This is a genomic window from Pseudonocardia sp. CA-142604, from assembly GCF_050948475.1.
GTDB classification, from domain to species: Bacteria; Actinomycetota; Actinomycetes; order Mycobacteriales; family Pseudonocardiaceae; genus Pseudonocardia; species Pseudonocardia alaniniphila.
The window spans coordinates 5,174,941-5,232,363 of the sequence record NZ_CP192045.1 but is presented as its reverse complement, the minus strand read 5'-3'; the positions used below and the strand labels follow the sequence as shown (position 1 = coordinate 5,232,363).

The following is a 57,423-nucleotide window of genomic DNA, read 5'->3' as shown; positions in this document are numbered from 1 at the left end:
TCCTGGGTGGACTTCGGCAGCGGTGACTGGTGGATCACCATGGCGCTGTTGGCGAACCGCTTGGCGAACTTGGCGGCGATCTCGTTGTCGAGCAGGTTGAATCGGGCGTCCATGATGTCGTCCTCACTCGTGGGTGGTGCGTGCTGCGGTGGACGAACACGAGATGCCGGCGTCCCGCTCCTTGTGACAGCACCGGTGGCGTGACACGGGCCACAACGGTCTCGGTGTCACAGATCGGCCGGGTCCGGTGTCTGGTGGTGACACAGTCGAGGACGAACAGGAGCTACGCCCATGGTCGGCACGTCGCGGACAGCGCCCGACGATCGCGACGGAGGAATGAGCCGGGACGAGCGCCCGGACCCCGCCACCGAGGCGTTTCTCATCCACCGCAACCTGCTGTTCACCGTCGCCTACGAGATGCTCGGCTCGGCTGCAGACGCCGAGGACGTCCTCCAGGAGACCTGGATGCGGTGGGCGGGCGTCGACCTCTCCGAGGTGCAGAACCAGCGTGCGTACCTCGTCCGGATCACCACTCGCCAGGCATTGAGCCGGCTGCGTACCCTCGGCCGCCGCAAGGAGTCCTACGTCGGGCCCTGGCTGCCCGAGCCGTTGCTGACCGCGCCCGACGTGGCCGAGGACGTCGAGTTGGCCGACAGTGTCTCGATCGCGATGCTGCTGGTCCTGGAGACGCTGACGCCGACCGAGCGGGCGGTGTTCGTGCTGCGTGAGGTGTTCGATCTGACCTACGACGAGATCGCGGCCGCCGTCGACAAGAGCGCGGCAGCGGTCCGCCAGATCGCGCACCGGGCACGGTCACATGTCGCCGCGCGCCGGCCGCGCGGAGCGGTTTCGGCGGCCGAGACCCGAGACGCGCTCGAGGCGTTCCAGCGGGCGGTCGAAACGGGTGATCTGCAACGCCTCCTCGACATCCTCGCGCCGGATGTCGTCCTCCTGGGTGACGGCGGCGGGGTCGTGCAGGCCGTGCTGAAGCCCGTCGTGGGGGCCGACAGGGTGGCTCGCGTGCTGGCAGCCGGGATCGGCAGGATCGCCGCCGCCATGTCACTGCAGCCGGCACAGGTCAATGGCTACCCGGCGCTGGTTCTCCGGCTCGGCGGCGAGATCGACACCGTCGTGACGGTGCGCATCGACGACGGCCTCATCACCGGCCTCTACGCCGTGCGCAATCCCGAGAAGCTGTCGTACATGGAGCAGGAGACCGCCCTGCGCCGCTGAGCCCGCGACCGCTCGCGGCGCCGATCAGGGGGCCGTGATCGTCTGCACCGTCAGCAGTGACTCGGTGAGCGGTCCCGCGCAGCCGGTGCCGTCCATCGGGACGAAGAGCGAGGCGGTGTCGCCCGGCGGGTAGACCCGCAGCCCGCGCACCGGTGTGGGAACGCAGGTCGCCTCGTCGAAGTTCAGGGCGTTCGCCAACCGGAGTTGGGCCACGGCGGTGGCTCCGGGTGCGATCGGGACCTGCGCTCCACGCTCGCCCGACATCGCGGCGGCCTGCCCCACCTGGTGGCCGTCGTCGCCCGCTACGTAGGAGACACCGGGGAAGCCGCGGAGCTCGCACGTACGCGAGCCGGTGTTGGTGAAGATCAGCGGGAAGAACGCCGAACCCGCTCCCGCGTCGCTCTGCCCGAGGGACGCCGACAGCTCGCCTGTGGTGCACCGCTGTGGCCCCGCGGCCGCTCCGTCATCGTTCGGGACCTGCGCGCGGGTCGGCTGCGCGGCGCCCGGTTGGTCCGAGGGGGCGCTCTGGGTGGTCGGTGTGCCGGTCACCGGCGGCACCGGTTCGGGTGCGGGTGCCGGTGCGGTCCCCGCGCCCCCGGAGCAGCCCGCCAGTAGGAGGAGGGCTCCCGCGAGCGCTCCCGCCGCCGCGATCCGGCCCATCCGTCGTGTCGTCACCGTGGTCCCCCCGTGCGTCGTCCGTCGGCTCATACTGCGCCCAGCGCGCGGGCGCCTCTCGGGGTGCTCCGGGAATCATCCGATCCGGCGACCGCGCCAGGTTGTCCTACCCTGGCGCCACCCTGTGACGAGAGGTGATGGATGTCGGCAACGCGACTGCTGGTGCTCGGGATCGTGCGGGGGTACGGCCGGGCACATGGCTATCGCGTGGGCCACGACCTGCTGTCATGGGGCGCGGACGAGTGGGCGAACGTCAAGTGGGGATCGATCTACCACGCGCTGAAGGCGCTCACCCAGGCCGGTCACCTGCTCGACCACAACGACATCCCCGGTCGCACCGACTACGAGCTCACCGAGCGCGGTGAGGCCGAGTTCATGCGGCTCCTGCGTGACGCGGTGCGGCGCCCCCAGCCACGGCCGGACTTCCTGGGGGCCGCGCTCGCCATGCTGCCCTCGCTCCCCCGCGCGGAGGCGATCACGCTGCTGCGCGAGCGGCTGGCGACCCTCGAGGAGACTCGCGACAAGGCCCAGGCGCAGGTGGACGCGTGGGCGGAGCCTCCGCACGTCCGTGAGCTGTTCGGGCTCTGGGAGCACACCGCCGCGGGTGGAGCCGAGTGGACGCGCGGTGTGATCGAGCGCCTGGAGGCGGGGGCGTATGTGATGGCGGGCGAGCCGGGCTCCCCGGGGAAACCCGGCAGCTGGCCGCAGCTGCAGAGCTCGCCAGAGCACCCCGCGCCGTAACAGTCGTCCGGTTTCGGGCGATTCAAATTTGCACACCCGGCGGTTGTTGTGCACACTCGGCGGCCTGATTCAAGTTTGAGTATCGGGAGGGTCATGGTTCCCGCTGCCGCCGCGGTCACGGCTGAGGCGATCCGCAAGCGCTACCCCGGTTCCGACGACCAGGCACTCGACGGCTTCGACCTGGCTGTGCCGTCCGGCACCGTCCACGGCCTCCTGGGGCCCAACGGTGCGGGCAAGACCACCGCCGTCCGCATCCTCACCACCTTGCTGCGCGCCGACAGCGGGCGCGCCACGATCGCCGGGCTCGACGTCGCGACGCACGCCACCGATGTCAGGAGGCGGATCGGGCTCGTGGGCCAGTACCCCGCCGTCGACGAGATCCTCGACGGGCACACGAACCTGGTGATGTTCGGCCGGCTGTTCCACCTCTCGGCATCCGATGCCCGGCGCCGGGCCGGCGAGCTGCTGGAGCGCTTCGACCTGGTCGACGCCGGACGTCGGGCGGTCGGGCGCTACTCCGGCGGGATGCGCCGCAGGCTGGACCTGGCGGTCAGCATGATCCTCGCCCCGGCCGTGCTGTTCCTCGACGAACCGACCACCGGGCTCGACCCGCGCAGCCGGGCAGAGGTGTGGGGCGCCGTGCGTGCGCTCGTCGCCGACGGCACCACCGTGCTCCTGACCACCCAGTACCTCGACGAGGCCGACCAGCTCGCGGACCGGATCTCCGTGTTGGCGGCCCCCCGAGGTGGTGGTGGGCGGGTGATCGCCGAGGGAACGCCGGACGAGCTGCGTACACGGATCGGTGGAGACCGGGTGGACCTGGTCGTACGGCACGCCGGCGACCTCGCGCGCGCCGCGGCGCTCGTGGAACGCGTGGCGGGCGCCGCGGCCGAGGTCGATCCGGCCACCCGACGGGTCGCGGCGCCCGTCGCCGATCGGATGGCGGCGCTCGCGGCCACGGTGCACGGGCTGCAGGCCGAGGGCATCGACGCCGAGGACCTCACCGTCCGCCGCCCGACGCTGGACGAGGTGTTCTTGCAGCTCACCGGCTCCAGCGCGACCACGGAGGTGGCCGCGTGACGGTCCTGACCCACCCCGGCTCCCGATTGCGGTGGGCGGTGGCAGACGCCGCCGTCCTCACCCGCCGGTACCTCGCCCACCTGCGGCACCAGCCCGCCGAGCTGGCCGGTGCCGTCGGATTCCCGATCCTGCTCGTGCTGATGTTCGCGTTCCTGCTCGGCGGCATGATGGCCGTGCCCGGCGGAGGTGACTACCGCCAGGCTCTCCTGCCCGGGCTGTTCACGATGACGATGCTCTTCGGGCTCTCCGCCACCATGATCGCCGTCGTCACCGACGCACAGCGGGGTATCACCGACCGGTTCCGCTCGATGCCCATGGCGCCCTCGGCGGTGCTGGTCGGGCGCGCCGCGGCCGACATGGTGACCTCGGCGATCGCACTCGGGGTGCTGCTCCTGGTGGGGCTCGCGGTCGGCTGGCGTTCGTCCGGGAGCCCCGGCGCGGTCGTCCTCGCCGTCGGGCTCCTTCTCCTGCTGCGGTTCGCGCTGCTCTGGGTGGGCATCTACCTGGGCCTGCTCGTGCGCAGCGCCGGAGCCGTCACCGCCGTGCAGACCCTCGAGTTCCCGGTCGGTTTCCTCTCCGGGCTGTTCGTCGCCCCGGCCACGATGCCCGCCGTCGTCTCGACGATCGCGGAGTGGAACCCGCTCTCGTCCACGGCGGCCGCCACCCGTGCGCTCTTCGGCAATCCCGGTTGGGGTGGTGACTCCTGGGTCGCCCAGCACCCGGTGCTGATGGCCGTGGTGTGGCCGTTGGTGATCGTCGCGGTGTTCGCGCCGCTGTCCGTGTACCGCTACCGGGAGATGAGTCGATGAGTGCCAAGAAGACCGCCACGCCGCCGCGGTGGCTGAAGCCGATGAACCGGGTGCTGATGACGGTGCAGCGTCTCGGGCTCGGGATGAAGGATCTGCCGGTGCTCACCGTGGCGGGCCGCAGGAGCGGGGAGCCGCGCCGTACTCCGTTGTCGGTGCTCGACCTGGACGGGGAGCGCTACCTGCTCGAAGGCTTTCCCGGCGCCGACTGGGCCCGCAACGCGCGCGCGGCCGGTACCGGCACGCTCAGTGTGGGGAAGACCCAGGAGCGCGTGCGACTCGTCGAGGTCGACCCGCAGGACGCCGTGCCGGTCCTTCGTGCGTGGCCGGTCCGCATGCACGACGGAGCGAAGATCATGCGCGACGCCGGTGTGGTCGACGAGCTCACTCCGGAGGCGTTCGAAGGCCTCGCCGGGCGATGCGCGGTGTTCCGTCTGGACAATCCGGACGACGTAGCCGGGTGACATCCGCGACGGCGCCGCCGATGACATTCACGTCCCGGACGAGTCCCCTCCCGTGACGCCCCGCATGAGCACCGCCGACCCACCCCCGAGGGAGCCCGATGCAGCAGGAATTCATCATCGTCACCGGCGCGCGGGAGAACAACCTTCGCAACGTGTCGGTACGGATCCCGAAGCGGCAGATCACCGCGTTCGTCGGGGTGTCCGGGTCGGGCAAGTCGTCGCTAATCTTCGACACGATCGCCGCGGAGGCGCAGCGCCAGCTCAACGAGACGTTCTCCGCGTTCGTGCGGGGCTTCCTGCCGAAGCTGGGCCAGCCCGACGCCGACCTGATCGAGAACCTCTCCACGGCGATCGTCGTCGACCAGAAACGGCTGGGCGGTGGGAGCCGCTCCACGCTGGGCACCGTCACCGACATCAACTCGTTCCTGCGGCTGCTGTTCTCCCGCCGCTCCACGCCGCACCTCGGCTACAGCAACGTGTTCGGCTTCAACGACCCGCAGGGCATGTGCCCGGAGTGCAAGGGCATCGGCCGAGAGATCCAGCTCGACCACGACAAGATGTTCGACCGGTCCAAGTCGTTGAACGAGGGCGCGATCCTGCACCGCAACTGGGCGGTCGACGGCTGGTACTGGCACACCTATGCGGGCTCGGGGCGGTTCGACCTCGACAAGCCGCTGCGTGACTACACCGACGAGGAGTGGAAGCTCCTGCTCTACGGGGCCGACGAGAAGGTGACTCTGCAGGTCGTCGGCCGCAAGTCGATGAAGGTCGACTTCGAGGGCGTCGAGACGAAGTTCAACCGGCTCTTCGTCGAGGTCGAGGAGGCGTCCGAGGGCAAGCGGGAGGCCGTCGCCGCCTACACCACCTCGGTGCGCTGCCCGGCCTGCGCCGGCACGAGACTCGCCGAGGCACCCCGCACCGCCACCGTGGACGGGCACACGCTGCCCTCGCTCACCGCGCTCGACCTGGGCTCGCTGCGCACCGTGCTCGCCACGCTCCGCACGCCCGAGGTCGCGCCGCTCGTGGACGAGGCCCTCACCCGCGTCGGGGCGCTGATCGACATGGGGCTGGGCTACCTCACCCTCGACCGGGAGACCTCCACCCTCTCGGGCGGGGAGTCGCAGCGGATCAAGATGGTGCGCCACCTCGGATCGTCGCTGGTGGACGTCATGTACGTGTTCGACGAGCCGACGATCGGGCTGCACCCCCGCGACGTCGGGCGGATGAACGCGCTGCTGCACCGGCTGCGCGACAAGGGCAACACGGTGCTGGTCGTCGAGCACGACTCGGACGTCATCACCGCGGCCGACCACGTCGTCGAGCTCGGGCCGCGTGCCGGCACCGACGGCGGCCGGATCGTCTACGAGGGCGAGGTCGCCGGCCTGGTGTCGTCGGGCACGCTGACGGGCGAGTTCCTGCACCGGCAGGTCTCGCTGCGGGAGAACCCGCGCATCCCCACGGGTCACCTGCGCCTGGAGAACGCCTCGGCCAACAACCTGCGCGGGTTCGACGTCGACATCCCGCTCGGTGTGCTCGTGGCGCTCACGGGGGTGGCCGGGTCGGGCAAGAGCACGCTCGTCCGCGAGGTGCTGGTGCCGCAGCACCCGGAGGCGATCGTCGTCGACCAGACCGCCGTGTCCACGTCCATCCGCTCCACGCCGGCCACCTGGACCGGCGTGATGGACCCGATCCGCAAGCTCTACGCCAAGGAGACCGGCGTCAAACCCGCGTTGTTCAGCTTCAACTCCGAAGGCGCCTGCCCCGGCTGCAACGGCCTCGGCGTGGTCTACACCGACCTCGCGTTCCTCGACGGCGTGCGCTCCACGTGCACCGACTGCGGCGGCAGGCGCTACACGGACGAGGTGCTGGCCCTCACCGTCAACGGCAAATCGATCTCCGATGCCCTCGACATGACCGCCGAGCAGGCGCTGGAGTTCTTCACCGCCCGCGACATCCGCAAGCGGCTTCAGGCCGTCGTGGACGTCGGCCTGGGATACCTGACGCTCGGTCAGCCGCTGTCCACGCTCTCGGGCGGCGAGTGCCAGCGGCTCAAGCTCGCCGGGCGGCTGCACGAGAAGAGCAACATCTACGTGCTCGACGAGCCGACCACCGGGCTGCACATGTCCGACTGCGGGCACCTGCTCGGGCTTCTCGACCGGCTCGTCGAGGGCGGCAGCTCGGTGATCGTCGTGGAGCACAACCTCGACGTCATCGCGCACGCCGACTGGGTGATCGACCTCGGCCCGGACGGCGGCGACGACGGCGGCGACGTGGTGTTCGAGGGGCCGCCCGCCAAGCTGGTGGAGTCGCCCGCCTCGTTCACCGGTGAGCACCTGGCCCGCTACGTCGGCGCCATGGCGGGAGATCTGTGACGTCGAGCCCGACGCTTCGGACCGAATCCCCGCTTCCCCTCCTCGAGTCGGGAGGGGTGTGCTTCGTCCCGGCCGACCCGCCGCGGTTGGGCCAGGTGCTGCTCTGGGGCTCCGCGATGCAGGACGTCGGCGAGCCCGGAAGCGCTGTGATCGTCCCGCCGCCCGGGGACACCACGCACGCGCTGGCAGTACGCCGCCTCGCGGTCGCCGAGGCCCTTCCGCTGCTGCTCGCCGGGGGTGAGGACCCGGCGTTGCGGTTCTGGGCCGTGGCGACACGCCTCTCGCTGCACCTCGTGGCGCGCGGCCGGCTGCTGCCGGGAGTGTCACCGGCCGGGTTCGACGCCTGGCGGGTCGGCCCGCTGGACGCCGACGACGCCGCCCGGCTGCGTGATCTCGCCGCGGCCATGCCGCCGACCGCACGCGCCGTCGTGGATTCCGGTACGGCGCCCGGGGCAGGCCCGTCGGAGCTGCCCGCCGCCGCGCCGCTGCTGCGCGCGTTCCTCGACGCGGTCGCCGACACGCTGCCGCGCTCCCCCGCCGCCGCCATGGCCGTCGGCACCCCGCTGTTCGCGGCACCCGGCCCGCAGGCCGTGCCGGAGCTGCGGGACTGGGCCGACGAGGTCGCCGCGGGTGTCGACGCCGGGGTGCGCGTCTCGCTGCGCGTGGAGACCGATGCCGACGCCTCCCGGTTCCGCGCCGTCGTCCAGCTCCACGCGCTCGCCGACCCCACCCGCGTGGCCGACCTCGCCGACGTCTGGACCGGGACGGCGGTCGGGTTCGGCCCCCGGGCGCGGATCGACGCGCTGCTGGCCGCGCGGCGCGCGGCACGGTTCTGGGAGCCGCTCCAGCAGCTGCTCACCCGTGCTGTACCCGACGAGCTGGAGCTGGACGACGGGGACGTCGCCGACCTCCTCGGTGCCGCCGCAACCCGGCTCACCGCCGGCGGGATCGCCGTGCACTGGCCGCGTGACCTGCGCCCATCGCTCTCGACGCGCGCGGTCGCCGGTCACGGCACCGGGCCGGCGACGTTCGGAGCCGAGGCAGAGCCGCTGATGCTGGACTGGGAGCTCGCCCTGCGGGGCGACCCCCTCACCCCCGAGGAGAGGGACGAGCTCGCGCACAGCCACCGGCCCGTCGTCCGGCTGCGGGACGAGTGGGTGCTCGTCGACCCCGCCACGCGGCAACGGGCGCGGGAACGGACCCTCGGCCCGGTCACGGCGGTGGCGGCGCTCGGCGCGGCACTCACCGGTGAGGTCGACGCCGCAGGCGGCACCGTCGCGGTGCGGGCGACGGGCTGGCTGCAGGAGCTGCGGGAGCGGATCGCCTCGCCACCCGCGCCGACTGCCCCGCCCGACGGGCTCGCGGCCGCGCTGCGCGACTACCAGCTGCGCGGGCTGGGCTGGCTCGACCGGATGACCTCGCTCGGGCTGGGCGCCTGCCTCGCCGACGACATGGGCCTGGGCAAGACGATCACACTCATCGCCTTGCACCTGCGACGGCAGGCCCTCGACGCCGGACCCACGCTCGTCGTCTGCCCGGCGTCACTGATGGGGAACTGGGAACGCGAGATCACCCGGTTCGCGCCCGGTGTCACCGTGCACCGTTTCCACGGCGCGGGCCGCTCCCTCCCCGCCGGCGCGGGGTTCGTCCTCACCACCTACGCCACCATGCGTCGCGACGCCGCCGTGCTCGGCGCGCACCACTGGGGACTCGTGGTCGCCGACGAGGCGCAGCACGTGAAGAACGCGGCGTCGGGCACCGCCCAGGCCCTGCGCTCCATCCCGGCCGCTGCCCGTGTGGCGCTGACCGGAACGCCCGTGGAGAACAACCTGCTGGAGCTGTGGTCGATCCTGGACTGGACCACGCCGGGGCTGCTCGGCGGACAGGCCGAGTTCCGTGCCCGGTGGGCCGAGCCGATCGCCGCCGGTGACCATCCCGGGCTCGCCGAGCGCTTCGCGCGGCTGGTCGGGCCGTTCCTGCTGCGCCGCCGCAAGTCCGACCCCGGGATCGCGCCCGAACTGCCCCGCAAGACCGAGACGGACCGGCCGGTCGGCCTCACCCGCGAGCAGGCCGGGCTGTACGAAGCGGTCGTCGCCGAGACGATGGCGCGCATCGCCGACGCCGACGGGATGGCCCGGCGCGGGCTCGTGCTCGCGCTGCTCACCGCGCTCAAGCAGATCTGCGACCACCCGGCCCTCTACGTCCGCGAGACCGAGCCTGTGCTCGCCGGTCGCTCCGGGAAGCTGGAACTGCTCGACGAACTGCTCACCACGATCGTCGCAGGCGACGGGGCGGCCCTCGTGTTCACGCAGTACGTCGCGATGGGCAGGCTCCTGGAGCGGCACCTGCGCGGGCGTGGCGTGGGAGTCCAGTTCCTGCACGGCGGCACCACGATCCCCGAACGCGAGGCCATGGTCGATCGTTTCCAGCAGGGCGAGGTACCGGTGTTCCTGCTCTCGCTGCGGGCGGCCGGTACCGGACTCAACCTCACCCGCGCCGATCACGTCGTGCACTACGACCGGTGGTGGAACCCCGCCGTCGAGGACCAGGCCACCGACCGCGCGTACCGGATCGGGCAGACCCGCCCGGTCCAGGTGCACCGGCTGATCAGCGAGGGCACCGTGGAGGACCGCATCGCCGGTCTGCTCGCGTCCAAGCGCGCGTTGGCCGACTCCGTGCTCGCCGGTGGCGAGTCGGCGCTCACCGAACTCACCGACGCCGAACTGGCCGACCTCGTCGAACTCCGCGGAGGCGAACGATGAACACGGCACGGGGCTTTGCGGCGTTTCCGCCCAGGCCGGGCAGGCGCGGACGGTCCTGGTGGGCGCGGGCGTTCGTCGCGGCGATGGAGGACACCGCACTCGACGCCGGGCTGCTGCGCCGGGGCAGACGGTTCGCGGGCAGCGGCAGGGTCGGGCCGATCACGATCTCGCCGGGCCGGATCAGCGCGGTGGTCGAGGACCCGGACGGGATCGTCGAGGTGACGGTCCACCTCACGCAGCTGAGCGACGCCGACTGGGACCGCCTGCTCGACCAGGTGGGCGCCGAGGCGGGCCACCTCGCGGCGCTGCTCGACGGCGAGGTACCCCGAGCGCTCGTGCACTCGGCGGACGCCGTCGGAGTGCCCTTGCTGCCCACGATCGGCGACCTCGAGTCCGACTGCGACTGCCCCGACATCGGCGACCCGTGCCAGCACGCCGCAGCCCTCTGCTACCAGACGGCGTGGCTGCTCGACGACGACCCGTTCGTCCTCCTGCTGCTGCGGGGCCGTGCCACCGACGAGTTGCTGGAGGCACTCGGGACGCGCCGCACGCGGGCAGCTGAGCCCGCCGGCAGCGCGGTGGAGCGGGGCGTTCCGGCGACCGAGGCCTACGCGGCGGTGCCTGCTCCGCTCCCGCCTGCACCGCCCGACCCGCCGCGGGCGCAGGCGCTGGTCGTCCCCGAGGCGCCGGGTCTTCCGCTCGACGCCCTCGCTCTGCTCGCCGCCGACGTGGCGGTGCGGGCACGTGAGCTGCTCACCACGTCCGGCGTCCCACTGACCGAGTGGGCCGACGCCGCACGCTGGGCCGCCCTTCACCCCGGCACGGCCCAGCGGGTGGCGGCGTCGGCCGGGCCGGGCATCGCCGCGGCCGTCCGGGCGTGGGAGCTGGGCGGATCCGCAGGTCAGGATGCCCTCGAGAGGGCCGGAAACGACCCGGCGCCCGAGGAGGCCGCGGCGGAGGCCGAGCTGCTCGCGGCGGGTGCCGAGTCCGAGATCAGGATCCGCCGAGGTGTGGACGGCCGCTGGTACCCGTTCCACCGGGTCGACGGTCGCTGGTGGCCCTCCGGGCCGCCGGGCCAGGATCCGGTGACGGCCCTGTGACTCGGGATCGTCCTCACGAGATGCGGACGACGGCCTTCCCCGGAGGCGCGGTCGGTACCGCGCTGATCACGTCGGGGACGTCGTCGAACGCCACGACGGTGGTCACCGGTGTCCTGATTGCCCCGCGTTCGGCCAGCTCGACGAGTTGCCCGTACGCGGCCCGGTCCTCCTCGACGGTGCCGCCTGCGAACACACCGGCGGCCGTGTAGTTGCGCAGCACCATGTCGAGCGGATCGAGGGTGAGCCAGGAGCCGCTCGCGTAGCCGATCACGGCGATGCGGCCGAGGCGTGCGACGGCGGCCGTGGCGCGGGTGCCGAGTTCACCGCCGACCGGGTCGAAGACGACGTCGGCACCCTTGCCACCGGTGATCGCGAGGACCACCTCCGCGACGTCCTCGGTCCGGTGGTTGACGACGTTGTCGGCTCCGATCCGGGTGCAGAACTCGAGCTTCTCCTCGGTGCCTGCGGTCGCGATGACCGTGGCCCCGAGCGCCTTTCCGAGCTGGACGGCCGCTGCGCCGGTGTTGCCCGCCGCGCCGAGGACCAGGAGCACCTCCCCGGACGCGACGCGGACCCGGTCGCACAGCCCGGCGTAGGCGGTGCGGAAGCCGATCACGAAACCGGCGGCCTCCTCGTCGGTCATCGTCGCCGGAACGCGGACCGTCTTCGCCTCACGTACGTACGCGTAGTCCGAGTAGCCGCCCCAGCCCTCGACGAACGCCGTGGAACCCATGACCCGGTCCCCCACCGCGAACGCCGAGCCTGCGGGTGCGGCGACGACCTCACCGGCCACCTCCTGACCGGGGACGACGGGCGGTTGCGGCAGCGGCGGGTAGGCACCCGTCGTCATCAGCAGGTCGGGCAGGCCGACCCCGCACACGCGGACCTTCACCAGCACACGTCCCTGCGTGGGGGCGGCCCACTCGACCTCCTCCACGCGCAGCACGTCCTTCGGCTCGCCGAAGGAATGGGCCTGCCAGGACCTGCCGTGAATCACCGTTGTCCATCCTCTGCCGTTGCCGGAAACCCCGTCGGTGGGCCGCGGGAACGTGGGCGATCGCCGTTACGGCCGCGTAGTCCTCGCCACGCGGACACGATCTCCGTCGAGCGGTCAGGGAGCGTGGCAGCGAGCCGCACCGGCTTGTCCGTGTCCTCGCCCGCCCGGGCAACGCTACTCCGGGTCGGACAGAGTGTCCGACGTCATGTCGGGCCGGGTTCGGGCGGGCCCCGCCGGCGCGGAGTCCGTGCTGTGGGTGAGGTCGCATCCGCAGGATTCGCAACCGATGCCTCGTTAAAGTTCTTTAACGTGGTTATCGGCACCTTCCTTCTGCTGGTCGGCGCCGGTGTCGCTGCTGGGCTGGCCGGATCGATGGCCGGGCTGGCGTCGCTCTTCTCCTACCCCGCGCTGCTGGCCGCCGGCATTCCCGCCACCGCGGCGAACGTCACCAACACCGTCGCGATGACGTTCAGCTCGCTCGGTTCCACCGCCGGCTCCCGTCCGGAGCTCACCGGTCAGGGGCCGGCCGTCCGGCGCTTCGCCTTGCTCGCCGTGCTCGGCGGCGCGACCGGCGCCGGACTGCTGCTGGTCACCCCGGACGGGCTGTTCGTGCAGATCGTCCCGTTCCTCGTCGCCGCGGCCTCGCTCGCGCTGCTCCTGCAGCCCATGATCAAGTCTGCGATGGTGACCGCCTCCTCGCACCGGACGAGCCCCGGCGTGATCGCCGGGATCGTCGCCGTCTCGGTGTACGGCGGGTACTTCGGCGCCGCAGCCGGCGTACTGATGCTGGCGCTGCTGTTGGTGGCCCTTCCGGTGTCGTTGCTGCAGGGCAACGCGCTCAAGAACGTGCTGCTGGGACTTGCGAACGGCATCGCCGCCGTCGGGTTCGCGGTGTTCGGGCCCGTGGAGTGGTGGGCCGTTCTTCCACTGGCCGCCGGGCTGCTGGTGGGCGGCTGGACAGGCCCCCTGTTGGCGCGCCGGCTCCCTGGCTCCGCGCTGCGCATCGCGATCGCCGTCGCCGGGATGGTGCTGGCCGTGCGGCTGGGCCTGCAGGCGTTCTGAGCTCTGCGGGGATCTCAGCGGCCGGGCGCAGGGGCGGGAGGGGCGGGGTTCAGCGCAACTCGAACCCGCCGGGCGGCACCCGAGACCACGGACTCGAGAGGTCCCCGCCGTCCGGCCAGCCACAGCGCCGTCGCGATCGCGGTGGCCGCCAGGACATGCCCGACCAGGAGCGCGCCCTCGTCCGGACTGCCGTCGGGCACCGTGCCCGGGTACGCGGCCAGCGCGACGACGTGCAGCGTGTAGAGCGTGAGCGGCACCGCCCCGAGCGCAGCCGGCACCAGCACCGCCGGTCGGGCCCATCGGGCCAGAAGCAGCATCGCGCCCAGCACCGCGAGCGCCGTGCCCGTGGTGTGGGCGAGGTCGAGCGGCGCGCCCGAGTGCGGGGTGTCGACCGCCAGCCACCACCAACTGCCGGTGGGCGTGGTCCCGTAGCGGCGCTGCGCCAGCGCCGTCGGGCCGAGCGCCGCCGCACCGCCTCCCGGTCCCAGGAGCAGCGCCGACGCCCCGGAGGCCAGCAGGGCGAGCACCGTGCCGACGGCCAGCAGGCCCGCCGCCACCCGTGCGCTGCGCAGGTCCATGCGGCCGACAGCCATCCCGGCCAGGAGATAGGTGATCCACGGCAACACCGGATAGACCCCGGTGAGAGCCAACGTCTCCAGCAGGGCGCCGGGCTGCGCCACCGCGGCGAGGCCCGGCTGGCCACCCGGCCCGGCCGGCAGGCCCGATCGCAACAGCAGGCTCATCGCCGGGCCCAGGACGCAGGCCACGACCGCACCCACCGCGAGCGCTGTCGCCGGCAGCCGCAGCAGGGGCGTCGCGACCACGAACAGGAGCCCGTAGTAGGCGAGGATCACCGCGACCGGCGGGTCGAACTCCACCAGCCACAGACCCAGCAGCCCGACCAGCAGCCCGCGCACGGCCAGCGCGGCCGCGGCGGCGCGATGTGCCCGGGCATCAGCAGGCCGGCGCGGCCCGCCCGTGGACAGCGCCACTCCCACCCCGGCGAGCACGGCGAACAGCGCCGACGACCGGCCGTCAGCGACGAGCCCGACCGGCGTCGGCGCGCCATCGGCACGCAGCGGAAGGATGTGGGTGGCGAACATGCCCACCAGCGCCACGGCGCGGGCGGCGTCGACGCCGGCGAGCCGACCGGTGCCGGATGCGGGCTGGTCTGCCCTCAACGGCCCCGCGTGCCCGCCGTCATCGGGCCGTCCGGGTGGGCGCCGCTGCGCCGCAGCCAGTCCTCCAGCGCCCGCTGTACGACTTGCAGCGGCGGGCGGCGGGTCGGGTCGTTGTCCATCCCGGCGTGCAGGAGCGCGAGGTGCGCCGACCGCTTCGGCAGATGCGAGAGCGGAGCCCCCGAGGCCGCGGCCCGCAGCCCGGAGACGGCGTCGGGGTGCCCACCGCGCGGCGGGTGCCCCGTGAGGGCGTAGGAGATCGTGGCGGCGAGCTGCCACGAGTCCGACGCCGGAGTGGCACGCTCCCCGCAGGCCACCTCGGGCGCGAGGAAGTCAGGTGTGCCGAGCACGAAGCCCGCAAGGGTCATCGTCGCGTCGCCGGTCCGGCGGGCGATCCCGAAGTCGATCAGGTGCGCCTGCCCGACGCGGTCCACGACGATGTTGCCCGGCTTCACGTCACGGTGCATCACTCCGCGCGTGTGGGCCGCATCGAGGGCCCCGGCCACGCTCGCCCAGACCCGGGCGGCCGCCATGTCGTCGAGGAGGCCCCGCGAGCGCACCAGCTCGCCGAGCGAGGACCCCTCGACGTACTCCATCACGATGACCATGCCGTCGAGTTCGCTGAGCCCGGGGTCGCTCGCGGCCGGCACCAGGTCGTGGATCTGCACGCAGTTGGGGTGCCGCACCGCGGCGAGTGCCCGGGCCTCCCGCTGAATGCGCTGCTCGGTCTCCGCGTCCGGGGCGTGGGCCGCCTTGAGCGCGACGGGGTGCCCGAGCCGGGCGTCCTCGGCGAGCCAGACCCGCCCGAAACCGCCGGAACCGAGCCTGCTGATCAGCCGGAAGCGCGCCGCGCCGTTGCGGCCGACGGCGCCCGCGAGCGGCGGCGCCGTCGGGTAGGGCGGCGCCCCCGCGACCAGGGTGGGGGGTGGAGCGCCACCGTTGCGTCCCGGAGGCGGTCCCACGGGCATCTGCGGGCCCGGGGCCAGCGGAGCGGCCCGCGGGATCGGTACGACCGGTGGTTCGGCCTCGCGCGCGGCGAAACGTTCGGCGAGGCGCTCGGCGAGCGGGGGCCGGGTGCGCGCGGACTCGGCGACCGCCGCGCGGGCCCCGGTCTGCACCGGCGGCGTCCGGATGACACCCGGGCGCGCCGCGGCGGGGACCGGCCGTGGGTCGGGCGGCGCGAGCGAGCGGCGCACGGTCTCGCGCGACGGCACGCCCGCGGTCAGCGCCACGAAGATCCCGAGGAAGCTCCCCGCGGTGACGCCGAGCCACAGGTGACCCGAGCTGCCGGCCGGTGTCTCCGCGGTGAACACGACGAGCAGCAGGATCGGCAGCCAGAAGAACTTGGCCGGCCAGGCCGGCCCGCGACGCAGCGCGAGCCGGGCCTGCACGGCCACGAACATGCTGGCGACCAGCGGGAACCCGACCAGCAACACCACGGCGAGCCCGAACTCCACCGGCTTCGACATGTCGAACGCCTCGGCGACGCTGTACCCGCCGAGGTAGCTCGACTGCGGCCCCGCGATGCACACCGCGCTTCCGAGGTCGTCCAGCTGCCTGCTGGTCAGACCGGGAACGTCCGATCCGGCGTCCGCGAGCCGGAACACCTGTCCGGTCGCGACGAAGGCGAGCAGGGGCAGCAACCCCGCCGTGACCAACCCGGCGCCGACCAGCACCGTGGACTCTCCGACCCCGTACCGCGACCCGATGCGCTTGCGCAGCGCGGCCACCACGACGATGCCGATCGAAGGCAGCAGCCCGACTGCCACCCCCAGCCCGGATACCGCCCACGGCCACCCACCAGGGCAGACGTCGGGCGGCACAAATCCCCGAAGGCCCGCGATGAGCTGGGCCACCAGGGCGGTCAGGCCGTCCACGACATGCTCCCCCTCCGCCGGCCCAGCAGAACCCTCCTCTGCAACTATGGCATCACGGCTGTCAGGTGAGCGCGCGGACGGGCGTTTCGTGCCGTGTCCGGCACAAGGGTTGGATGGGCCGTTTCTGACTACTCGTCACCGCCGTGATGGCCGGCGAGATCGGTGTTGAGGCGCGCCAGGAGCGTCGCGAGCGTGTCGCTGTCCGTGTCCGACCAGCCGACGAGCACCGCGCGCAGGCTCTCGCGCCGCGCCTCGCCCACCAACTGCGCCTGACGGGCGCCCTCCGGTGTGAGGCGGACGACGACGGCACGGGGGTCGTGCGGCGCGGGCCATGTCTCCACGAGCGAGGCGAACCCGAGACGGGAGACTTGCCTGCTCACAGTGGGCTTGCTGAGCCCGATCCGCGCCGTCAGCTCGGTGAGCAACATCGGTCCGTGGGAGTCGAGCAAGACCAGCACCGGATACGTGTAGCGGTCAACAGGGCCCTCGCCGTACCCACGGGCCCACAAGTGCTCCAACGTCCTACGGAGCAGCACGGTGATCTCTCGTTCGACTTGGGAGATGGAGTCGGTGACGGACACCACTGCTCCGGGAAAGGGTCGATCGGGCACGAAGCGAGCGTACTTCGTTGCGGCGAGCAACGTTGCGAGGTGCAATGGTGTTACACGATAGTTACGCAAACTCAGGGAGCCCCGAACATGTGCGGCATCTGCGGATGGGTGGATTTCGAACGAGACTTGACGACCCCCGACGCCCAGCGGGAGCTCGCCGCCATGACGGCGACGATGGCCTGTCGCGGTCCCGACGACGAGGGCACCTGGGTCGAGGGCCCAGTGGCACTCGGACACCGCAGACTCGCGATCATCGACATCCAGGGCGGCCGCCAGCCGATGACGCTCGAGGAGGAGAGCCGGACCAGCCTGGCGCTCGTCTACAGCGGCGAGACCTACAACTTCCGGGAGCTGCGTGAGCGGCTCGCCGGGGCAGGCTGCCGGTTCCAGACGAGCAGCGACACCGAGGTGGTGCTGCAGGCCCACCGTGAGTGGGGCCGGCGCGACCCGCGTGACGCCGTGCGTGAGCTCAACGGGATGTTCGCCTACGCACTCTGGGACTCCGCGAACCACGAGCTGCTGCTCGTCCGCGACCGGCTCGGCATCAAGCCGCTCTACTACTACCCCACCGAGCAGGGAGTGCTGTTCGGCTCCGAGCCCAAGGCGATCCTCGCCAACAGCCTCGCCGAGCGCGCTGTCGACGCCGACGGCCTGCGCCGCGCACTCGGATTCGTCGCCGACCCGCACAACGCCGTGTTCCGCGGCATGCGCGAGGTCCCGCCCGGCTACATCATCCGGGTGACCCGCGACGGGATCCAGGAGCTGCGCTACTGGCAGCTCACCGACACCGCACACACCGCCGACGTGCCCACCACCGTCCGGCACGTCCGAGAACTGCTCGACGACACGATCCAGCGGCAGCTCATCTCCGACGTGCCGCTGTGCACACTGCTGTCGGGCGGGCTCGACTCCTCGGCGATGACCGCGCTGGCAGCCCGCTTCAGCACGGAGCGGATCCGTTCCTTCGCCGTCGACTTCGTCGGCTACACCGACAACTTCAAGCCCGACGCGATGCGCGCCACGCCCGACGGCCCGTACGTACACGAGGTCGCGGAGTTCGTCGGCACCGACCACACCGACATCACCCTGTCCTCCAACGAGCTCATGGACCCGGACGTGCGGGCCGCCGCCCGCCACGCCCGCGACCTGCCGATCACCATGGGCGACATCGACAGCTCGCTCTACCTGCTGTTCCGGGCGATCCGGCAGCGCTCGACGGTGGCGCTGTCCGGGGAGTCGGCCGACGAGGTCTTCGGCGGCTACCAGATGTTCCACGACCCCATCTACGTCAAGGCCGACACCTTCCCCTGGCTGGGCGGCAACGCGCTGCGCCTGGAGAGCACTCAGCGGTTCCTGGACCGCGGGCTGCTCGGGAAGCTCGATCTCCCCGGCTACATCGACGACCAGTACCGCAGGGCTCTCGCGGAGGTGCCCGAGCTGACCGGTCCGGCCGCGGCGGATCCGCACGAGCGGCGCATGCGCGAGATCTCCTACCTGTTCCTCACCCGCTTCCTGCCCATGCTGCTCGACCGCAAGGACCGGATGAGCATGGCCGTGGGGCTGGAGGTGCGGGTGCCCTTCTGCGACCACCGCCTCGTCGAGTACGTGTTCGGCACACCGTGGGCACACAAGACCTTCGACGGGCGTGAGAAGAGCCTGCTGCGGGCCGCCGCCGCCGACGTGCTGCCGCAGTCGGTCGTGCAGCGGGTCAAGAGCCCCTACCCGTCCACCCAGGACCCGACCTACGACCAGATGCTGCGCACCGACTTCACCGCGCTGCTGAAGAACCGCGACTCCGCAGTGGCACCCTTGCTCGACGTCGCCCGGGCCCGGACAGAGCTGGACGCACCCGACAGCGGCGCAGTGTTCGGCGACCGGTGGGGCCTCGAGCAGATCCTCACGCTCGAGTCCTTCCTGACCGACTACCACGTGAGTCTCGCCGTCTGAGCAGGCGAACCCACCCGCGGTCCCGTAGGGAAGCTCGGCGCCCGGTGCGGCGTTGGGCTTCCCATGGGCCTCACTCGCAACGACGCACCGCTGTCAGCAGGTGCGCCGAAGACCGTCAACTACCGCATCGACGGACCCGCCCACAAACTCTTGATGCACCCGTTCCCGCGCCGGGTGCGGGCGGAGTTCGCCGGCCGAACGGTGCTCGACACCACCCACGGCGTGCTGCTCCACGAGACCGCGCTGCCGGCGCGGTTCTACGTTCCCGAGGCCGATCTCGACGCCTCGGCGTTCGTCCCGAGCGACCTCACGACGCACTGCCCGTTCAAGGGTGACGCCACCTACCGCTCACTGCGGGTGGGGGACCGCGTCGTGGAGAACGCGCTGTGGGCCTACCCGGACCCGACGCCCGCTGCCCCCTGGCTGGCCGGCTACGCCTCCCTGTACTGGGAGGCCGCCGACGCCTGGTTCGACGAGGACGAACCGGCGCGAGCGCTGACCGACCCGTACCACCGGGTGGACGTGCGCCGGTCGGCCCGCCACGTGCAGGTGCTCGCCGGCGACACGGTGGTCGCCGAGTCCAACGCCGCTCTGGTGCTCGACGAGACCGGGTACCCGCTGCGCTGGTACCTCTCGCCCGACGACGTCGTGGTGCCGCTCGAGGCCACCACCACCAGCACGTACTGCCCGTACAAGGGCGACGCGAGCTACTGGACGGTGCGGCTGCCGGACGGCCGTGAGCTCACCGACGCCGCCTGGGGCTACCCGGAGCCGCTGCCGGAGTCGTCGCGGATCGCCGGCCGGGTGAGCTTCATGCACGACGACCTGAGGGTGCTGGTCGACGGCGAGCCGGCCTGACCCGGGCCGGGACGCGCCTCAGTTCTCCTCGTCCACCAGCAGAGCTTCGAGCGCCGGCAGCGCCACATCGAGGATGCGCCGCTGCTCGGGATCGAGGCGGGCCAGGCGCCGCGCCACCAACGCCGTGCGGTGCGAGCGCACCTCGGCCAGCCGCGCAGCGCCCTGCTCGGACAACACGATCCGCACGCCCCGGGCGTCATTGGGGTCCGGGGTGCGGATCACGAGGCCCTGCTCGTCCAGGGATGCGAGCACCCTGCTCATCGTCGGAGCCGTCACGGCCTCCCGGCGCGCGAGCTCCGAGAGCCGCAGCGGCCCGTGCTGTTCCACAGTGACCAGCGCGGACAGCTGTAATGGCGGGATCGACTCCCGCCCGTCGATCCGAATACGGCGGTTCAGCCTTCCGACGACCAGACGCAGCCGGGCTGCGAGCTCGGTCTGCTCGTCGGTGTCGACGTGGTCAACGCTGGTCATCCGACCATCGTGCCAGGCCTTCTCTCGGCCGTCGCTTCGGTCACACTTTCCGTAGCCGGATGCCGGTGATGTTGTGTTTCGGACCCTTGCGGAGCACGAGGCTCGCGCGGCCGCGCGTGGGCTTGATGTTCCGTTCCAGATTCGGCCCGTTGATCTCCGCCCAGATGCTCTCGGCCCGCGCGATCGCTCCGGCCTCGTCCAGCGCGGCATAGCGCCGGAAGTACGACTCGGGATTGCGGAACGCGGTCTCGCGCAACCGCAGGAAACGCTCCACGTACCAACGCCGGATGTCGTCCGTCGCCGCGTCGACGTAGACGGAGAAGTCGATGAAGTCGCTCACCGCCAGCGCCGCGCCGCCCTCGCGCGCCGGCTGGGCAGGCTGCAGGACGTTGAGACCCTCCAGCAGCAGGATGTCCGGACGGTGCACCGTGAGCCGCTCCTCGGGCAGGATGTCGTACACCAGGTGCGAGTAGACCGGGGCCGTCACCTCGGCCCGCCCGGCCTTGACCTCGGTGACGAACCGCAAAAGCGCCCGCCGGTCGTACGACTCCGGAAAGCCCTTGCGGGACATCAGCCCGCGCCGCTCCAACTCGGCGTTGGGATGCAGGAACCCGTCGGTCGTCACCAATTCCACGCGCGGGTGCTGTGGCCAGCGGGCCAGCAGGAGCCGCATGAGCCGCGCCGTTGTGGATTTCCCCACAGACACCGATCCTGCGATCCCGATCACGAACGGGGTGCGCGCGGTCCGGGCGCCCAGGAACGTCCGGTACGCCCGGTAGAGCCGTCCGCCCTCCTGGACGTGCATGGTGAGCAACCGCGACAGCGGCAGGTACACCTCACGGACCTCGTCGAGGTCGACCTCGTCACCGAGGCTTCGGACCTGGTCGAGCTCCTCCGCCGTGAGCGGGAGTGGAGTGTTCTCGCCAAGCTTCGCCCACGCCGCCCGGTCGAAGTCCACGAACGGCGAGGACGTTTCGCGCGCACCGTTGCGACTGCCGTCCATGACCGTGCAACTTAGATCCCCCGGGCCGGTCACCGCTTCGAGACGTGACCGGCGTGACGTCCGGAGAACCTGCCGTACGACGTGGGTCTGCCCCTGCAGGCAGTGCGATTTAAGATGAGGGCTCCGCCTGACGAGGAGCACGCCTGTGCCCCGTGCACACCCCGCCGAGCCGGGTTGCAGTAGAAGGCCGGGTCCCGCCCGGCACACAGTCCGTCCGCCCTGCGGTCATGTCCGTCGTCGGCGCAGCCGATGAGCGTCCTGTGGTCGATCCTCGGGTTGGTCGCCGTCGCCCTGCTCACCCTCGGAACGGCCATATCCGTGGCGTCCGAGTTCGCCCTCACCGCGCTCGAGCGCAGCCAGGTCGACGCCCACGTCGCCGAGGTCGGCGACCGGCGCGCCCGCACCGTGCAGAAGGCTCATCGCGCGCTGTCGTTCCAGCTCTCCGGTAGCCAGCTCGGCATCACCGTCACCACGCTGGTCACCGGCTACATAGCCGAACCCGCCATCGCCTCGCTGTTCCGTCCGGCACTCACCGCGATCGGCCTGTCGGACGGGCTCGCCGCCGGGACCGCCACCGTGCTGTCACTGCTGCTCGCCACGGCGCTGTCGATGGTGTTCGGCGAGCTCGTGCCGAAGAACCTGGCCATCGCCGACCCACTGCGCACCGCACGTGCCGTGGTCTGGTTGCAGAGCGGCTTCGCCCACGCGTTCCGATGGCTCATCACAGGGCTCAACGGCGCGGCCAACACCATCGTGCGGCGGCTCGGCGTCGAACCCGCCGAGGAGCTGCGCTCGGCACGTTCGCCGAGCGAGCTGAGCTCGCTGGTCCGCTCCAGTGCGCAGCACGGCACCCTGGACGCCGGCACCGCCACCCTGCTGGACCGATCGCTGCGGTTCACCGACCGTGTCGCCGAGGACCTGATGACCCCCCGGGTGCGGGTCGAATCCCTCGACGCCGACGACACCGTGGCCGATCTGGTGGCACTGGCCCGCCGCAGCGGCTTCTCACGTTTCATCGTGCACGACCGCGACCCCGACTCCGTGCTCGGCGTGGTGCACGTGAAGCAGGCATTCGGAGTGCCGGCCTCCGAGCGGGACCACGTCGCCCTGCGCGGCATCGTCCAGACCGTCCCGACGGTCCCGGAGTCGCTCGACGGCGACGAGCTGCTCACCCGGCTCCGGAGCTCCGGCCTGCAGCTCGCCGTCGTCGTGGACGAGTACGGCGGCACCGCGGGCATCGTCACCCTCGAAGACCTCGTCGAGGAGATCGTCGGCGACGTACGCGACGAGCACGACCGCGCCGAGCAGGCGCAGGTTCGCCCACTGGGCCGCGGCAGCTGGCTCGTCTCGGGCCTGCTCCGCAGCGACGAGGTGGCCGACGCCACCGGGTTCGAGATGCCCGACGGCGACTACGAGACGCTGGCCGGGCTGGTGCTCGCCCGGCTGGGACACATCCCCGACGTCGGAGAGGACATCGACGTGGACGGATGGCGTCTCACCGTCATGCGCCGCGACCGCAACCGCATCGCCGAGCTGCGCCTGGCTCGCGCCACCGCCGACCCCGACCCCGCGCCCCCTGCCCGGCAGGAGGAGGCCGCCCATGGGTAGCGACCTGCTCGCGCTGCTGGCGGCGATCGCACTGCTCGGCGCCAACGCCTTCTTCGTCGGCGCCGAGTTCTCGCTGATCTCCGCCCGCCGCGACCGGCTCGAGGCGATGGCAGCCTCCGGCACGGCGTCCGCCCGGACCGTCCTGAAGGCCGGCGCCGACCTGTCCCGGATGCTCGCGGCATCGCAGCTGGGCATCACGATCTGCTCTCTGCTGCTCGGCCGACTCGGCGAGCCGGCGGTGGCCCACCTCATCGAGCGCCCGCTGCACTGGCTGGGCATGCCGGACGCCCTGCTGCACCCCATCGCGTTCGCGGTGTCCCTGGCCATCGTGGTGGTCGCGCACATCCTCCTCGGCGAGATGGTGCCCAAGAACATCGCCATCGCCGGACCAGAACGCACCGCGATCTGGCTGGTGCCGCCGTTCCTCGCCTTCACCACCGTGATGCGGCCGCTGATCGAGCTGTTCAACGTGATGGCCAACGGTGTGCTGCGGCTGCTGCGGGTGGAGCCGCGCGACGAGCTCGAAACGTCCTTCACCCCCGGCGAGCTCGCCGACCTCATCGCCGAATCCGGACGCGAGGGCCTGCTCGACGACCACGAGTCCCGCCGCCTCAGCCGCACGCTCAGCTCGGCCGAGGCCACCGTCGGTGACGTCCTCGTACCGAGCGAGGAGATGGTGGCTCTACCGGTGAACCCGACGGTCGACGACGTGGCGCGCAGCGTCGCCGACACCGGCTTCTCCCGGTTCCCGGTCCGGGCCACCGACGGGAACTTCAGCGGATACCTCCACGTCAAGGACATCCTCGACCTCGTCGACGACCCGGACGCCGCCGTGCCGATCGAGCGGATCCGCGGCCTTCCCGAGGTGCCGGTCTCCGTCCGGCTCGACGAGGCGCTCGCCGTGCTGCGCCGCGCCCGTGCCCACCTGGGCCGCGCCGTGGACGGCCGCGGAGGGACGGTTGGCCTCGTGGCGATGGAGGACCTCCTGGAGACCTACGTCGGTGAGGTCCGCGACGCCACGCACGCACCGCGCGCGCAGGCCTGAGGGCCCGGGGGCCGATTCCGGCACGGTGATGTGCCCGCCGTGAGTACCCGCGTTATCTCATCGAGATCGCAGACGGCCACGGTCGCCGTACCCGGATACCGCGGCTGCTCCTCTGGGGGCACGTCGATCACCAGGCACTTTCCGATTGCGGCCGCCTCGACGTCGTCGAATGCGAAATGGAGATCAGGTTCGCGCCCGGCCGGTTCCACAGGAAGGGCAGCGCCTGGTCTGCGGTAGGTACGGAGAATCTGCAAGTGATCAACCATTCGTCAGCGAGCCCATTTCGGTTCCTGACCCACGATGCGAACAGCGAAAGCGATCGGAGAGGACGCTCTCGACGGTGCGCGGAAGCCGACGGCGCCCGTCCCACTCACAGTGTCCGTCGGTACCGTGGACCGCCGTGACGACCCCGGCTCCCTCCGCGGCGCCCACGCTGCTCGACGAGCCGGTGTGGCGCGAGCGCGCCGCCGCGCACCGGGCGCGTGTCGAGCGATGGACGTCGCCTCACCGGGAGCGCCGCCGCCGCGGCGAGGCGCACCCCGTCATGGACTTCCTCTTCACCTACTACTCGCTGCGCCCGGCCCGGCTCGAGCAGTGGCAGCCGGGACCCGGACTCCTCCTGCGGCACGGGGATGAGCTGCTGGGGCTCCCGGGCCACGTCCGCGACGGCGACCACGTGCGGCTCGACGTGCACTCCTTGCCTCCCCGGATCGTCACGACGGCCGCTTTCGTGCGTGACCTGCTCGTGGCGACGGCCTCCCGCCCCGCCCGGTTGGGCTGCTTCGGTCTGCACGAGTGGGCGATGGTGTACCGCAGCGACGCACCCCGGCACTCAGCTGTTCCGCTACGGCTCGGGTCGGCGGGCACCGATGCCGTGGTCGAGTCGCTGCCGGTGCACTGCACGCACCACGACGCCTTCCGCTTCTTCACACGTGCCGCGGAGCCGCTCAACGCCATCCGCCCGGAGCGCGCCGACCAGGTGGTGAACGAGCAGCCCGGCTGCCTGCACGCCACGATGGACCTCTACAAGTGGGCCTACAAGCTCGCCCCGGCGACGCCGGCCGAGCTGCTCGCCGACTGCTTCGCCCTCGCCGTGGAAGTGCGGGAGCTCGACATGCGCGCGAGCCCCTACGACCTGGCCGCCTTGGGCTACTCCCCCATCCGTATCGAGACGCCGGCCGGACGGGCCGAGTACGCCCGTGCCCAGGCCGATTTCGCCCGGCGCGCCACTCCCCTGCGGCGTCGTCTCGTGGAGCTGTGCGAGGTCCTGCTCACGGATCGCTGAGCGGCGCCCCGCGTCTGGGTGCGCGCTCCTGGTCTCTGCCTGTTTTGGTCGTCAATCTTTGATCGACGACATGTATGCGTCAATGATTGATTGACCACGGAGGAAACAAGCTCATCGAAGATCCCTGTATCAGGCCACGCCGACGCCCACTCTTCGTGCTGCGGGCGGGTGGCCGGGAGGGGGTTCACCCGCCCGCACGGCTGTCACGGCGGTCTTGCTCTGAGTGACCACAGCGTGCCCACTTCGGACCGCCCGTGACCAGCGGTTCTCTCTCCGTGAAAATCGCCGGTGATGTTGACCGCACTGATCTCGCGGCCTTGTCCCCCTCGTCCGCGCCTGTGAACCTGACCGGTACCCGGCGAAGAGGAATCGGCATGTACGCGCAAGAGCGGCCAAACACGGCCGAGGGAACCTCCCGTGGACACCGACCGCCAGCACGATCGACACCCGTCTCACGCCCACCGGTCTCGCGAGACTCGAGCCCAGGAGCGGTGCGAGCCCTGCAACGAGCGGCGGGCAATGCGGCCGTGGTCGACATGCTCCACGGTCCGGCCCGCACAGCTGTCACCGGCCACGAGCACGCACAGCACTCGCTGGTGCACGACGTGCTGCGAACCGACTCGGCCGGCCCGGTGGCCGTGGTGCAGCGGGCGCCCCAGCCGCAGGCGCTGGACGACCCTATCCAGGGATTCGTCACGGAGATGATCGCCGAGGCCGACAAGATGATCGCGAAGACCAAGTCGCTCGGTTGGCGCGTCTGGTCGAAGCCGGCCAGGCAGAAGCACTGTGACGATCTCGGAACGGTTATCGACCAGGCCGAGCACATGATCTACCCCCAGTTGCACAACGTCGCGGCGACTCCGGCCGACGAGCGACGGGAAGCCGATCTGAAGGCACTGCTCGACCAGATCCAGAACCGGCACCTCTCCTACGTCGACATCCTCCGCACTTACGACCTGCGCCCGGTCGCGCCGGATATCGACGCCGCCGACACCAAGGCACTCGAGTCGCTCTCGCGCACATGGTCACGAATCACGAGCGGACAGGGAGTTTCGATCTCGGGCAAGCCCCGAGCATTCGGCGACGACCGCGACCCTGCCGAACTCGCCGGCTTCGCGACCCAGATTCTGTCCGTTCATGCTCGGCTGCTGTCCCGGCAACGCGGCCGCGCCCTGGTCACCGACCTGACCTCACGACCTGGATCTCCTGCCGTCGGCGTCGTGCCCTACCACCCTGAGCAGGTCGAGTTCATGGGCGGGAACACCGACGTCGGGGCGGAGGCGATCGCGGACTCGACGAATGCGCTCGCGCAGAACGAGGACACTGCAGGCAGCGGTTCCACCAGCACGGTCGCGGTGCCCCACAACTTCAAGGACAGCGAGGGAGCCAAGCCGGGAGAACCCGTCACCCCTGCGTTCCTCGTGTACGGCCACGAACTGGTCCACGCGCAGCACAACATGCACGGCATCAACGTCAGGACGGTCGACGACGAGGAATCAGCGACCGTCTCCGGAACAGCGAAGTCGGATGCCCTGCACGCGAAGGTCGGGCTCCCCCGCACCACAGAGGACATGCTCCGAGACGAACACAACCTTCCACGCCGGGGCGGATACACGTAAGCGACGAGTGCCGATCGACGATCGGCACTCCCCTACGTTGCTCGGTCTATGTGGTCAACCTTTCATTTCCGGAACGCTGGCGTCATTGATTCGTTGACACATGAAGGGACTACCGACTGCGGTGAGGGCGGCGTCACGCGTCCGCCCTCACCGCAGCGGTGTCTCCTTACGAGTAGGCCTCCACGGGCGGGCAGCTGCACACGAGGTTGCGGTCCCCGTGAGCACCGTCGATCCGGCGCACGGGAGGCCACACCTTGCGGTCGTGCACGCCCGGTGTGACGCCCGTCGGGTACGCGGCGAGCTCCCGCGGGTACGGGTGGTCCCACTTGTCGATCAGGCACGCTGCGGTGTGCGGCGCACCGCGCAACGGGTTGTCCGTGACCGGCCACTCCCCCGCCGCCACGCGGTCGATCTCCCCGCGGATCCCGATCATCGCGGTGACGAAGCGGTCGATCTCGGCGAGGTCCTCGCTCTCGGTGGGCTCCACCATCAGCGTGCCCGCCACCGGGAAGGACATCGTCGGTGCGTGCAGGCCGTAGTCGGCGAGCCGCTTCGCCACGTCGTCGACGGTCACGCCCGTGTCCCGGGTGATCCCACGCAGGTCGAGGATGCACTCGTGGGCGACGTGCCCGTGCTCACCCGCGTACAGCACCGGGTAGTACTCACCGAGGCGCTTCGCCACGTAGTTGGCCGCGGCGATCGCGCTGAGGGTGGCCCGGCGCAGCCCGTCGGTTCCCATGAGCCGGATGTAGGCCCACGAGATCGGGAGCACCCCCGGGCTGCCGTGTGGCGCCGCGGACACGGCACCCACCCCCTCGGCGCCGCCACGTCCCGGCAGGAACGGGGCCAGGTGCTCCGCCACCGCCACCGGACCGACGCCGGGCCCGCCTCCTCCGTGCGGGATGCAGAACGTCTTGTGGAGGTTGAGGTGACTGACGTCGCCGCCGAACGCCCCAGGCCTCGCCAGCCCGACCAGCGCATTCAGGTTCGCGCCGTCGACGTAGACCTGCCCGCCGGCCTCGTGCACTCGGTCGCACACCTCGCGCACCCGCGCCTCGAACACGCCGTGCGTGGACGGGTAGGTGATCATCAGAGCCGCGAGCGAGGGGCCGTGCTCGGCGATCTTTGCGCGAAGGTCATCGAGGTCGACGTCGCCGGTCGGGGACGTGGCCACCACGACCACCCGCATCCCGGCCATCACGGCCGACGCCGCATTGGTGCCGTGGGCACTCGCCGGGATCAGGCAGACGTTCCGGTGCGTCTCACCCCGGCTGCGGTGGTAGGCCGCGATCGCGAGCAGGCCCGCGAACTCGCCCTGGCTACCGGCGTTGGGCTGCAAGGACACGGCCGCGTACCCGGTGAGCTCGGCGAGCCACCGCTCCAGGTCGGCGATCAGCGCGAGCGTGCCCTCGGCGTCGGCCTCGGGGGCGAACGGGTGCATGTCGGCGAACGCCGGCCACGAGATCGGCTCCATCTCGACGGCGGCGTTGAGCTTCATCGTGCACGACCCGAGCGGGATCATCGTGCGGTCCAGCGCCATGTCGGCGTCGGCCAGCCTGCGCAGCCAGCGCATCAGCGAGGTCTCCGAGCGGTGCTCGTGGAAGACCGGGTGCGTGAGGTACTCGGTGGAGCGAACCAGGCCAGGAGGAAGCACGTCCTCCGTGTCGAGGTCGAGCGCGGTGGCGTCGGCGGTGACGCCGAACGCCGCCCAGACGGCCTCCAGGTGCTCCACCGTGGTGACCTCGGAGCAGGCGATCCCCAGCGTGTCCTCGTCCACCCGCCGCAGTGCGATCCCGGCGGCGTGCGCAGCGTCGGCCACCTCCGCCGCCCGTCCCGGCACCCGCGCCTGCACGGTGTCGAAGAACTCCCCGTGCAGCACCCCCACTCCCCCGGCCCGCAGCCCGGCGGCCAGCACAGCGGCCATGCGGTGCGCCCGGCGGGCGATCCGCCGCAGCCCCTCCGGCCCGTGGTAGACCGCGTAACACGCGGCGACGACGGCCAGGAGCACCTGTGCGGTACAGATGTTCGAGGTGGCCTTCTCACGGCGGATGTGCTGCTCGCGCGTCTGCAACGCCAGCCGCAGAGCCGGGTTGCCGTCGGCGTCGCGGGACAGGCCCACGAGCCGGCCCGGCAGCTGGCGCGCATGCTTCTGCTGCACCGACAGGTAGCCGGCGTGCGGGCCACCGAAGCCGAGCGGCACCCCGAAGCGCTGGGTGGTGCCCACCGCCGCGTCGGCGCCCAGCTCCCCGGGCGGAGTGAGAAGGGTGAGAGCCAGCAGGTCGGCGGCGACAGCCACCAGTGCTCCGCGCTCGTGCGCCTCCGCGATCAGGGACGACGGGTCGGTGACCGCACCGGAAGCGCCGGGGTAGGACAGCAGGAGCCCGAACAGCTCACCCTCGGGCAGCCCGGCGTCCAGGTCCGCCACCACGAGATCGATGCCCAGGGGCTCGGCGCGGGTGCGGAGCACCTCGATCGTCTGCGGCAGGGTGTCGGCGTCCACGACGAACCGCGGCGACGTGGCACGCCCGGCCCGGCGCAGGAGGGTCATCGCCTCGGCGGCCGCGGTGGCCTCGTCGAGGAGGGAGGCCCCCGCGACGGGGAGCCCGGTGAGGTCGGCGACCGTGGTCTGGAACGTCAGCAGCGCCTCGAGTCGACCCTGGCTGATCTCCGGCTGGTAGGGCGTGTAGGCCGTGTACCAGGCCGGGTTCTCCAGCACGTTGCGGCGGATCACCGGCGGCGTGACCGTGCCCGAGTAGCCCAGCCCGATCATCGGGACGGTCACCGTGTTGCGCGCCGCGAGAGCCCGCAACTCAGCGAGCACCTCCGGCTCGGACGCCGCGGGGGGCAAGGTCGAGGCGACAGGTGCGCGGTCGCGGATGGAGTCGGGCACCACCGCGTCGGCGAGGGCGTCGAGTGACTCCGCGCCGACCGCCGCCAGCATGGTGGACAGCTCAGCTGGTCGCGGCCCGATGTGCCGATCGACGAACGGGACACCCTGCTCGAGGTCGTGGAGCGTCGGGCGCTCCAGGGGATGCGGGGTGGGGCGGTCGGTCACTGGACCTCCGGAGGTCGGGCAGGCGGCGGGCACGCAACTGCTGCCCTCCCCCTCTGTCCCCGCCCGGTCACCGGGTGCCTGAGAGATTCACCCCGTACAGAGCGGGCTTTCCCCGTCGGCGGACGGGCACGCCCGTCGCTTTCCAGAGGCGTCTCGCCCGGGCGGTCCTGGATGCCTGAGAGGTTCCGGGGAGGAGTTGCTCCTTCGGCGCCCGATCCCCATCAGTTGAGACGGCGACCGGGACTCTCCCGCGCGGGTTCAGCGACTACGCGTCACATCGTAGCCCTCTCCCGCCGCCTGCCCTCTCCGCGCCGTTTGTCAGTCCTGTGAACCAGGTCCAGCGCCGACGATGCGTCCGACGTTCTCGTCCGAGAAGAACCCGGCAGGCGAGGTGACCCCGGCGTTCACTTGCGCGAACCCGTCCATCGCCTGCTGCTCACGGTACAGCCACCCGCTGACGGCCGTTGATCACTCCGAGATCAGCCGATGAGCCCTCGCGAGGGCGGCTACCCGGATCTCGCGACGATCTTCTCGACGCCTGGGGAAGGCGCCGCGGCTTCAGCTGATGGCACGCCGGGCGCGGCGGCGGGACAGCTCGTCCTCCGGGCTCTCGTCGACGCTGCCGCCGTCGGCCCGCTCGACCGGGAAGTCCTTGATCGACCCGCTGATCTCACGCATCGCGCCGCTCACGGCGATACCGAAGACACCCTGCCCACCCTGCAGCAGGTCGACGACCTCCTCCGGAGAGGAGCACTCGTAGACGGTGGTGCCATCGCTGAACAGCGTGATGCCGGCGAGATCGCGGATGCCGCGCCGGCGTAGGTGCTCGACCGCCACGCGGATGTTCTGCAGCGACACCCCGGCGTCCAGAAGCCGTTTGACGACCTTCAGAACAAGGACGTCCTTGAACGAGTAGAGCCGCTGCGATCCCGAGCCTGCCGCTCCACGGATGGACGGCACGACCAGACCCGTACGGGCCCAGTAGTCGAGCTGCCGATAGGTGATCCCCACAACCTGGCAGGCGGTAGGACCCCGGAACCCGACGAGCTGGTCCGGCATCCCGTCGAGGCCGGCCCCCAGCAGGGGATCGGGGAAGAGCTCACCCTGTTCAGGTGAGCCGGACGGCGGGTTCTCCACCGAGCTCCTTCCGCCGGGGCCCGAAAGGCGGGCCGTCACAGCCGACGGTAAGCGGGTGCGCGCGACCGGTCAACGCGGCGCGCCGCCGCGAGTCACCCGGAACCGGGCGTGTCGAGACCGGATGGCCTCGGCCGGGTACTACGGCTGCGCGCCGCGGAAATCCTCCGGCGAGATCGAGTCCAGGAACTCCCGGAACTTCTCGACCTCGTCCTCCTGCTCGTCGGGGATGACCAGTCCGGCCTCTGCCAGCACGCTTTCGTCGGCGTGGATCGGCACGCCGATGCGCAACGCGAGCGCCACCGAGTCGCTCGGCCGGGCCGACACCTTGATGCCTCCGTCGAAGACGAGCTCGGCGTAGAACGTGCCCTCCTGGAGATCGGTGATCCGCACCTGCTCCAGCCTGCGGCCCAACCCCGTGATCACGTCCTTGAGCAGGTCGTGGGTCAGCGGTCGGGCTGGTTTGACTCCCTGCTGCTCCAGGGCGATCGCAGTGGCCTCGACCGAACCGATCCAAATCGGGAGGTACCGGTCGCCGCTGGTCTCCCGCAGCAGGAGGATCGGCTGGTTCGCGGGCAATTCAACCCGGACACCCACGACGCGCATCTCGCTCATGCGCTTCCCTCCTCCTGACGGTCCTGCAGTGTCGACGCTACACGGCGCACCCGGCCCGCGCCCGCCTCCGGACGGGCGTCGAGCCTCCGTATTGCGCCAGTCCTCAGCCTGTGGCGCCCGGCTCGCGCGGCCCGGTGAGGAACACGAGCCGGAACTTGCCGATCTGCACCTCGTCGCCGTTGGCCAGAACGGCGGTGTCTACCGGCTCCCGGTTGACGTAGGTGCCGTTGAGGCTGCCGACATCGACGACGACGAACTCGCCGGCGTCACTGCGGAACTCGGCGTGGCGGCGCGAGACCGTGACGTCGTCGAGGAAGATGTCGCTGTCGGGGTGGCGCCCCGCGCTCGTGGACGGCCGGTCGAGGAGGAACCGCGACCCCGCATTGGGCCCGCGCTTGACCACCAGCAGGGCTGCTCCTGCAGGTAGCGCGTCGACGCCGGAGACCGGCTGGTCCTGGGCGGGGGGCTCGACCTCGGAGAGGAAGTCCGCTCGGAAGACCGAGGTGGTCTCCGGGGAGCGCTCCGGGGGCACGCCGGGCCCGTCGTTCGTGGTCACCTCGGGGTCTCCTCCTGCATGGATGTAGCAACGTTCATTTGTGATCTGTGCGGCCCACGTGCCGTGGGTTCCGCAAACCTACCGCGCGGCGGCGTCCGGTTCCGGCCCGGTCAGCTTCCCGTGAGCTCGCCGTACGCCGTCGCGTCGAGCAGGTCGCCCAGTGCGGCGGCATCGTCGGCCAGCCGGACGTCCATCATCCAACCTGCCTGGTAGGGCCCCGAATTGATCAGCTCGGGGCTGTTCTCGAGGGAGTCGTTGACCGCGACGACCGTGCCGGACACGGGAGCGTAGATATCCGACACCGACTTGGTGGACTCGACCTCGCCGACCGCCGCACCGGCGGTGACGGTGTCACCGACTGCGGGCAGCTGCACGAAGACGACGTCACCGAGCTGGGACTGGGCGTGATCGGTGATGCCGATCCGAACCACCCCGTCCCCCAGGTCGCGCACCCACTCGTGGGCTTCGGTGTAGCGAAGGTCCTCGGGAATCACGCGAGGAGCCTAGTCCCCGCCTCCGACACGGCCACCAACCCCCGGCGGCTGCGCCGGCGACCGCATCGCGAGTACGAACTGCGCCAGATACAGCGCCCCCGAGTACAGGTAGAGCGCCGTGCCCCAGATCGCGAAGCCGTACCCGAACGGCCGGGCGAGCTCGCCCCAGAAGTCCGTGTTCTGCCCGAGCAGGAGCAGCGGAAACGCGTAGAGCAACAGGAACGTGGCGCCCTTGCCGAGGTAGGTGACCCGGTAGGGGGCATAGCCCCGGCTCCGCAGCACGGGAAGCGTGGCCGCCAGCACCAGGTCGCGGCAGACCAGCGCCACCACTCCCCACCACGGCACCACGTCGCGGGCGCCGAGGGCGATCAGCGCGGCCAGGATGTAGAGCCGGTCGACCGCGGGGTCGAGCATGGCGCCGAGGCGGCTGTATTGCCCGAGCAGTCTGGCGAGCTTGCCGTCGAGCCAGTCCGTGAAGCCGCCGACGGCCAGCACGAGGATCGCCCACCCGTCGGCGCGCGGCACGAGGAGCAGGTAGAGGAACAGCGGTACCCCGGCCAGCCGCAGCACGCTGAGCAGGTTCGGGACCGTCACGATGCGGTCGGCCCGGGGCCGCGTCGTCGGCAGGTCGGGCACGTCAGGAGCCTACTGGTGCGGCCGGTTCGGCTCGCGGCTGCACAGGACACCCCGGCCAAGGCAGGATCATCACATGGACGCTTCCGCTCTCAAGGAGATGCAGGCCCCGCTCAAGGCGCAGTACCGGGACGATCCCACCGCCGCGCTGATCACTCTGAAGGCCGAGGGAGAGCTCGACGGCACCGGCGTGGCCTGCCGGGTCCGCACCGCCACGGCGCTGGCCGAGGCCGGTCTGCACCCGGCCACCGGGGGTGACGGCTCGCAGCTGTGCTCCGGGGACATGCTCCTGGAGGCGCTCGTCGCCTGTGCGGGCGTCACCCTCCGCGCGGTCGCCACCAACATGGGGCTCGATGTGAGCGGCACGGTGCACGCCGAGGGCGACCTCGATTTCCGGGGCACGCTCGGCGTCGACAAGGAGGCTCCGGTCGGGTTCCGCGACATCCGCCTGACCTTCGATCTCGACACCAGCGCCGACGCCGACCAGGTCGCCACCCTCATCAAGCTGACGGAGCGCTACTGCGTGGTGCTGCAGACACTGGTGTCATCGCCCGCCACGTCCGTGCACGTGAACACCGCCGGGACCGCCGCGCAGTGAACGGGGCCCGCGCACTCATCCGGTCACTGGTGGCGAGCGGGGTCGACGTCTGCTTCGCCAATCCCGGCACGTCGGAGATGCACTTCGTGGCGGCGCTCGACGCGGTGCCGCAGATGCGTGCCGTGCTGACCTTGTTCGAGGGCGTCGCCACCGGCGCAGCCGACGGCTACGCACGGATGGCGGGCCGGCCGGCCGCCACCCTGCTGCACCTCGGTCCGGGCCTGGGCAACGGGCTGGCCAACCTGCACAACGCCCGCAAGGCGGGGGCGCCGATCGTCAACATCGTCGGCGACCACGCCATCGAGCACATGAAGTTCGACGCGCCGCTGCAGTCGGACATCGGGCCCGTCGCCGGATCGGTGTCGGGCTGGGTGCGCCACAGCGCGAGCACCGCCGACGTCGGGTCCGACGCCGCGGCAGCGGTCGCCGCGGCCCGGGAGGGCCAGGTCGCCACGCTCGTGCTGCCCGCGGACGTCAGCTGGGCGCAGGACGGCGGAAGCGTCGCGGAGCCGCTGCCGACCGCTCCCCTGCAGCCTGCCGACCCCGATGCCCTTCGGTCCGCGGCGCGCGCACTGCGGTCGGGCGAACCGTGCGTGCTGTTGGTGGGCGGCGACGCAACGCGGGCCGACGGCCTGGCCGCCGCCGACCGGATCGCGGCGGCGACCGGCGCCACGGTCCTGGCCGAGACGTTCCCGACCCGGATGGAGCGGGGAGCCGGGGTGGTCCCGGTGGAGCGGGTGGCCTACCCCGTCGACGTGGCGCTTCGCCAGCTCGCCGGGGCGCGCCACCTGGTGCTCGCAGGCGCCCGGTCCCCGGTGGCGTTCTTCGCCTACCCCGATAAGCCCTCCGAGTTGGCGCCCCCGGACTGCGAGGTCCACCCGCTGGTGCCGGGCCGTGACGGGCTCGCCACCGCCGCGCTGGAGGAGCTCGCCGACCTCCTCGCGCCGCGCACGACCGCGAGGACCGCGGAGCTCGCGCGCCCCGCACTCCCCAGCGGTGCCCTGACCGTCCAGACCGCCGCTGCGGTCGTCGGCGCCCTGCTGCCCGAGGGGGCGGTGGTCGTGGACGAGGCGGTCACATCCGGCACCGGACTGCCCGCGGCGACGGCGACGGCACCACGCCACGACTGGCTCACGGCCGTCGGCGGGTCCATCGGATGGGGCCTGCCCGCCGCCACCGGGGCCGCGGTGGCCTGTCCCGACCGTCCGGTCTGGTGCCTGCAGGCCGACGGGAGCGCCATGTACACGATCTCGGCGCTGTGGACCCATGCCCGCGAGGCACTCGACATCACCACCATCGTCTACAACAACAGTGCCTACGCCATCCTGCGGATGGAGCTGCAGCACGTCGGCGCCGCCGGGCTCGTCGAGAACGGCGGGGAGCGGGCCAGGGCCTTGTTCGACCTCGGCCGGCCGGATCTCGACTTCGTCGCGCTCGCCCAGGGGATGGGCGTCCCGGCGGTCCGGGTACACACCGCAGAGGAGATGATCGAGGCACTCCGGCGGGCCTCGGCCGAGCCCGGGCCGCACCTCGTGGAGGCGATGGTCCCGCCGCTCGTGCCCTGACAGGCCCGTTCGTCGCGGCAGGTCGCCGGTTCGTCCCACCCCCCGCCGGGAACGTCCCGGTTCGGGGGGTGTCCGACGTAGAGTGTCGTTCACGTGACGCAGCGTTCTGTCCGTGATCGGGCCGCCGCGTCGGGGACATGCCGGGCGGCTCCGCGGGAAGCGTGATGGTGAGAACGGTCGAGGACCTACGGTCCGTCGACCATGCCTGCGCCATTCCGGTGAGCGACGAGCAGCTGTGGGAGATGACGTCCGCGTATGTCGCCGCAGGCCTGGCAGCGGGCGAACAGGTCGTGTACTTCGACGACGGCACCGCCGACTGCGTCATCGAGCGGCTGGCCGACGACTGCGTGCCGATCGCGGAGTCGCTGCACGACGGCAGCCTGATCGTGGTGCCGCCCGACACCACCCGCGCCACACTGCGCAGCCCACCCCCGTACGTGCAGGACCTCATCTGCAGCACCGTCGACGACGCGGTCGAGCGGGGCTACACCGGCGTCCGGCTCACCGGGCAGCTGAGCTACGCGCTGCAGCGGGCCGGCGGTGTCTCGCTGCTCCAGTACGACGACGCGTTCGACGAGGTCATCCGCGTGCGCCCGGCCCGACTCCTGTGCCTCTACGACCGCCGCCGGTTCCCCGACGGCGCCATCGAGGAGCTGCGCGCCCGCCACCACACCGAGCTCGTCGTCCCCGCGATCTACGACGACAACCTGTTGCGCATCACGAGCACCGGGCCGGGCTGCGCCCGACTGGCAGGCGAGGTGGATCACAGCAACCGCCCGCGCATCCGCAGGCTGCTCGAGACGGCACTGGACGACGCACTGCGGTCGCACGCGGGCCCCACCGACATCACGCTCGACCTGTCCTCCCTGCGGTTCCTCGACGTCGCGGCAGCCGTCAGCCTCGTGCACGCGGCGGAGGAGTTCCCCAGCTCCCACCGTCTGATCCTCACCGGCGTGCGGCCGCGCGTGGTGCGCGTCCTCGACCGCTGCGGCGCCCCCTTCGCCGCCCAGCTCGTCGTCAAGACCCGGCCCGACCACACGCTCCCGGAGGCCCGATGAGGATCGAGACCACCCGGTCGGCAGTCGCGGTCCGCCTCGAGCACGCGGTCGGCTACTACAGCTCCGACGCCGAACTGCTCGCCCAGCTCGTTCCGCTGGCCCTCGCGGGCCTCGAACGGGGCGAGCCGGTGGCGCTCGCGCTGCGGCCGCGCACGCTGCGGGCCGTGTACGCCGAGCTGGGCCGGGCAACGGGATTCGTCGAGCTCAGCAGCCCCACCGGGCCCGACGGCGCATCCGGGCAGACGGTGGCGGCTCGGTGGGCCCTGGAGGTGCGGGAGCTGACCTCCGTCACCGGGGGTCCGGTCGTCGTGCTCAGCGAGCACATCAGCGCCCTCGACGGCGCCGACGGCGGCTTCTGGACCGAGCTGGACGCCGCGGTGAACGTCGCGCTGACGGATCTCCCTGTGCAGATGACGTGCTTCTTCCCGGAGCTGCCGCTGCACCTGGAGATTCTCGACGGGGCCCGGCGCAACCACCCGTCGCTGCTGGTTGCAGGCAGGTTGCTGCACAACACCCAGCATCGCTGCCCGCGAGACGTGCTTGCGATGCGGCCTGCCCCGGCCCCCACGCTGCTGGGCCCACCCGACGTCCGGATGACGTTCAGCGCGTGGCAGCTGCACGAGGTGCGCTCGGCGGTCGGCGAGGCCCTGCACACCGCGGGCTACGGCCGCACGCGCGCCGAGGACCTGGTTCTCGCCGTGAACGAGGTGGCCACCAACGCCGTCGAGCACGGAGCACCCGAGGCGGAGCTGGCCATCTGGACCAGCATCGGCGGTGGGGTGGTGTGCGAGATCCACGACCGTGGAGCCCTCACCGACCCGCTACCCGGCCTGCAGGCCCCCCATCCCGCCGACCCTCGCGGGCGTGGTGTCTGGATCGCGCGTCAATTATGCGATTCGCTGCATGTATGGGCCGATCGATGGGGCACCCATGTCCGCATGCACGCCAGTCCGTGACGTAAGATCTGCACGGCGCGTCACCCTGGAAACCGCGGGTGTGACGAATATGCCCCTTGGCAACACGCCCGGTCGGGAGAAGACTCCTTCGCGGACTCGTGCGCCATCGGGCAGCGCCGACACGCCACACGCACGCGTAGCACCACATTTCGAGCACCACCATAAGCGTCACCACATTCGGGCACCATCACATTTGGGATGACCATGTCTGACGACCAGCGACGATCTCGCATGATGCAGGCTCACTCCCGCATTCAGCGACGGGTCTCTGTGCTCGGTTCATTCACCTTGACAACCGACGGTGCCACCGTCCCGCTCGGGGTCGACTCACGCAGGCTCGTGGCGTACCTCGCCGTGCATCCGAGGCCCCAGGAGCGCACGAGCCTCGCCGCGGACCTGTGGCCAGGAGTACCCACCGACGCGGCTGTACGCCTGCTCGCCGACGCCGCCACCGCCGTTGACGTACCGGAGCTGTTCGCCGACGAGGACGAGAGCGGCCCGTTGGCGCTGGCCGCCGACGTCGAGGTCGACCTCGCCGACGCACTGGGGCTCGTGCGTGCCATGCCCGACATCCCGACCAACCACGACCCCGACATCTCACTGCTGTCCGCCGACATCCTGCCCGGCTGGACCGCCCCGTGGATCGCCGTCGAGCGCGAGCGGTTCCGCCAGCTGCGGCTGCACGCGCTTGAGGAGCGCAGCCTGCGACTGACGTCCGCGGCCCGCTACGCGGAGGCCGTGGCGATCGCGAAGAGCGCCGTGCAGACCGCCCCCAGCCGCGAGAGCGCCCGCCGTGTCCTCATCGAGGCCTACCTCGGGCAGGGCGACATCGCGGCCGCGGTCGCCGAGTTCGACGACTACCAGGAGCTGCTGCGCTCGAGCGTCGGCGGGCCCGCGTCGACCGGGCTCGAGGCACTGTTCCCGCCCTCGCCGGTGTGGCCGGTGCTCCGGGCGCGCCGCACGATGCCTCGCTCAGCCGTGCAGCTGCCGGGCCTGCGCTCGGTGCGCGGCGCCACCCCCAGCACCCGACGGCTCGTCGCCGGTGGCTCGGTCCCCGGCCCGTCGCAACGCTGACCAGCACGTCTGCGGGGCCGACAGCTCCTAGAACGGGTGCAGCGGGACCTCGAAGCACACCCGGGTCCCCTGCCGCGAGCTCACCACCCGCAGTCGCTGCGACAGCCGGCCGATCACGGTGAGACCACGGCCACGGTAGCCCGGCCGGTCCGGCGCGGGCCGCCACCGGCCGTGGTCGGTCACCATCACCGCCACCACTGGTAGCGGCTCGTTCGCCAGCACCTCCAGCTCGACCTCCACGGTGGGCACCACGTCCGGCTCGTCGGAGTCGGTGTGCAGGTAGGCGTGTTCCACTCCGTTCGACACCGCCTCGCCGACCGCCAGCTGCAGGTCGATCACGACGTCCTCCGGGAGCCGCTGCTGCCCCGCCCACGCGGCGATCCGGCTCCTGATCGCCCGCAGCTCCGCCGCCCGGGCATGGTGCCGCAGCCACAACCGACGTCCGCCCGGCCGCCGGTCGGCCAGCGGGCTGATCGCGCCGTCATCCACCACGATCCTGTGGTGCCCGGCCACAGCTGGGCCAAACCGTGTCGGCGGGGAACCGATCGGGTACTCGCTGCTCATGCATGGTTCATCCGAGCCCGACGTCGCCTCCGATCCCCACCTCGCGCGGACCCGCGAGGCCGGCGGCGTCGATGGCGACACCACAGAGCACCCCGACGGGCCGAGCACCACGGGCACCGGCGCGAACGAGGAGTTCGTCGGCCGGGTGGCGGGCCAGGACGCCGGCTACGCCGGAGAGACCGGGGCTGAGGCACGTACCGAGGAGCCACAGCGATGAAGCGCGACGGGAACGAGCTGACCGGGCTGGCGAAGATCGCCTACAAGCCCATCGGACTCATCTTCGGGCTGCTCGGAGGACTGCTGGCCGGTCAGGTCTTCGCCCTGGTGTGGAAGAAGCTGTCACACGAGGACGAGGCACCGCTGCCCCTCTCCGACGACTACACCACCCGCGAGGTGCTCCTCGCCGCCACGCTGCAGGGCGCGATCTTCGGCCTGATCAAGACAGCGGTGGATCGCTACGGGATGAAGGGTGTGCGGCGGTTCCTGGACACGCCGCCGCGGCCGCACACGCGGACGGAGGTGTAGCGCGTGCCGGCAAAGGACCAGGTCCCGGGCACGGTGCAGCGTTCGGACGACAAAGCCGAGCGGACGTGGGAGAAGACCTACGACTCGGCGCTCGAGACCTACGACGACGATGGCGCCCGGGCCCACCGCGTGGCGTTCGCCGCGTTGAAGCACAGCTACGAGAAGGTCGGCGACCACTGGGAGCCCAAGGACGAGAAGGGCCCGTCCGACGAGCGGGCAGCCGAAGGTGGGCTCGACAGCGATCGGGCCACGGCGGGCGGAGTGGACGCGAACGCCTCGAAGCAGCACCTCCAGGAGGTGGCGAAGAGGCTCGACGTCCCCGGCCGCTCGTCGATGACCAAGGCCGAGCTGGTCGACGCGATCGGCAAGGCGAACGACCGGGAAACGGCGAAAGCACGCGACAAGAAGACGTAGGCACGGCAGTGCGGCGGGCACCTCGGCAGGGGTGCCCGCCGCACTCGTGTGTCAGGACAACGCGCGCAGCTTGGGCAGCACGTCCTCGGAGAACTGGGTGAGGAAGCGCTCCTGGTCCTGTCCCGGCCCGTGGAAGACGAGGTGGTTGAGCCCCGCGTCGACGTAGGGCTTGATCTGGGACACCGCGTCGTCGGGATCGGAGGCCACGATCCAGCGCTTGGCGACCTGCTCGATGGGCAGCTCGTCGGCCAGCCGCTCCATCTCGACCGCCGAGTCGACGCTGTGCTTCTGCTCGGCCGTGAGCGACAGCGGCGCCCAGAAGCGGCAGTTCTCCAGCGCCGTGTCCGGGTCGCGGTCGTAGGACATCTTGATCTCGATCATCCGGTCGATCTGGTCGAGACTGCGCCCCGACGCCTCGGCGCCCTCGGTGACGGCCGGCATCAGCTTCTCGGTGTAGAGATCCATGCCCTTGCCGGACGTGCAGATGAAACCGTCCGCCGAGCGGCCGGCGTACTTCGCCACCACCGGGCCGCCCGCCGCCACGTAGATCGGGACCGGCTGTTTCGGCTTGTCGTAGATGGTGGCCCCGACGGTGCGGTAGTACTCGCCTTCGAACGTCACGTCCTCGGACGTCCACACCTCACGCATGAGCCGGATGGCCTCGCGCAGCCGCGCGAACCGCTCCTTGAACTCGGGCCACTCCATGCCCGACACGGCGATCTCGTTGAGGGCCTCCCCGGTGCCGACACCGAGCATCACGCGGCCCGGGTAGGCCTCCCCCAGCGTGGCGAAGATCTGAGCGATCACCGCGGGGTTGTAGCGGAACGTCGGCGTGAGCACCGATGTCCCGATCTGCACCCGCTCGGTGCGCTCCCCCACCGCAGCCAGCCACACGAGCGAGGACGGTGCGTGGCCGCCCTCGTGGCGCCACGGCAGGAAGTGGTCCGACGTCACCACGCTGTCGAGGCCCACCTCTTCCGCCCGTACGGCGTACTCCACGAGCTCTCGCGGCCCGAACTGCTCCGCAGAGGCCTTGTAGCCGATCCGCAACGTCACGTCCTCAGATCCTTCCCGACCCGATCCGGTGCTTCCGTTGCCTCAAGAGTGCTACAGCCCGGCCATTGACCTCTACTCGCGTCGAGGTCGCACGGTTCCGGCATGAAAGAACTCGCATGCGTCGTTCGCCGGAAGTACCTACCGTCATCGGCGCCATGAGCGACGAATCCCAGCAGCCCGACCGGGCCACCCTCGGTACCCTGCGCCGCCTCGCCCCGTACGTCCACCCCCATCGATATGCCCTGGTCGGCGGCGCCCTCGCGGCGCTGGCCGGCAGCCTCGCCGGGCTGGCCATCCCCCTCATCACACGCGCCATCGTCGACGGTCCGATCGCCCGCTCCGAGCTGTCGGCGCTGCCGTGGCTGGTCGCAGGTGTGTTCGCGTTCGGGCTGCTCGAAGCCGGCTTGATGTTGCTGCGGCGCCGTCTCGTCGCCCGCCCCAGCACCCGCATCGAGGCCGACCTGCGGGCCGACCTGTTCGCCCACCTGCAACGCCTGCCCGTGGCGTTCCACGATCAGTGGCCGTCGGGGCAGCTGCTCTCCCGCGCGACGTCCGACCTCAACACGATTCGCTGGTTCGTCGCGTTCTCGGGGATCTTCCTCGTGGTCAACGTGCTGACCATGGTGGCGGGGGTGGCGGTGCTCGCCTGGCTCTCCCCCACGCTGGGCCTGGTCATCGGCGTCATCGCGGTGCCGCTCGTGGTGCTCACCCTCATGCTGGAGCGCCGCTACTCGGTCGCCGCCCGGCGTGCACAGGACCAGGCGGGGGACCTCGCCACGGTGATCGAGGAGTCGGCGCTGGGCATCCGCGTGCTCAAGTCGCTCGGCCGCGGACGCAGGCTCACCGCGCGGTTCGTCACGGACGCGCGGGGGCTGCGCGGCACCGAACTGCTGAAGGTGCGGTTGCTCGCTGCGCTGTGGGCCGTACTGGTGACGCTGCCCGAGGCGGCGATCGCGTTGATCCTGGGGCTGGGGGCCTACGGGGTCGCGCAGGGCACGCTGACGCTCGGCACCCTCGTGGCCGCGGTCACCGTCATGACCTACCTGTACTGGCCGATCGCCTCGATCGGCTGGCTGCTCGCCGAGGCGAGCAACGCCGCGGCCGCCACCCGGCGGTACTGGGAGGTCCGCGACGTCGTCCCGGCGATCACCGACCCGCCCGACCCGGTGCCCGCGCCGAACCCGGTGCGGGGCGAGCTCGTCCTGCGTGATGTCTCCTTCGCCTACCCCGGTGGGCGCGGAGACGTCCTGCACGGCGTCGACCTGGCCCTGCGCCCCGGGGAGACGATGGCACTGGTCGGCGCCACCGGGTCGGGCAAGACGACACTGACGGCGCTGGTGGCCCGGCTCTACGACGTCACCGGCGGCGCGGTGCTGATCGATGGCATCGACGTCCGTGACCTGCGGCTGGCCGACCTGCGCACCGCTGTGGCCACCGCTTTCGAGGACCCGGTGCTGATCTCGGCCAGCGTGCGGGAGAACGTGGCGCTCGGACTCCCGTCCGCGTCGGACGAACAGGTGTGGGAGGCCCTGCGCGTGGCGAGCGCCGACGGTTTCGTCGCCGCGCTGCCGTGGGGCCTCGACACCCGGATCGGCGAGCAGGGTATGTCGCTCTCGGGCGGGCAGCGCCAGCGGCTCGCCCTGGCCAGGGCGGTGATCGGGCGCCCGCCCGTCCTGGTGCTGGACGACCCGCTCTCCGCGCTGGACGTGCACACCGAGGCAGAGGTGGAGGCCGCGCTCCGGCGGGTGCTGGGAGGGGTGACGGCGCTGGTCGTGGCGCACCGGTCGTCCACCGTGCAGCTCGCCGACCGGGTCGCGCTACTCGTCGACGGCCGGATCGTGGCCGTCGGCACGCACAGCGAACTGCTGGCCACGAACGCGGAGTACCGGCGGCTGCTGACGAGCGCGCTGGACGACCTGACCGACGAACGAGAGGAGGTGGGCGCATGAGTACCGACACCGGCACGGAGACCGTGGCCGGCAAGGGCACGGAGACGGGCCCGGAGCCCGAGACGGGCCCGGGAGCCGACGTCGAGACCTGGCGCGGTATCGCCGCCGAGGACGACGAAGCCGACGAGATCGACCGGACCACCGGGCTGCGGATGCAGCGCCGCGCCCGCCTGCTCGTCGGGGAACTGCTGCGTCCGCACCGGCGCGCCGTGGTGCTCGCGGCGGTGCTGCTCGTCGCCGAGAACCTGGCGATGCTCGCCGGGCCGCTCCTCGTGGCCACCGCGATCGACCAGGGCGTGCCCGCTGCCCTCGCCGGGCGCCCCGGCCCGCTGGCCTGGTCCATCGCCGGGTACGCGGCCACCGGGATCGCCGGCGCGGCCCTGCGCTCGGCGTTCACGCTGCTGTCCGGCCGGGTCGGGCAGGATCTGCTGCTCGACCTGCGCCGCCGCGTGTTCGCCCACGGGCAGCGGCTGTCGCTCGACTTCCACGAGTCCTACACCTCGGGCCGGCTGATCTCGCGCCTGACCAGCGACATGGACTCGCTCACCGACCTGCTGGAGAAGGGGTTCGAAGGCCTGTTCGGGGCCGTGCTCTCGCTGGTCGGCATCACGGTGCTGCTCGTGTGGCTCGACCCGGCGCTCGCCGCGGTCGTGCTGTGCGGCTTCGTGCCGCTGCTGGTGCTCACCCGCTGGTTCCAGCGCAGTTCGCGGGCGAGCTACCGGCGCACCCGCAGCACGGTGGCCCGGCTGATCGTGCACTTCGTCGAGTCGATGAACGGCATACGCGCCGTGCAGGCGTTCCGCCGCGAGCGGCGCAACGACGAGATCATGGACGGGCTCACCACCGCCCACCGGGATGCCAACACCGCGGCGTTCCTCACGGTGGCGTGGTACATCGCGGGGGTCCGCCTCGTCGGCAACGCCACGCTGGCGCTCATCCTGCTGATCGGCGGCCTGCGGGTGCTGGACGGCACGCTGGCCCTGGGCGCCCTCACGGCGTTCCTGCTGTACCTGCGCCGGCTGTATGACCCCATGGACGACCTGGCGCAGTTCTTCAACAGCTACCAGTCGGCTGCCGCCGCGCTGGAGAAGATCGCCTCCGTCCTCGACACACCGGCGAGCGTGCCCGAGCCGGTCCGTCCGGTGCCGTTGCCGTTCCCCGTGCGCGGAGAGCTCGAGTTCGACGGCGTCAGCTTCGCCTACCGCAGGGCCGCCGAGCGCACGGTGCTGCCGGAGTTCTCGCTGCACATCCCGGCCGGGCAGACGGTCGCGCTCGTCGGGGCCACCGGCGCGGGCAAGTCGACGCTGGCCAAGCTCGCGGCGCGGTTCTACGACCCGGTCTCGGGCGCGGTCCGCCTCGACGGGGTGGATCTGCGCGACGTCACCGACGAGGCACTGCGCTCCGCAATGGTGATGATCACGCAGGAGGCGTTCCTGTTCGCCGGTTCGGTGGCGGACAACATCGCGATGGGCCGGTCAGGGGATGTCGGGTCGCTCAGGCGCAACGAGATCGTGGCCGCCGCCGACGCGGTGGGTGCACGGGAGTTCATCGAAGCGCTGCCCGACGGGTTCGACACCGACGTGCGCAAACGCGGAGGCCGCCTCTCGGCGGGGCAACGCCAGCTCGTCTCGCTCGCCAGGGTGGTGCTGGCCGATCCGGCGGTGGTGCTCCTGGACGAGGCCACCTCGTCGCTCGACATCCCCTCGGAACAGGCGGTGCAGGCCGCGCTGGAGACCGTGCTCGCCGGGCGAACGTCGATGATCATCGCCCACCGGCTCTCGACGGTGCTGATCGCCGACCGCGTGCTCGTGGTGGCCGACGGCAAGGTCGTGCAGGACGGGACGCCGGAGGAACTGCTCCGCGGCGGGGGTGAGTTCGCCGACCTGCACGAGGCATGGCGCGCGTCGGTCGCCTGAGTGCGGGCCCGGGCACAGGATGGACGGGTGCGCCCGCCCGCCACGCCCGAACCGGTCTCCGTCGACGCGCCGGCGCTGCCCCGGCCGCACCTGCTGCGGCAGCGCTGGCGCGACGTCACGTTCCTGCACTGGGCGGTCCGGCCCGACGAGGTCACCCGGTTCCTCCCGCCCGGCGTCGAGCCCGACGTCCTCGACGGGCAGACCTACGTCGGGCTCGTGCCGTTCCGCATGTCCGGCACCGGTTTCGCCCACGGGCCGGCCATCCCCTGGGTCGGCTCGTTCCTGGAGACCAACGTGCGCCTGTACTCCGTGGACGCCACGGGGCGGCGCGGGGTGGTGTTCCTCAGCCTCGACGCCGAGCGGGCGGTCGCGGTGGCTGCCGCCCGCTCGGTCTTCGGGCTGCCCTACCGGTGGGCGTGGATGCGGTTCGTCGCCGACGGCGACATCCGCGGCTACGCGACACGCACACAGTGGCAGGGCGCGGCGCGCAGCCGGATCATCGTGCGGGCCGGTGCCGAGACCGTCGACGGCCCGCTGGAACGCTTCCTCACCGCACGCTGGGGGCTGCACGTCGCCCATCTCGGCCGCACCTGGTACCTGCCGAACGCCCACGAGGCCTGGCCGTTGCGGACGGCGCAGGTGCTGGAGCTCGACGACGGCCTGCTCGCCGCGGTGGGCCTCGGTGCGCTCGCCCGGCGCCCGCCCGACCACGTTGCGTTCAGCGACGGCGCCTCGGTGACGTTCGGGATGCCGGCCCTCGCGACCACCCCGCGACGGCACGGCAGGTCGGCCGAGTAGCAGCGCCCGCCACCCGGCCGCCGGGCCCGACCGCCGGGCGAAGATCCATCAGTGCCTGACCAGGCACGCCTACGCTGTATACGTGTCGACTGAGCTGCTCGATCGCGCACCCACGCTGGACCGCCGGCACGGGCTGCCGGTGCACACCCAGATCGAGCAGTGGCTCATGAACGAGATCACGCACGGCCAGATCGCCACCGGCGACCGCCTGCCCGGCGAGCGGGCCCTGGCCGCGGCGCTGCGGGTGAGCCGCATGACGCTGCGCCAGGCCTTGGACGGGCTCGCCCGCCGTGGAGTGCTCATCCGCCTGCCGGGCCGGACGGGCGGGGCGTTCGTCGCCGAACCGAAGATCGACTGCGACCTCACAGGGCTCGCGGGGTTCACCGAACAAATGCGAAGGGCGCACCGGCGGGCCGGCGCCGAGGTGCTGTCGGCACGCACGATCGTCGCCGACCAGGAGGTGGCGGCGGCCTTGCGCATCCCGGTGGGCGCGGCCGTCCACGAGCTCGTGCGGGTGCGTTCGGCGGACGGCACGCCACTCGCACTGGAACGGTCCTGGCTGCCCGCCGAGCACCTCGCCGACCTGCTCGACCACCCGCTCACCGGCTCGATCTACGACCTGCTCGCCGACCACTTCGGGCTCGCTCCGCACACCGCGGTGGAGTACCTGGAGTCGGTCAGCGCTGACGCGGCCGACGCCGCGGCACTCGGGGTGCCACGCGGCACCGCCCTCATGAGCGTGGAGCGCGTCGCGCAGTCGGTGGCCGGGTTGCCCGTCGAGTTCGCCCGTGACGTCTACCGTGCCGACCGGGTGCGGTTGATGGTGCGCACGGACGTGCGCAGCCGCCAGGACTGACGGTTCGCCGACGAGGGGGCCCAGGCGGCGCCTACGATCACGGGGTGACGCTCCCCCGGACGGCCGACGCGCACGAGGTGCTCCACCGGATCTTCGGCTACGACACGTTCCGCGGGAACCAGCAGGAGATCATCGAGCACGTGTGCGGCGGCGGCGACGCCCTCGTGCTCATGCCCACGGGCGGTGGCAAGTCGCTGTGCTACCAGATCCCCGCGCTGGTCCGCGAGGGTGTCGGCGTCGTCGTCTCGCCGCTGATCGCGCTGATGCAGGATCAGGTCGACGCCCTGCTCGCGCTCGGTGTCCGTGCGGGCTTCCTCAACTCCACACAGGGCCCCGACGAACGGCGGGCGGTCGAGACCGCGTTCCTCGCCGGCGAGCTGGACCTGCTCTACCTCGCCCCCGAGCGGCTGCGTGTGGAGTCCACCTTGCGCCTGCTCGGCCGCGGAAGGATCGCGCTGTTCGCCATCGACGAGGCGCACTGCGTGTCCCAGTGGGGCCACGACTTCCGCCCCGACTACCTCGCGCTCTCCCAGCTGCACGAACGCTGGCCCGACGTGCCCCGCATCGCGCTCACGGCCACCGCAACCAAGGCCACCCACGCCGAGATCGCCACCCGCCTGGGCCTGGACGACGCTCGGCATTTCGTCGCGAGCTTCGACCGGCCCAACATCCAGTACCGGATCGCGCCGAAGGACGAGCCGCGCCGCCAGCTGCTCCAGCTCCTGCGCACCGAGCATCCCGGCGACGCCGGCATCGTCTACTGCCTCTCGCGCAACTCGGTGGAGAAGACCGCGGAGTTCCTCGCGGCGCAGGGCCTCACGGCGCTGCCGTACCACGCCGGGCTCGACGCCGGCACACGCGCGGCCAACCAGTCCCGGTTCCTGCGCGAGGACGGCGTGATCATGGTCGCCACCATCGCGTTCGGCATGGGCATCGACAAGCCCGACGTGCGGTTCGTCGCCCACCTCGACCTGCCCAAGTCCGTGGAGGGCTACTACCAGGAGACCGGCCGCGCGGGGCGGGACGGCCTCCCGTCCACGGCATGGCTCGCCTATGGGCTCGCCGACGTCGTCCAGCAACGCAAGATGATCGACGACTCCGACGGCGACCTCGCCCACCGCCGCCGGCTCTCCCAGCACCTCGACGCGATGCTCGCGCTCTGCGAGACCGTCGAGTGCCGCCGGGTGCAGCTGCTGAACTACTTCGGGCAGCAGGGCACGCCGTGCGGCAACTGCGACACGTGCCTCGTCCCGCCCGAGTCGTGGGACGGCACGGTCGCCGCGCAGAAGGTGCTCTCCACCGTGTTCCGGCTCGACCGCGAGCGGCGCCAGAAGTTCGGAGCCGGGCAGATCATCGACATCCTGCTCGGCAAGCGCACGGCGAAGGTCGAGCAGTTCGACCACCACTCGCTCACCGTGTTCGGGGTGGGCACCGAGCTGAGCGAGGGCGAGTGGCGTGGAGTCGTCCGCCAGCTCATGGCACAAGGTCTCTTGGCGGTGGAGGGCAACTACCAGACGTTCGTGCTCACCGAGGCCAGTCGCGGCGTGCTGCGCGGCGAGCGGCAGGTGATGATGCGGCGCGATCCGAAACGCCAGGCACAGGGGCGTTCCCGCTCGGCGCGTACGCCGCAGGCGGAGCTGCCCGCCGCCGCGGCACCGGTGTTCGAGCGGCTGCGAGCCTGGCGCGGGGCCACGGCGAAGGAGCAGGGCGTGCCCGCCTACGTGATCTTCCACGACGCCACGCTGCGGGAGATCGCCACGCGCATGCCCTCCACCACCGCCGAGCTGGGCACGATCAGCGGGATCGGGGAGAACAAGCTCGCCAAGTACGGCGAGCAGGTGCTGCAGACCCTCGCGGGCTGAGCCGGGATCACCGACCCTGCTCCGGGGTCAGAGCACCTCGAGTGGCTCAGGCCGGCGTGGCGGCGGGAACGCGGCGTCCAGCACCGCGAGGTCGTCGCCGGTGAGTGTGATGTCGCGGGCCGCCGCGTTCTCCCGGACGTGCTCCGGGTTGCCGGAGCGCGGGATCGCGATCGTGCCCGGCCGGCGCAACGCCCACGCCAGCGCGATCTGGGCGGGTGTCGCGCCGTGCCGGCGGGCTACCTCACCCAGTGCCGGATCGCCGAGCAGCCTGCCCTGCTCGATCGGTGAGTAGGCCATCACCGGGACGCCGTGCTCGGCGCACCACGGGAGCAGGTCGTACTCGGGGCCGCGGCGGGTGAGGTTGTAGAGGATCTGGTCGGTGGCCACCGCCGCACCCCCGGACAGGTCGTACAGCTGCGCCATCTCGTCCTGGTCGAGGTTGCTCACTCCCCAGCTCCGGATGGCGCCGGCGTCGAGCAGGTCGGTGAACCCGGCGATCGTCTCGGCGAAGGGCACGCGGCCGCGCCAATGCAGCAGGTACAGGTCGATCCGGTCGGTGCCGAGGCGGCGCAGGCTCTCCCGGCACGCCTGCACGGTGCCGGCGCGGGTGGCGTGGTGGGGCAGCACCTTGTCGACGATGAACACCTCGTCGCGGCGACCGGCGAACGCCTCGCCGACGAGTTCCTCCGCCGCACCGTCGCCGTACATCTCGGCCGTGTCGATGACGGTCATGCCGAGGTCGAGGCCCAGGCGCAGCGCCGCGACCTCGTCGGAACGCCGTCGGGGGTCATCACCGAGGTACCAGGTGCCCTGGCCGAGCGCAGGCACCTCCTCGCCCGACGGCAACGTCACGGTGCGGGGACCCGCCATCGTCTGTACCTCCATGTCGTGGCTCCGCCGCCATTCTTGGGCCGCCATTCTTGGGCCACCATTCTGGCCGGTCCCACGCAGCCCCGTGATCGGAGACACCCCGGCGGTCAGCCGTCGGCGCGGATGCGCTCGCCCTTCGGGTCGTAGAGGATCGGCGCCGCCACCGTGGCGTCCACCCACGTGCCGTCGACCTGCACCGCCACCGGCGTCTCCTCCGCGGCGCCTGCGGGCAGGTAGGCATAGGCGATGGAGCGCGCGACTGTGTAGCCGTATCCGCCGGAGGTCACCCGGCTCACGACCTCGTCCCCGATCCGGACCGGCTCCCCGCCCAGCGCGACCATGCGGGGGTCATCGAGCACGAGGCACTGCAGTCTCCGGGTGACCCCTCGCGCCCGGCCGGCCAGCAGTGCCCCGCGCCCGACGAACTCGCCATCACCGTCACTGCGGCGGACGGCGAAGCTCAGACCGGCCTCGTCCGGGGTGGTGTCGGGTCCGATGTCGGCACCCCACACCCGGTATCCCTTCTCCAGGCGAAGGCTCTCGATCGCCCGGTACCCAGCCGGTCTCAAGCCGTGGGGAGCACCGGCCTCGACGAGCGTGTGCCAGAGCGCGGCGCCGTACTCGGTGGAGCAGTAGAGCTCGAAGCCCAGCTCACCGACGAACGTGACACGCAGCGCGCGCACCGGGACGTCCCCGACCGTCGTCTCGCGCATGGACGGGTAGGGGAAGTCGGCGTTCGAGAGGGACGCAGGCGTGAGCGGCGCAAGCACGTCACGGGCGCGCGGCCCCCATAGCCCGAAGCACACCCAGGCGCCGGTCACGTCGGCGAGGCGCACCCGAGAACCGGTCGCCCGGGCCTGGCGGCGCAGCCATCCGAGGTCGTGCGGTCCGAACGCCGTGCCCGTGACCACGAGGAACTCCTCGGGGCCTGCCCTGGTGACGGTCACGTCCATCTCGATGCCGCCGCGGTCGTTGAGGGCCTGCGTGTAGACGACGGCGCCGGGTGCGCGGTCGGTGCGACCGGCGAAGACGTGACGGCAGAACGCGGCGGCGTCCGGACCGGAGACCTCGATCTTCGAGAACGAGCTCTCGTCGAACAGGCCGACGGCCTCCCGCACGGCGACGTGCTCGGTCTCGACGCAGGGCGACCAGTGCCGGCCGGCCCATCCGCGTGGTCGCAGCTCCTCGGAACCGGGTTCGGAGTAGTGGTTCACCCGCTCCCAGCCGGCCTTCTCCCCGAACACCGCGCCGTGCGCCGCGTGCCACGGATACGCGGGCGATGTGCGCAGCGGGCGCCCCGCCGTGCGTTCCGCGGCCGGATAACGGATGTCGTAGTAGCTCTCGTAGTTCTCCCGCACACGGGCGAGGGTGTATCCGGGTGAGCGGTAGTGCCGGTGGCCGAAGCGGCGCACGTCCATGTGCCACAGGTCGAGGCCGGGGTCGCCGTCGAGGATCCACGCCGCCATCACGCGCCCGACGCCCCCCGCACCAGCGATCCCGTGCGCGCAGAACCCGGCCGCGACGAAGAACCCCGCGACCTCGGTCTCCCCGAGGCAGAACTCGTTGTCCGGGGTGAACGCCTCCGGTCCGTTGATCATCGACGCCACGCCGGTGTCGGTGAGCACCGGGACGCGGATCTGGGAGTTGGTGATGATCTCCTCGAACCGGTCCCAGTCCGGTGGGAGCAGCTTGCCGTTGAAGTCCGGCGGGACCGCATCGAGGCGGCGGGCTGTGGCCGTCCACGGCGCGCTCCGGCGCTCGTAGCCGCCCATCACCAGCCCGTCGATCTCCTGGCGGTAGTAGACGAGCAGGTCGGGGTCGCGCAGCGACGGCAGCGGATGATCGGGCAGCGAGCCGGGCGGGAGCGGCGCCGTGACGACGTACTGGTGTGACATCGGCACCACCGGGACCCTGACGTCCACCAGGCGCGCGATCTCGGCGGCGAACATGCCGCCGCAGTCGACCACCACCTCGCACTCGACGTCCCCACGGTCGGTCCGGACGCGCGTCACCCGCCCGTCCGCCGTGTCGATGCCGACCACCCGCGTCTGCTGGACGATCGTCGCTCCCCCGGCCCGCGCGAGGGCCGCGAGGGCGTAGCAGAGCCGAGCCGGGTCGACCTGGCCGTCGGTCGGCGTGTAGGCGGCCCCGAGCACGCCCTGAGCCGACATCAGCGGGAACAGGTCGGCCGCCTCGGCGGCGGAGATCAGTTCGAGCGGCAGGCCGGAGCGCTGTGCCCAGCCCGCCTGCCTGCGGATCTCCTCCAGACGGGTGGGCGAGGACGCGAGCCGCAGCGAGCCGGACTCCACCCAGCCCGGGGCGTGCTCCGTCTCCTGCAGCCTGCGATAGAGCTCGACCGACCAGCCGTTCATGGTGGTGAGCGCCGGATCGGAGCGCAGCTGGCCGACCAGCCCCGCCGAGTGGAACGTGGATCCGCTGGTGAGCTCCGCGCGCTCCAGGAGGAGGACGTCCCGCTCGCCGCGCTCGACGAGATGGAAGGCCACGCTCGCGCCGCCCACTCCCCCACCGATCACCACGACACGGGCTCGGCCGGGGAGCGCTTGCGCCATGAGCGCGACCTTACGGTCTAGACCGTTCCCGGCGCGAGCCCTACCATCCACCGATGCAGGTGCGGACCATGGCGGTCGATCCCGCCACCGACGCACTGCTCGACTCCATCCCCTGCACGGCGCGCCGCCCCCGCACGGTCGAGGAGCTTCCCGGCGGCCTCACCAACCGCAATCTCAAGGTCACCAACCCCGAGGGGTCCTGTGTGGTGCGCATCCCCATGCAGGAGGGCGGTGGGCTGCTGGGCATCGACCGCGAGAACGAGTACGCCAACTCGGTCGCCGCCGCGGAAGCAGGAGTTGGTGCACCCGTCCTGCACTATCGCCCCGGCACCGGCCTGACCGTCGGGTACCTGCCCGGCCGCGCGCTCACCGACGAGGATCTGCACGACCGCGAGATCCTGCGCCTCGTCGCGGCAGCCTGTCGCCGGCTGCACTCCGGGCCGCGATTCGCGGGCGACTTCGACATGTTCGACGTCCAGGCTCGCTACCGGCGCATCGTCGCCGACCACGGCTTTCGGCTACCCCCTCGTTACGACGAGTTCGCCCCGCTGGTGCCGCGGATCCAGGCGGCGCTCGGCCCCCGGGTCACGGTGCCGTGCAACAACGACCTGCTCGCCGCCAACCTCCTCCTCTGCCCCGACGGGAGCGGTGGAAGGCAGGTGCGGATCATCGACTTCGAGTACTCCGGCAACAACGACCCGGCCTTCGAGCTGGGCAACATCTGGAGCGAGGCCGCGCTGCCGCTCCCGCTGCTGAGCGTGCTCGTCGCCGCCTACCACGGGCGGCCCTCTCCCCGGCAGGTCGCACGGGCCCGGCTGTTCGCGCTGATGGCGAAGTACGGCTGGATGCTGTGGGCCTCGATCCAGCACGGCTCCAGCCCGCTGGACTTCGACTTCTGGTCCTGGGGCATGGAGAAGTACGACCGTGCCGTCCGGGAGTTCGACGGACCCGACCTCGAGCACCTGCTCGTGGCCGCGCGCCTACCCGACTGAGATCCGCGATTCCTGGAGGTCGCATGCCCACGAACGACCGGACCGACGACAGGAACAACGCGGACAAGGACGACGAGGCCACCCTGCATCGTCTCGGCTACGTGCAGGTGCTCTACCGCGAGATGGGCGGGTTCTCCAACTTCGCGATCTCGTTCACGATCATCTCGATCCTCGCAGGCTGCCTGACCTCGTACTACATCGCGTTCAACAACGGTGGGCCCGTCGCGATCACGTGGGGCTGGCTCCTCGTCGGCGGCTTCTGTGTGCTGGTGGCGATGGCCATGGGTGAGATCGCCTCGGCGATGCCGACCGCAGGCGCGCTGTACTTCTGGGCGTCGAAGCTCGGCGGCCCGGCGTGGGGCTGGTTCACCGGCTGGTTCAACCTGGTCGGGCAGATCGCGGTGACCGCCGCGATCGACTACGGCGCCGCGATCTTCACGACGGCGCTGCTCAACCTCTGGTTCCCCACCGTCGTCGGCACCGACACCGGCACGGTCTTCGTGGTCTACTCCGTGATCGTCGCGCTGCACCTCGCGCTCAACCTGCTCAACGTCAACCTGCTCGCGCGGCTCAACACGGTCTCCGCCTGGTGGCACATGATCGGCGTGGTCGTCATCGTCGCCGTGCTGATCGTCATCCCGGACAACCACCAGTCCGCTGCCTTCGTCTTCGGGGAGACGATCAACAACTCCGGGTTCGCCGGCAACGGGTTCGGCGACGTCGGATTCTGGTTCGTGTTCGGCATCGGCCTGCTCATGGCGCAGTACACGATCACCGGGTACGACGCCTCCGCCCACATGAGCGAGGAGACACGCCTCGCGTCGCGGGCCGCGGCGTGGGGCATGGTCATGTCGGTCGCCGTGTCGGTGCTCTTCGGGTTCGTGCTCCTGGTCGCCGTGACGTTCGCCGTGCCCGACGTGCAGGGCACGCTCGACGCTCTGGGCAACGCGGTGGTCTACATCTGGACCGAGTCACTCGGTACGGCCTGGGCGGAGTTCCTGCTGCTCATCGCCGTGGTCGGACAGTTCTTCTGCGGCACGGCCTCGGTGACCTCGGCGTCGCGGATGATGTTCGCCTTCTCCCGTGACGGCGCCGTGCCCGGCTCGCGGGTGTGGCGCAAGGTCGCGGCGAACCGCGTGCCGGTGAACGCGGTGATCGCGATCGCCGTGCTGAGCTGGGCGCTGATGCTGCCGACGCTCGCCAACGGTGTGGTCGGCTACCTCGTCGGCACGTCCATCGCGGTGATCGGGCTCTACATCGCGTTCGCGCTGCCGATCATCCTGCGGATCCGGGCAGGCGCCCGGTTCGAGGGCGGGGCGTGGAGCCTCGGCCACCACTACCGGTGGATCGCGCCGGTCGCGGTCGCCTGGATCGCCATCGTGTGCCTGCTGTTCCTGATGCCGGTCTCCCCCAAGGGCATTCCGGGAGCCGCCGACTTCGACTGGAACGTGGTCAACTACGCGCCGCTCACCGTGGGCGGGGCGCTGATCCTGTTCGGCGGCTGGTACCTGCTCTCGGCGCGCCGCTGGTTCACCGGACCGGTGCGCGAAGTGGGCACCGAGGACGGGCTTCCGATCAACAAACGGGAGCTGGAGACCGAAACACCGTGAGATCCTCGATCACATGAGACCACGCGGCATGCTCACCCTCGACCAGCTGCGCGTCGCCGTCGACGACGGGTCGATCGACACCGTGCTCGTGGCGTTCACCGACATGCAGGGCCGGCTGCAGGGCAAGCGCTGCGCGGCCACGTATTTCCTGGGCGAGGTCGTCCCGCACGCGGCGGAGGCCTGCAACTACCTGCTGGCCGTCGACGTCGAGATGAACACCGTCGCCGGCTACGCGATGTCGAGCTGGGAGCGCGGTTACGGCGACTTCGTGCTGAAGCCCGACCTCACGACGCTGCGGCAGGTCCCGTGGCACGAGGCCACGGCGCTCGTGCTCTGCGACGCCCAGTGGGCCGACGGATCGCCCGTCGTCGCGTCACCGCGGCAGATCCTGCGTGCCCAGTTGGAGCGGCTCGCCGAGCGCGGCCTGTACGCCGACGTGGGCACCGAGCTGGAGTTCATGCTCTTCGCCGACTCGTTCGACACGGCGTGGCGCAAGGGCTACCAGCAGCTCGAGCCGGCGAACCAGTACAACGTCGACTACTCGATGCTCGGCACGGCACGCGTGGAGCCGCTGCTGCGCCGGATCCGCAACGGGATGGCCGGCGCAGGCATGGTCGTCGAGTCGGCGAAGGGCGAATGCAACCTCGGCCAGCACGAGATCGCCTTCCGCTACGCCGACGCGCTCACCACCTGCGACAACCACTCGATCTACAAGACGGGCGCCAAGGAGATCGCCGACCAGGCGGGCATGGCGCTCACCTTCATGGCGAAGTACGACGAGCGGGAGGGCAACTCCTGCCACATCCACATCTCACTGCGTGGGCAGGACGGACCGGTCTTCGCCGGCAGTGCCGATGCGGGCTCCGCTGGCGCTACGCCCGGTGAGGAGCACGGCTTCTCCCCGCTGTTCGCGCAGTTCATCGCCGGGCAGCAGGCATGTCTGCGCGAGCTCACCTACCTGTTCGCACCCAACATCAACTCCTACAAGCGCTACGCCGACGGCTCCTTCGCGCCCACGGCCGTCGCGTGGGGTGTGGACAACCGCACCTGCGCGCTCCGCGTCGTCGGGCACGGCCCGTCGCTACGGGTGGAGAACCGCGTGCCTGGCGGTGACATGAACCCCTACCTGGGCGTCGCCGCCGTGATCGCCGCAGGGCTGCACGGCATCGAGAACGAGCTGCCGCTCGAGCCGGAGCTCGTCGGCAACGCCTACACCTCCGATGCCCCGCGCGTGCCCGGTACGCTGCGAGAAGCGGCCGAGCTCTTCGCCAGGTCCAAAGTGGCCCTCGCGTCGTTCGGCCAGGAAGTTGTCGATCACTACGCCAACGCCGCACGAGTGGAGTTGGCCGCCTTCGACGCGGCCGTCACCGACTGGGAGCGCAGGCGTGGCTTCGAACGGCTCTGATCCTTACGGCCCTGACCGTCCCGTCGTCGGGCTCACCACCTACGGGGAGCGTGCGGCGTACGGGGTGTGGAACCACGACACCGTGCTCCTTCCCAGCACGTACCCCGACATCGTCCTCGCCGCGGGCGGGATCCCCGTGCTCCTGCCACCGCGCCCGGAGGCGGCCGCGGCCGTCGACCGGATCGACGCACTCGTGCTGTCCGGGGGCCCCGACATCGACCCGCAGCGGTACGGGGCGGACCGCCACCCCCGCACCGGCGACGCGCGGGCCGAGCGCGACGCCGCCGAGATCGCGATGCTGCAACGGGCGCTCGAGCGCGAGATCCCGGTGCTCGGGGTCTGCCGCGGCCTGCAGGTGCTCAACGTCACCCTCGGCGGCACCCTCGTCCAGCACCTGCCCGATGCCGTCGGGCACAACGGGCACAACCCCACCCCCGGCAAGTTCGCCACCACCATGGTCGACCTGGTCCCCGGTGGTCGCGTGGCCACCGCGGTCGGCACCACGGTGGCGGTGCAGTGCCACCACCACCAGGCCCTCGACCGGCTCGCCGACGGCCTGGTCGTCACCGCCCGCGCGGGCGACGGCACCGTCGAGGCCGTGGAACTCGACGGGCGCCCGTTCGTGGTGGGTGTGCAGTGGCATCCCGAACAGGACGCCACCGACATCCGGCTCGTGGCAGCGCTGCTGGCCGCAACCCGCACTTGACCTTGGGATAGGTCACCCCATGGCGTGACTTGACGAAGTCTTTGCCATTACTCACGCTCGGTTCATGATCAACCGTGCGCTGCACATGGTCGGAAGCTATCCGGCCGGCACGACGGCCGACGCGATGAACGAGATGCTGGAGCTGGCCGGGCCGTACCTTGCCACGCTGCCCGACGGTGAGACCGGTGATCGACGCAACTGGATCGCCTCGGTGATGGAAGGCCTGCGCACGCACCCCGATCTGGAGGTCCGCCGAGAGGGCGACTTCGCGGGCTACGACCGCCTCCTCAACTTCCGGGTCCGCCGCGGCCACCGGCTCCGCGGCGACTCCCTGCACTTCGGCTACCCGGAGACGTACGCCGCGGCGCGACCGGTGTTCGACGCGGCCCGTCAGGCGCACGGCCGCAAGGACCTGATCTTCCAGATCGGCCTGCCGACCGGTCTCGGCATGTCCATGTTCACCATGGGCCCCCGAGGTCCGCTCCTCTACCGACGGCCCTTCTCCGAAGCCATCGCCCGGGAGATCAGCCGGATCCGCGAGGACGCAGGCGACGACGTGCTCGTCCAGCTCGAGATGCCCGCCGAGCTCGCCTTCGTCGCGATGAGTCCCGCCCCCGTACGCCCGGCCGTCGCGGCCTGGCTCGCCCGCACGGTCGCCGCGCTGGTGCGCCTCACCCCGGAGGGCACACGTTTCGGGCTGCACCTGTGCATGGGTGACCTGCAGCACACCGCATTGTTCCGATTGCGCGACACCGGCCCCGTCGTCACGCTGCTCAACGCCCTGGCCGCCCGCTGGCC

The 57,423-nt window shown here is 71.5% G+C and carries 51 protein-coding genes and 1 riboswitch (2 of these 52 cut by a window edge); of the genes, 33 read left to right on the top strand and 18 right to left on the bottom strand.

The window, feature by feature from the left end; all coding sequences use genetic code 11:
• Positions 1–113 carry the 5' end (the start) of a carboxymuconolactone decarboxylase family protein gene (locus tag ACQPZQ_RS23635; RefSeq protein ID WP_433284086.1) on the bottom strand. 373 nt of this gene lie to the left of the window's left edge, so the window shows 113 of its 486 coding nt (coding positions 1–113); the start codon lies at positions 111–113; its stop codon lies off the left edge, out of view.
• A 178-nt stretch (positions 114–291) separates the two neighbouring features.
• Here ACQPZQ_RS23635 and ACQPZQ_RS23630 point away from each other — a divergent pair, with 178 nt between their 5' ends.
• Positions 292–1,233, top strand: a complete 942-nt coding sequence (locus tag ACQPZQ_RS23630) for an RNA polymerase sigma-70 factor (protein ID WP_433284084.1) — start codon at positions 292–294, stop codon at positions 1,231–1,233.
• 24 nt (positions 1,234–1,257) lie between these two features.
• Here ACQPZQ_RS23630 and ACQPZQ_RS23625 read toward each other — a convergent pair whose 3' ends face one another.
• Entirely contained in the window at positions 1,258–1,908 is a 651-nt protein-coding gene (locus ACQPZQ_RS23625; protein ID WP_433284083.1) for a DUF4232 domain-containing protein, read from the bottom strand.
• A gap of 141 nt (positions 1,909–2,049) precedes the next feature.
• Between ACQPZQ_RS23625 and ACQPZQ_RS23620 the strand changes: the two genes are divergently transcribed.
• From ACQPZQ_RS23620 to ACQPZQ_RS23590, 7 genes are all read left to right on the top strand, one after another.
• On the top strand, positions 2,050–2,649 hold the full coding sequence (locus ACQPZQ_RS23620) for a PadR family transcriptional regulator (protein WP_433284081.1): 600 nt from the start codon (positions 2,050–2,052) through the stop codon (positions 2,647–2,649).
• A 93-nt stretch (positions 2,650–2,742) separates the two neighbouring features.
• A complete protein-coding gene (locus ACQPZQ_RS23615; protein ID WP_433284079.1) occupies positions 2,743–3,729 on the top strand; it encodes an ATP-binding cassette domain-containing protein in 987 nt (328 codons plus the stop codon).
• Positions 3,726–4,538: an ABC transporter permease gene (locus ACQPZQ_RS23610; protein ID WP_433284077.1), complete on the top strand. Its 813-nt coding sequence runs from the start codon at positions 3,726–3,728 to the stop codon at positions 4,536–4,538. Before ACQPZQ_RS23615 ends, ACQPZQ_RS23610 begins: the two co-directional genes overlap by 4 nt.
• The gene (locus ACQPZQ_RS23605; protein WP_433284075.1) at positions 4,535–4,999 is read left to right on the top strand and encodes a nitroreductase/quinone reductase family protein; all 465 of its coding nucleotides are present in this window, start codon (positions 4,535–4,537) and stop codon (positions 4,997–4,999) included. Before ACQPZQ_RS23610 ends, ACQPZQ_RS23605 begins: the two co-directional genes overlap by 4 nt.
• A gap of 98 nt (positions 5,000–5,097) precedes the next feature.
• A complete protein-coding gene (locus tag ACQPZQ_RS23600) occupies positions 5,098–7,371 on the top strand; it encodes an ATP-binding cassette domain-containing protein (protein WP_433284073.1) in 2,274 nt (757 codons plus the stop codon).
• A gap of 116 nt (positions 7,372–7,487) precedes the next feature.
• Complete coding sequence (locus ACQPZQ_RS23595; RefSeq protein ID WP_433299321.1) at positions 7,488–10,133, top strand: DEAD/DEAH box helicase; 2,646 nt, start codon at positions 7,488–7,490, stop codon at positions 10,131–10,133.
• Positions 10,130–11,233, top strand: a complete 1,104-nt coding sequence (locus ACQPZQ_RS23590; protein ID WP_433284071.1) for an SWIM zinc finger family protein — start codon at positions 10,130–10,132, stop codon at positions 11,231–11,233. Before ACQPZQ_RS23595 ends, ACQPZQ_RS23590 begins: the two co-directional genes overlap by 4 nt.
• A gap of 13 nt (positions 11,234–11,246) precedes the next feature.
• On the opposite strand, the gene ACQPZQ_RS23585 is transcribed toward ACQPZQ_RS23590, so the two are convergent.
• Positions 11,247–12,230, bottom strand: a complete 984-nt coding sequence (locus tag ACQPZQ_RS23585) for a zinc-binding dehydrogenase (RefSeq protein WP_433284069.1) — start codon at positions 12,228–12,230, stop codon at positions 11,247–11,249.
• A 309-nt stretch (positions 12,231–12,539) separates the two neighbouring features.
• On the opposite strand from ACQPZQ_RS23585, the gene ACQPZQ_RS23580 reads away from it, so the two are divergent.
• Positions 12,540–13,292, top strand: a complete 753-nt coding sequence (locus tag ACQPZQ_RS23580) for a sulfite exporter TauE/SafE family protein (protein ID WP_433284067.1) — start codon at positions 12,540–12,542, stop codon at positions 13,290–13,292.
• 14 nt (positions 13,293–13,306) lie between these two features.
• Here the strand turns inward: ACQPZQ_RS23580 and ACQPZQ_RS23575 are convergent, their stop codons facing one another.
• From ACQPZQ_RS23575 to ACQPZQ_RS23565, 3 genes are all read right to left on the bottom strand, one after another.
• The gene (locus ACQPZQ_RS23575) at positions 13,307–14,473 is read right to left on the bottom strand and encodes a heparan-alpha-glucosaminide N-acetyltransferase domain-containing protein (RefSeq protein ID WP_433284065.1); all 1,167 of its coding nucleotides are present in this window, start codon (positions 14,471–14,473) and stop codon (positions 13,307–13,309) included.
• A complete protein-coding gene (locus ACQPZQ_RS23570) occupies positions 14,470–16,347 on the bottom strand; it encodes a protein kinase domain-containing protein (protein ID WP_433284063.1) in 1,878 nt (625 codons plus the stop codon). The genes ACQPZQ_RS23575 and ACQPZQ_RS23570 overlap by 4 nt, the downstream gene beginning before the upstream one ends.
• A 128-nt stretch (positions 16,348–16,475) precedes the next feature.
• Complete coding sequence (locus ACQPZQ_RS23565; RefSeq protein WP_433284061.1) at positions 16,476–16,958, bottom strand: MarR family winged helix-turn-helix transcriptional regulator; 483 nt, start codon at positions 16,956–16,958, stop codon at positions 16,476–16,478.
• Positions 16,959–17,045: 87 nt separating this feature from the next.
• Between ACQPZQ_RS23565 and asnB the strand changes: the two genes are divergently transcribed.
• Both asnB and ACQPZQ_RS23555 read left to right on the top strand, forming a co-directional pair.
• Positions 17,046–18,905 carry an asparagine synthase (glutamine-hydrolyzing) gene (asnB, locus tag ACQPZQ_RS23560; protein ID WP_433284059.1) on the top strand — a complete coding sequence of 620 codons (1,860 nt, stop codon included), beginning with the start codon at positions 17,046–17,048 and terminating at the stop codon, positions 18,903–18,905.
• Between the two features lie 63 nt (positions 18,906–18,968).
• Positions 18,969–19,763, top strand: coding sequence for a DUF427 domain-containing protein (locus ACQPZQ_RS23555; protein WP_433284057.1), 795 nt, complete (start codon positions 18,969–18,971; stop codon positions 19,761–19,763).
• Positions 19,764–19,781: 18 nt separating this feature from the next.
• Here the strand turns inward: ACQPZQ_RS23555 and ACQPZQ_RS23550 are convergent, their stop codons facing one another.
• Positions 19,782–20,234: a MarR family winged helix-turn-helix transcriptional regulator gene (locus ACQPZQ_RS23550; RefSeq protein ID WP_241035665.1), complete on the bottom strand. Its 453-nt coding sequence runs from the start codon at positions 20,232–20,234 to the stop codon at positions 19,782–19,784.
• Positions 20,235–20,274: 40 nt separating this feature from the next.
• Positions 20,275–21,237 (bottom strand): type I pantothenate kinase, encoded by a 963-nt coding sequence (coaA, locus tag ACQPZQ_RS23545; RefSeq protein ID WP_433284056.1) that lies wholly within the window; start codon positions 21,235–21,237, stop codon positions 20,275–20,277.
• A gap of 249 nt (positions 21,238–21,486) precedes the next feature.
• Here coaA and ACQPZQ_RS23540 point away from each other — a divergent pair, with 249 nt between their 5' ends.
• The 4 genes from ACQPZQ_RS23540 to ACQPZQ_RS23525 all read left to right on the top strand — a co-directional run bounded on the left by ACQPZQ_RS23540 (position 21,487) and on the right by ACQPZQ_RS23525 (position 26,794).
• Entirely contained in the window at positions 21,487–22,845 is a 1,359-nt protein-coding gene (locus tag ACQPZQ_RS23540; protein ID WP_433284054.1) for a hemolysin family protein, read from the top strand.
• Complete coding sequence (locus ACQPZQ_RS23535) at positions 22,838–23,890, top strand: hemolysin family protein (protein ID WP_433284053.1); 1,053 nt, start codon at positions 22,838–22,840, stop codon at positions 23,888–23,890. The genes ACQPZQ_RS23540 and ACQPZQ_RS23535 overlap by 8 nt, the downstream gene beginning before the upstream one ends.
• A gap of 400 nt (positions 23,891–24,290) precedes the next feature.
• Entirely contained in the window at positions 24,291–25,175 is an 885-nt protein-coding gene (locus tag ACQPZQ_RS23530) for a 3-methyladenine DNA glycosylase (RefSeq protein WP_433284052.1), read from the top strand.
• A 491-nt stretch (positions 25,176–25,666) separates the two neighbouring features.
• The gene (locus ACQPZQ_RS23525; protein WP_433284050.1) at positions 25,667–26,794 is read left to right on the top strand and encodes a M91 family zinc metallopeptidase; all 1,128 of its coding nucleotides are present in this window, start codon (positions 25,667–25,669) and stop codon (positions 26,792–26,794) included.
• 166 nt (positions 26,795–26,960) lie between these two features.
• On the opposite strand, the gene gcvP is transcribed toward ACQPZQ_RS23525, so the two are convergent.
• The 6 genes from gcvP to ACQPZQ_RS23495 all read right to left on the bottom strand — a co-directional run bounded on the left by gcvP (position 26,961) and on the right by ACQPZQ_RS23495 (position 33,284).
• On the bottom strand, positions 26,961–29,849 hold the full coding sequence (gene gcvP / locus ACQPZQ_RS23520; protein ID WP_433284048.1) for an aminomethyl-transferring glycine dehydrogenase: 2,889 nt from the start codon (positions 29,847–29,849) through the stop codon (positions 26,961–26,963).
• Positions 29,850–30,001: 152 nt separating this feature from the next.
• Positions 30,002–30,110: riboswitch (glycine riboswitch) on the bottom strand.
• Between the two features lie 297 nt (positions 30,111–30,407).
• Positions 30,408–30,986, bottom strand: coding sequence for a MerR family transcriptional regulator (locus ACQPZQ_RS23515; protein ID WP_169394762.1), 579 nt, complete (start codon positions 30,984–30,986; stop codon positions 30,408–30,410).
• Between the two features lie 138 nt (positions 30,987–31,124).
• Positions 31,125–31,598 (bottom strand): bifunctional nuclease family protein, encoded by a 474-nt coding sequence (locus tag ACQPZQ_RS23510; protein ID WP_169394763.1) that lies wholly within the window; start codon positions 31,596–31,598, stop codon positions 31,125–31,127.
• A 103-nt stretch (positions 31,599–31,701) separates the two neighbouring features.
• The gene (garA, locus tag ACQPZQ_RS23505; RefSeq protein WP_241035656.1) at positions 31,702–32,154 is read right to left on the bottom strand and encodes a glycogen accumulation regulator GarA; all 453 of its coding nucleotides are present in this window, start codon (positions 32,152–32,154) and stop codon (positions 31,702–31,704) included.
• A gap of 110 nt (positions 32,155–32,264) precedes the next feature.
• Positions 32,265–32,648, bottom strand: coding sequence for a glycine cleavage system protein GcvH (gene gcvH, locus ACQPZQ_RS23500; RefSeq protein WP_241035655.1), 384 nt, complete (start codon positions 32,646–32,648; stop codon positions 32,265–32,267).
• A 9-nt stretch (positions 32,649–32,657) separates the two neighbouring features.
• Positions 32,658–33,284: a CDP-alcohol phosphatidyltransferase family protein gene (locus ACQPZQ_RS23495; protein ID WP_433284046.1), complete on the bottom strand. Its 627-nt coding sequence runs from the start codon at positions 33,282–33,284 to the stop codon at positions 32,658–32,660.
• A gap of 73 nt (positions 33,285–33,357) precedes the next feature.
• Here ACQPZQ_RS23495 and ACQPZQ_RS23490 point away from each other — a divergent pair, with 73 nt between their 5' ends.
• The 5 genes from ACQPZQ_RS23490 to ACQPZQ_RS23470 all read left to right on the top strand — a co-directional run bounded on the left by ACQPZQ_RS23490 (position 33,358) and on the right by ACQPZQ_RS23470 (position 38,532).
• Positions 33,358–33,879: an OsmC family protein gene (locus ACQPZQ_RS23490; protein ID WP_433284044.1), complete on the top strand. Its 522-nt coding sequence runs from the start codon at positions 33,358–33,360 to the stop codon at positions 33,877–33,879.
• Entirely contained in the window at positions 33,876–35,444 is a 1,569-nt protein-coding gene (locus ACQPZQ_RS23485) for an acetolactate synthase large subunit (RefSeq protein WP_433284042.1), read from the top strand. Before ACQPZQ_RS23490 ends, ACQPZQ_RS23485 begins: the two co-directional genes overlap by 4 nt.
• Before the next feature lie 164 nt (positions 35,445–35,608).
• A complete protein-coding gene (locus ACQPZQ_RS23480; protein WP_433284040.1) occupies positions 35,609–36,502 on the top strand; it encodes an MEDS domain-containing protein in 894 nt (297 codons plus the stop codon).
• The gene (locus tag ACQPZQ_RS23475; RefSeq protein ID WP_433284038.1) at positions 36,499–37,458 is read left to right on the top strand and encodes an ATP-binding protein; all 960 of its coding nucleotides are present in this window, start codon (positions 36,499–36,501) and stop codon (positions 37,456–37,458) included. The genes ACQPZQ_RS23480 and ACQPZQ_RS23475 overlap by 4 nt, the downstream gene beginning before the upstream one ends.
• A gap of 288 nt (positions 37,459–37,746) precedes the next feature.
• The gene (locus tag ACQPZQ_RS23470; RefSeq protein WP_433284037.1) at positions 37,747–38,532 is read left to right on the top strand and encodes an AfsR/SARP family transcriptional regulator; all 786 of its coding nucleotides are present in this window, start codon (positions 37,747–37,749) and stop codon (positions 38,530–38,532) included.
• Positions 38,533–38,559: 27 nt separating this feature from the next.
• Here the strand turns inward: ACQPZQ_RS23470 and ACQPZQ_RS23465 are convergent, their stop codons facing one another.
• Positions 38,560–39,021 (bottom strand): ATP-binding protein, encoded by a 462-nt coding sequence (locus ACQPZQ_RS23465; RefSeq protein WP_433284035.1) that lies wholly within the window; start codon positions 39,019–39,021, stop codon positions 38,560–38,562.
• 73 nt (positions 39,022–39,094) lie between these two features.
• Here ACQPZQ_RS23465 and ACQPZQ_RS23460 point away from each other — a divergent pair, with 73 nt between their 5' ends.
• Genes ACQPZQ_RS23460 through ACQPZQ_RS23450 form a run of 3 tightly spaced genes read left to right on the top strand, consistent with a single transcriptional unit; the run spans position 39,095 to position 40,035 of the window.
• Positions 39,095–39,313, top strand: a complete 219-nt coding sequence (locus ACQPZQ_RS23460) for a hypothetical protein (RefSeq protein ID WP_433284033.1) — start codon at positions 39,095–39,097, stop codon at positions 39,311–39,313.
• On the top strand, positions 39,310–39,621 hold the full coding sequence (locus ACQPZQ_RS23455; protein ID WP_433284031.1) for a DUF4235 domain-containing protein: 312 nt from the start codon (positions 39,310–39,312) through the stop codon (positions 39,619–39,621). The genes ACQPZQ_RS23460 and ACQPZQ_RS23455 overlap by 4 nt, the downstream gene beginning before the upstream one ends.
• Positions 39,622–39,624: 3 nt before the next feature.
• A complete protein-coding gene (locus tag ACQPZQ_RS23450; RefSeq protein ID WP_433284029.1) occupies positions 39,625–40,035 on the top strand; it encodes a ChaB family protein in 411 nt (136 codons plus the stop codon).
• A gap of 51 nt (positions 40,036–40,086) precedes the next feature.
• On the opposite strand, the gene fgd is transcribed toward ACQPZQ_RS23450, so the two are convergent.
• A complete protein-coding gene (gene fgd / locus ACQPZQ_RS23445) occupies positions 40,087–41,091 on the bottom strand; it encodes a glucose-6-phosphate dehydrogenase (coenzyme-F420) (RefSeq protein WP_433284028.1) in 1,005 nt (334 codons plus the stop codon).
• 155 nt (positions 41,092–41,246) lie between these two features.
• On the opposite strand from fgd, the gene ACQPZQ_RS23440 reads away from it, so the two are divergent.
• The 5 genes from ACQPZQ_RS23440 (at position 41,247) to recQ (ending at position 48,472) form a co-directional block, all read left to right on the top strand.
• A complete protein-coding gene (locus tag ACQPZQ_RS23440) occupies positions 41,247–43,040 on the top strand; it encodes an ABC transporter ATP-binding protein (protein ID WP_433284026.1) in 1,794 nt (597 codons plus the stop codon).
• On the top strand, positions 43,037–44,956 hold the full coding sequence (locus ACQPZQ_RS23435) for an ABC transporter ATP-binding protein (RefSeq protein ID WP_433284024.1): 1,920 nt from the start codon (positions 43,037–43,039) through the stop codon (positions 44,954–44,956). The genes ACQPZQ_RS23440 and ACQPZQ_RS23435 overlap by 4 nt, the downstream gene beginning before the upstream one ends.
• Before the next feature lie 27 nt (positions 44,957–44,983).
• Positions 44,984–45,754 (top strand): YqjF family protein, encoded by a 771-nt coding sequence (locus tag ACQPZQ_RS23430; protein ID WP_433284022.1) that lies wholly within the window; start codon positions 44,984–44,986, stop codon positions 45,752–45,754.
• A gap of 82 nt (positions 45,755–45,836) precedes the next feature.
• A complete protein-coding gene (locus ACQPZQ_RS23425; protein ID WP_433284020.1) occupies positions 45,837–46,610 on the top strand; it encodes a GntR family transcriptional regulator in 774 nt (257 codons plus the stop codon).
• A gap of 44 nt (positions 46,611–46,654) precedes the next feature.
• On the top strand, positions 46,655–48,472 hold the full coding sequence (gene recQ, locus ACQPZQ_RS23420) for a DNA helicase RecQ (RefSeq protein WP_433284018.1): 1,818 nt from the start codon (positions 46,655–46,657) through the stop codon (positions 48,470–48,472).
• A 27-nt stretch (positions 48,473–48,499) separates the two neighbouring features.
• Here recQ and ACQPZQ_RS23415 read toward each other — a convergent pair whose 3' ends face one another.
• On the bottom strand, positions 48,500–49,357 hold the full coding sequence (locus ACQPZQ_RS23415) for an aldo/keto reductase (RefSeq protein ID WP_433284017.1): 858 nt from the start codon (positions 49,355–49,357) through the stop codon (positions 48,500–48,502).
• 92 nt (positions 49,358–49,449) lie between these two features.
• Positions 49,450–51,912 (bottom strand): GcvT family protein, encoded by a 2,463-nt coding sequence (locus ACQPZQ_RS23410; RefSeq protein WP_433284015.1) that lies wholly within the window; start codon positions 51,910–51,912, stop codon positions 49,450–49,452.
• Positions 51,913–51,965: 53 nt separating this feature from the next.
• On the opposite strand from ACQPZQ_RS23410, the gene ACQPZQ_RS23405 reads away from it, so the two are divergent.
• The 5 genes from ACQPZQ_RS23405 to ACQPZQ_RS23385 form a co-directional block, all read left to right on the top strand.
• Positions 51,966–52,904, top strand: a complete 939-nt coding sequence (locus ACQPZQ_RS23405; protein WP_433284013.1) for a choline kinase family protein — start codon at positions 51,966–51,968, stop codon at positions 52,902–52,904.
• Between the two features lie 23 nt (positions 52,905–52,927).
• Positions 52,928–54,514 (top strand): amino acid permease, encoded by a 1,587-nt coding sequence (locus ACQPZQ_RS23400; protein ID WP_433284011.1) that lies wholly within the window; start codon positions 52,928–52,930, stop codon positions 54,512–54,514.
• A 13-nt stretch (positions 54,515–54,527) separates the two neighbouring features.
• Positions 54,528–55,919: a glutamine synthetase family protein gene (locus ACQPZQ_RS23395; RefSeq protein WP_433284009.1), complete on the top strand. Its 1,392-nt coding sequence runs from the start codon at positions 54,528–54,530 to the stop codon at positions 55,917–55,919.
• The gene (locus tag ACQPZQ_RS23390) at positions 55,900–56,625 is read left to right on the top strand and encodes a gamma-glutamyl-gamma-aminobutyrate hydrolase family protein (protein ID WP_433284007.1); all 726 of its coding nucleotides are present in this window, start codon (positions 55,900–55,902) and stop codon (positions 56,623–56,625) included. Before ACQPZQ_RS23395 ends, ACQPZQ_RS23390 begins: the two co-directional genes overlap by 20 nt.
• Before the next feature lie 64 nt (positions 56,626–56,689).
• Positions 56,690–57,423: the 5' portion of a hypothetical protein gene (locus tag ACQPZQ_RS23385; protein ID WP_433284006.1), read on the top strand. 313 nt of this gene lie beyond the right edge of the window; only the first 734 of its 1,047 coding nucleotides appear in the window; the start codon lies at positions 56,690–56,692; its stop codon lies off the right edge, out of view.

What these genes read in the sequence shown, in the direction of transcription:
- ACQPZQ_RS23630 (WP_433284084.1), top strand. Translation starts at nt 292, where the DNA reads ATGGTCGGCACGTCGCGGACAGCGCCCGACGATCGCGACGGAGGAATG.
- ACQPZQ_RS23620 (WP_433284081.1), top strand. Translation starts at nt 2,050, where the DNA reads ATGTCGGCAACGCGACTGCTGGTGCTCGGGATCGTGCGGGGGTACGGC.
- ACQPZQ_RS23615 (WP_433284079.1), top strand. Translation starts at nt 2,743, where the DNA reads ATGGTTCCCGCTGCCGCCGCGGTCACGGCTGAGGCGATCCGCAAGCGC.
- ACQPZQ_RS23605 (WP_433284075.1), top strand. Translation starts at nt 4,535, where the DNA reads ATGAGTGCCAAGAAGACCGCCACGCCGCCGCGGTGGCTGAAGCCGATG.
- ACQPZQ_RS23600 (WP_433284073.1), top strand. Translation starts at nt 5,098, where the DNA reads ATGCAGCAGGAATTCATCATCGTCACCGGCGCGCGGGAGAACAACCTT.
- ACQPZQ_RS23595 (WP_433299321.1), top strand. Translation starts at nt 7,488, where the DNA reads ATGCAGGACGTCGGCGAGCCCGGAAGCGCTGTGATCGTCCCGCCGCCC.
- ACQPZQ_RS23590 (WP_433284071.1), top strand. Translation starts at nt 10,130, where the DNA reads ATGAACACGGCACGGGGCTTTGCGGCGTTTCCGCCCAGGCCGGGCAGG.
- asnB (WP_433284059.1), top strand. Translation starts at nt 17,046, where the DNA reads ATGTGCGGCATCTGCGGATGGGTGGATTTCGAACGAGACTTGACGACC.
- ACQPZQ_RS23555 (WP_433284057.1), top strand. Translation starts at nt 18,969, where the DNA reads ATGGGCCTCACTCGCAACGACGCACCGCTGTCAGCAGGTGCGCCGAAG.
- ACQPZQ_RS23550 (WP_241035665.1), bottom strand. Translation starts at nt 20,234, where the DNA reads ATGACCAGCGTTGACCACGTCGACACCGACGAGCAGACCGAGCTCGCA.
- coaA (WP_433284056.1), bottom strand. Translation starts at nt 21,237, where the DNA reads ATGGACGGCAGTCGCAACGGTGCGCGCGAAACGTCCTCGCCGTTCGTG.
- ACQPZQ_RS23540 (WP_433284054.1), top strand. Translation starts at nt 21,487, where the DNA reads ATGAGCGTCCTGTGGTCGATCCTCGGGTTGGTCGCCGTCGCCCTGCTC.
- ACQPZQ_RS23535 (WP_433284053.1), top strand. Translation starts at nt 22,838, where the DNA reads ATGGGTAGCGACCTGCTCGCGCTGCTGGCGGCGATCGCACTGCTCGGC.
- ACQPZQ_RS23510 (WP_169394763.1), bottom strand. Translation starts at nt 31,598, where the DNA reads ATGAGCGAGATGCGCGTCGTGGGTGTCCGGGTTGAATTGCCCGCGAAC.
- ACQPZQ_RS23490 (WP_433284044.1), top strand. Translation starts at nt 33,358, where the DNA reads ATGGACGCTTCCGCTCTCAAGGAGATGCAGGCCCCGCTCAAGGCGCAG.
- ACQPZQ_RS23480 (WP_433284040.1), top strand. Translation starts at nt 35,609, where the DNA reads ATGGTGAGAACGGTCGAGGACCTACGGTCCGTCGACCATGCCTGCGCC.
- ACQPZQ_RS23475 (WP_433284038.1), top strand. Translation starts at nt 36,499, where the DNA reads ATGAGGATCGAGACCACCCGGTCGGCAGTCGCGGTCCGCCTCGAGCAC.
- ACQPZQ_RS23460 (WP_433284033.1), top strand. Translation starts at nt 39,095, where the DNA reads ATGCATGGTTCATCCGAGCCCGACGTCGCCTCCGATCCCCACCTCGCG.
- ACQPZQ_RS23455 (WP_433284031.1), top strand. Translation starts at nt 39,310, where the DNA reads ATGAAGCGCGACGGGAACGAGCTGACCGGGCTGGCGAAGATCGCCTAC.
- ACQPZQ_RS23440 (WP_433284026.1), top strand. Translation starts at nt 41,247, where the DNA reads ATGAGCGACGAATCCCAGCAGCCCGACCGGGCCACCCTCGGTACCCTG.
- ACQPZQ_RS23435 (WP_433284024.1), top strand. Translation starts at nt 43,037, where the DNA reads ATGAGTACCGACACCGGCACGGAGACCGTGGCCGGCAAGGGCACGGAG.
- ACQPZQ_RS23415 (WP_433284017.1), bottom strand. Translation starts at nt 49,357, where the DNA reads ATGGAGGTACAGACGATGGCGGGTCCCCGCACCGTGACGTTGCCGTCG.
- ACQPZQ_RS23410 (WP_433284015.1), bottom strand. Translation starts at nt 51,912, where the DNA reads ATGGCGCAAGCGCTCCCCGGCCGAGCCCGTGTCGTGGTGATCGGTGGG.
- ACQPZQ_RS23405 (WP_433284013.1), top strand. Translation starts at nt 51,966, where the DNA reads ATGCAGGTGCGGACCATGGCGGTCGATCCCGCCACCGACGCACTGCTC.
- ACQPZQ_RS23400 (WP_433284011.1), top strand. Translation starts at nt 52,928, where the DNA reads ATGCCCACGAACGACCGGACCGACGACAGGAACAACGCGGACAAGGAC.
- ACQPZQ_RS23395 (WP_433284009.1), top strand. Translation starts at nt 54,528, where the DNA reads ATGAGACCACGCGGCATGCTCACCCTCGACCAGCTGCGCGTCGCCGTC.